General features: G+C 71.1%; 56 protein-coding genes (1 of these 56 only partly in view). 28 read left to right on the forward strand and 28 right to left on the reverse strand.

The features are described 5' to 3' along the window. Positions 1-65: 65 nt before the first annotated feature. Genes IT293_11695 through rplS form a run of 5 tightly spaced genes read left to right on the forward strand, consistent with a single transcriptional unit; the run spans position 66 to position 2,551 of the window. Positions 66-302 (forward strand): KH domain-containing protein, encoded by a 237-nt coding sequence (locus tag IT293_11695; GenBank protein ID MCC6765313.1) that lies wholly within the window; start codon positions 66-68, stop codon positions 300-302. 42 nt (positions 303-344) lie between these two features. Then, entirely contained in the window at positions 345-908 is a 564-nt protein-coding gene (gene rimM, locus IT293_11700) for a 16S rRNA processing protein RimM (protein MCC6765314.1), read from the forward strand. Between the two features lie 2 nt (positions 909-910). Next, positions 911-1,603: a tRNA (guanosine(37)-N1)-methyltransferase TrmD gene (gene trmD, locus IT293_11705; GenBank protein MCC6765315.1), complete on the forward strand. Its 693-nt coding sequence runs from the start codon at positions 911-913 to the stop codon at positions 1,601-1,603. Between the two features lies 1 nt (position 1,604). After that, positions 1,605-2,189, forward strand: a complete 585-nt coding sequence (locus tag IT293_11710) for an RNA methyltransferase (protein ID MCC6765316.1) — start codon at positions 1,605-1,607, stop codon at positions 2,187-2,189. Then, a complete protein-coding gene (gene rplS, locus IT293_11715; GenBank protein ID MCC6765317.1) occupies positions 2,186-2,551 on the forward strand; it encodes a 50S ribosomal protein L19 in 366 nt (121 codons plus the stop codon). Before IT293_11710 ends, rplS begins: the two co-directional genes overlap by 4 nt. A 21-nt stretch (positions 2,552-2,572) precedes the next feature. Here rplS and IT293_11720 read toward each other — a convergent pair whose 3' ends face one another. The 14 genes from IT293_11720 to IT293_11785 all read right to left on the reverse strand — a co-directional run bounded on the left by IT293_11720 (position 2,573) and on the right by IT293_11785 (position 14,822). Next, entirely contained in the window at positions 2,573-3,031 is a 459-nt protein-coding gene (locus IT293_11720; GenBank protein MCC6765318.1) for a polymer-forming cytoskeletal protein, read from the reverse strand. Positions 3,032-3,045: 14 nt separating this feature from the next. After that, positions 3,046-4,050: a dipeptide ABC transporter ATP-binding protein gene (locus tag IT293_11725; protein ID MCC6765319.1), complete on the reverse strand. Its 1,005-nt coding sequence runs from the start codon at positions 4,048-4,050 to the stop codon at positions 3,046-3,048. Beyond that, the gene (locus IT293_11730) at positions 4,047-5,021 is read right to left on the reverse strand and encodes an ABC transporter ATP-binding protein (protein ID MCC6765320.1); all 975 of its coding nucleotides are present in this window, start codon (positions 5,019-5,021) and stop codon (positions 4,047-4,049) included. The genes IT293_11725 and IT293_11730 overlap by 4 nt, the downstream gene beginning before the upstream one ends. After that, complete coding sequence (locus IT293_11735; GenBank protein ID MCC6765321.1) at positions 5,018-6,019, reverse strand: ABC transporter permease; 1,002 nt, start codon at positions 6,017-6,019, stop codon at positions 5,018-5,020. Before IT293_11735 ends, IT293_11730 begins: the two co-directional genes overlap by 4 nt. A gap of 22 nt (positions 6,020-6,041) precedes the next feature. Then, complete coding sequence (locus IT293_11740; protein ID MCC6765322.1) at positions 6,042-7,025, reverse strand: ABC transporter permease; 984 nt, start codon at positions 7,023-7,025, stop codon at positions 6,042-6,044. A 3-nt stretch (positions 7,026-7,028) separates the two neighbouring features. After that, on the reverse strand, positions 7,029-8,723 hold the full coding sequence (locus tag IT293_11745) for an ABC transporter substrate-binding protein (GenBank protein MCC6765323.1): 1,695 nt from the start codon (positions 8,721-8,723) through the stop codon (positions 7,029-7,031). Beyond that, entirely contained in the window at positions 8,723-9,502 is a 780-nt protein-coding gene (locus tag IT293_11750; GenBank protein MCC6765324.1) for a DUF4292 domain-containing protein, read from the reverse strand. Before IT293_11750 ends, IT293_11745 begins: the two co-directional genes overlap by 1 nt. Positions 9,503-9,524: 22 nt before the next feature. After that, a complete protein-coding gene (locus tag IT293_11755; GenBank protein MCC6765325.1) occupies positions 9,525-11,297 on the reverse strand; it encodes a tetratricopeptide repeat protein in 1,773 nt (590 codons plus the stop codon). A 90-nt stretch (positions 11,298-11,387) separates the two neighbouring features. Continuing rightward, complete coding sequence (locus tag IT293_11760; GenBank protein MCC6765326.1) at positions 11,388-12,239, reverse strand: 4-hydroxy-3-methylbut-2-enyl diphosphate reductase; 852 nt, start codon at positions 12,237-12,239, stop codon at positions 11,388-11,390. A 1-nt stretch (position 12,240) separates the two neighbouring features. After that, positions 12,241-12,684, reverse strand: coding sequence for a molybdenum cofactor biosynthesis protein MoaE (locus IT293_11765; protein MCC6765327.1), 444 nt, complete (start codon positions 12,682-12,684; stop codon positions 12,241-12,243). After that, positions 12,684-12,929, reverse strand: a complete 246-nt coding sequence (moaD, locus tag IT293_11770; protein ID MCC6765328.1) for a molybdopterin converting factor subunit 1 — start codon at positions 12,927-12,929, stop codon at positions 12,684-12,686. Before moaD ends, IT293_11765 begins: the two co-directional genes overlap by 1 nt. Then, positions 12,926-13,438 (reverse strand): molybdenum cofactor biosynthesis protein MoaB, encoded by a 513-nt coding sequence (locus IT293_11775; GenBank protein ID MCC6765329.1) that lies wholly within the window; start codon positions 13,436-13,438, stop codon positions 12,926-12,928. Before IT293_11775 ends, moaD begins: the two co-directional genes overlap by 4 nt. Before the next feature lie 354 nt (positions 13,439-13,792). Continuing rightward, positions 13,793-14,440 carry a response regulator transcription factor gene (locus IT293_11780; GenBank protein ID MCC6765330.1) on the reverse strand — a complete coding sequence of 216 codons (648 nt, stop codon included), beginning with the start codon at positions 14,438-14,440 and terminating at the stop codon, positions 13,793-13,795. Positions 14,441-14,606: 166 nt separating this feature from the next. Further along, positions 14,607-14,822, reverse strand: a complete 216-nt coding sequence (locus IT293_11785) for a hypothetical protein (GenBank protein MCC6765331.1) — start codon at positions 14,820-14,822, stop codon at positions 14,607-14,609. Positions 14,823-14,898: 76 nt separating this feature from the next. On the opposite strand from IT293_11785, the gene miaB reads away from it, so the two are divergent. Further along, positions 14,899-16,302 carry a tRNA (N6-isopentenyl adenosine(37)-C2)-methylthiotransferase MiaB gene (gene miaB / locus IT293_11790; GenBank protein MCC6765332.1) on the forward strand — a complete coding sequence of 468 codons (1,404 nt, stop codon included), beginning with the start codon at positions 14,899-14,901 and terminating at the stop codon, positions 16,300-16,302. A gap of 1 nt (position 16,303) precedes the next feature. On the opposite strand, the gene IT293_11795 is transcribed toward miaB, so the two are convergent. From IT293_11795 to IT293_11805, 3 genes are read right to left on the reverse strand one after another with little or no spacing between them, the layout of a single operon-like run. Then, the gene (locus IT293_11795) at positions 16,304-17,050 is read right to left on the reverse strand and encodes an alpha/beta hydrolase (GenBank protein ID MCC6765333.1); all 747 of its coding nucleotides are present in this window, start codon (positions 17,048-17,050) and stop codon (positions 16,304-16,306) included. After that, a complete protein-coding gene (locus IT293_11800; GenBank protein MCC6765334.1) occupies positions 17,043-17,528 on the reverse strand; it encodes a M67 family metallopeptidase in 486 nt (161 codons plus the stop codon). The genes IT293_11795 and IT293_11800 overlap by 8 nt, the downstream gene beginning before the upstream one ends. Next, complete coding sequence (locus tag IT293_11805; GenBank protein ID MCC6765335.1) at positions 17,525-18,469, reverse strand: ketopantoate reductase family protein; 945 nt, start codon at positions 18,467-18,469, stop codon at positions 17,525-17,527. The genes IT293_11800 and IT293_11805 overlap by 4 nt, the downstream gene beginning before the upstream one ends. Before the next feature lie 149 nt (positions 18,470-18,618). Between IT293_11805 and IT293_11810 the strand changes: the two genes are divergently transcribed. From IT293_11810 to IT293_11820, 3 genes are all read left to right on the forward strand, one after another. After that, the gene (locus IT293_11810) at positions 18,619-20,415 is read left to right on the forward strand and encodes a phosphoenolpyruvate carboxykinase (GTP) (protein ID MCC6765336.1); all 1,797 of its coding nucleotides are present in this window, start codon (positions 18,619-18,621) and stop codon (positions 20,413-20,415) included. 276 nt (positions 20,416-20,691) lie between these two features. Beyond that, complete coding sequence (locus IT293_11815; GenBank protein MCC6765337.1) at positions 20,692-21,075, forward strand: prepilin-type N-terminal cleavage/methylation domain-containing protein; 384 nt, start codon at positions 20,692-20,694, stop codon at positions 21,073-21,075. Positions 21,076-21,200: 125 nt separating this feature from the next. Next, entirely contained in the window at positions 21,201-22,364 is a 1,164-nt protein-coding gene (locus IT293_11820; GenBank protein ID MCC6765338.1) for a M20/M25/M40 family metallo-hydrolase, read from the forward strand. Positions 22,365-22,402: 38 nt separating this feature from the next. Here IT293_11820 and IT293_11825 read toward each other — a convergent pair whose 3' ends face one another. After that, positions 22,403-23,365 carry a flippase-like domain-containing protein gene (locus IT293_11825; protein ID MCC6765339.1) on the reverse strand — a complete coding sequence of 321 codons (963 nt, stop codon included), beginning with the start codon at positions 23,363-23,365 and terminating at the stop codon, positions 22,403-22,405. Positions 23,366-23,505: 140 nt separating this feature from the next. Between IT293_11825 and IT293_11830 the strand changes: the two genes are divergently transcribed. After that, complete coding sequence (locus IT293_11830; GenBank protein ID MCC6765340.1) at positions 23,506-24,981, forward strand: DegQ family serine endoprotease; 1,476 nt, start codon at positions 23,506-23,508, stop codon at positions 24,979-24,981. A 51-nt stretch (positions 24,982-25,032) separates the two neighbouring features. On the opposite strand, the gene IT293_11835 is transcribed toward IT293_11830, so the two are convergent. Both IT293_11835 and IT293_11840 read right to left on the reverse strand, forming a co-directional pair. After that, entirely contained in the window at positions 25,033-26,919 is a 1,887-nt protein-coding gene (locus IT293_11835; GenBank protein ID MCC6765341.1) for a tetratricopeptide repeat protein, read from the reverse strand. 58 nt (positions 26,920-26,977) lie between these two features. Beyond that, positions 26,978-27,745 (reverse strand): hypothetical protein, encoded by a 768-nt coding sequence (locus tag IT293_11840; GenBank protein MCC6765342.1) that lies wholly within the window; start codon positions 27,743-27,745, stop codon positions 26,978-26,980. 139 nt (positions 27,746-27,884) lie between these two features. Between IT293_11840 and IT293_11845 the strand changes: the two genes are divergently transcribed. The 12 genes from IT293_11845 to IT293_11900 all read left to right on the forward strand — a co-directional run bounded on the left by IT293_11845 (position 27,885) and on the right by IT293_11900 (position 39,752). Next, the gene (locus IT293_11845) at positions 27,885-29,342 is read left to right on the forward strand and encodes an acyl--CoA ligase (GenBank protein ID MCC6765343.1); all 1,458 of its coding nucleotides are present in this window, start codon (positions 27,885-27,887) and stop codon (positions 29,340-29,342) included. A gap of 80 nt (positions 29,343-29,422) precedes the next feature. Next, entirely contained in the window at positions 29,423-30,226 is an 804-nt protein-coding gene (locus IT293_11850; protein MCC6765344.1) for an SDR family oxidoreductase, read from the forward strand. A 2-nt stretch (positions 30,227-30,228) separates the two neighbouring features. After that, the gene (locus IT293_11855) at positions 30,229-30,498 is read left to right on the forward strand and encodes an acyl carrier protein (protein MCC6765345.1); all 270 of its coding nucleotides are present in this window, start codon (positions 30,229-30,231) and stop codon (positions 30,496-30,498) included. Further along, positions 30,488-31,720: a beta-ketoacyl-[acyl-carrier-protein] synthase family protein gene (locus tag IT293_11860; GenBank protein ID MCC6765346.1), complete on the forward strand. Its 1,233-nt coding sequence runs from the start codon at positions 30,488-30,490 to the stop codon at positions 31,718-31,720. Before IT293_11855 ends, IT293_11860 begins: the two co-directional genes overlap by 11 nt. After that, a complete protein-coding gene (locus tag IT293_11865) occupies positions 31,713-33,002 on the forward strand; it encodes a hypothetical protein (GenBank protein ID MCC6765347.1) in 1,290 nt (429 codons plus the stop codon). The genes IT293_11860 and IT293_11865 overlap by 8 nt, the downstream gene beginning before the upstream one ends. After that, positions 32,999-33,646, forward strand: coding sequence for an outer membrane lipoprotein carrier protein LolA (locus tag IT293_11870; GenBank protein ID MCC6765348.1), 648 nt, complete (start codon positions 32,999-33,001; stop codon positions 33,644-33,646). The genes IT293_11865 and IT293_11870 overlap by 4 nt, the downstream gene beginning before the upstream one ends. A gap of 4 nt (positions 33,647-33,650) precedes the next feature. After that, on the forward strand, positions 33,651-34,103 hold the full coding sequence (locus IT293_11875; protein MCC6765349.1) for a hydroxymyristoyl-ACP dehydratase: 453 nt from the start codon (positions 33,651-33,653) through the stop codon (positions 34,101-34,103). Positions 34,104-34,108: 5 nt separating this feature from the next. Then, positions 34,109-34,843 carry a hypothetical protein gene (locus IT293_11880; GenBank protein ID MCC6765350.1) on the forward strand — a complete coding sequence of 245 codons (735 nt, stop codon included), beginning with the start codon at positions 34,109-34,111 and terminating at the stop codon, positions 34,841-34,843. A gap of 115 nt (positions 34,844-34,958) precedes the next feature. Continuing rightward, on the forward strand, positions 34,959-36,845 hold the full coding sequence (locus IT293_11885; protein MCC6765351.1) for a trypsin-like serine protease: 1,887 nt from the start codon (positions 34,959-34,961) through the stop codon (positions 36,843-36,845). A gap of 59 nt (positions 36,846-36,904) precedes the next feature. Continuing rightward, positions 36,905-38,185: a tryptophan 7-halogenase gene (locus tag IT293_11890; GenBank protein MCC6765352.1), complete on the forward strand. Its 1,281-nt coding sequence runs from the start codon at positions 36,905-36,907 to the stop codon at positions 38,183-38,185. Further along, a complete protein-coding gene (locus tag IT293_11895) occupies positions 38,182-38,451 on the forward strand; it encodes an acyl carrier protein (GenBank protein MCC6765353.1) in 270 nt (89 codons plus the stop codon). The genes IT293_11890 and IT293_11895 overlap by 4 nt, the downstream gene beginning before the upstream one ends. Next, positions 38,448-39,752 (forward strand): hypothetical protein, encoded by a 1,305-nt coding sequence (locus IT293_11900; GenBank protein ID MCC6765354.1) that lies wholly within the window; start codon positions 38,448-38,450, stop codon positions 39,750-39,752. The genes IT293_11895 and IT293_11900 overlap by 4 nt, the downstream gene beginning before the upstream one ends. Positions 39,753-39,800: 48 nt before the next feature. On the opposite strand, the gene IT293_11905 is transcribed toward IT293_11900, so the two are convergent. After that, entirely contained in the window at positions 39,801-40,814 is a 1,014-nt protein-coding gene (locus tag IT293_11905; GenBank protein ID MCC6765355.1) for a hypothetical protein, read from the reverse strand. Positions 40,815-41,043: 229 nt separating this feature from the next. On the opposite strand from IT293_11905, the gene IT293_11910 reads away from it, so the two are divergent. Beyond that, positions 41,044-42,495 carry an aldehyde dehydrogenase gene (locus tag IT293_11910; protein ID MCC6765356.1) on the forward strand — a complete coding sequence of 484 codons (1,452 nt, stop codon included), beginning with the start codon at positions 41,044-41,046 and terminating at the stop codon, positions 42,493-42,495. Between the two features lie 15 nt (positions 42,496-42,510). Here the strand turns inward: IT293_11910 and IT293_11915 are convergent, their stop codons facing one another. The 4 genes from IT293_11915 to IT293_11930 form a co-directional block, all read right to left on the reverse strand. Next, a complete protein-coding gene (locus tag IT293_11915) occupies positions 42,511-43,578 on the reverse strand; it encodes a hypothetical protein (GenBank protein ID MCC6765357.1) in 1,068 nt (355 codons plus the stop codon). A 100-nt stretch (positions 43,579-43,678) separates the two neighbouring features. Then, positions 43,679-44,749 (reverse strand): 2-oxoacid:ferredoxin oxidoreductase subunit beta, encoded by a 1,071-nt coding sequence (locus IT293_11920; protein ID MCC6765358.1) that lies wholly within the window; start codon positions 44,747-44,749, stop codon positions 43,679-43,681. Continuing rightward, entirely contained in the window at positions 44,746-46,551 is a 1,806-nt protein-coding gene (locus tag IT293_11925) for a 2-oxoacid:acceptor oxidoreductase subunit alpha (protein MCC6765359.1), read from the reverse strand. The genes IT293_11920 and IT293_11925 overlap by 4 nt, the downstream gene beginning before the upstream one ends. A 131-nt stretch (positions 46,552-46,682) precedes the next feature. Further along, on the reverse strand, positions 46,683-48,473 hold the full coding sequence (locus IT293_11930) for an FAD-dependent oxidoreductase (GenBank protein MCC6765360.1): 1,791 nt from the start codon (positions 48,471-48,473) through the stop codon (positions 46,683-46,685). A gap of 170 nt (positions 48,474-48,643) precedes the next feature. Here IT293_11930 and IT293_11935 point away from each other — a divergent pair, with 170 nt between their 5' ends. Both IT293_11935 and IT293_11940 read left to right on the forward strand, forming a co-directional pair. Beyond that, positions 48,644-49,894 (forward strand): FAD-dependent oxidoreductase, encoded by a 1,251-nt coding sequence (locus IT293_11935; GenBank protein ID MCC6765361.1) that lies wholly within the window; start codon positions 48,644-48,646, stop codon positions 49,892-49,894. After that, a complete protein-coding gene (locus IT293_11940) occupies positions 49,891-51,276 on the forward strand; it encodes an AMP-binding protein (protein ID MCC6765362.1) in 1,386 nt (461 codons plus the stop codon). Before IT293_11935 ends, IT293_11940 begins: the two co-directional genes overlap by 4 nt. 62 nt (positions 51,277-51,338) lie before the next feature. On the opposite strand, the gene IT293_11945 is transcribed toward IT293_11940, so the two are convergent. Further along, positions 51,339-52,247, reverse strand: coding sequence for a class I SAM-dependent methyltransferase (locus tag IT293_11945; GenBank protein ID MCC6765363.1), 909 nt, complete (start codon positions 52,245-52,247; stop codon positions 51,339-51,341). A gap of 129 nt (positions 52,248-52,376) precedes the next feature. On the opposite strand from IT293_11945, the gene IT293_11950 reads away from it, so the two are divergent. Then, positions 52,377-53,549, forward strand: coding sequence for a hypothetical protein (locus tag IT293_11950; protein ID MCC6765364.1), 1,173 nt, complete (start codon positions 52,377-52,379; stop codon positions 53,547-53,549). Here IT293_11950 and IT293_11955 read toward each other — a convergent pair. After that, complete coding sequence (locus tag IT293_11955) at positions 53,546-54,250, reverse strand: PaaI family thioesterase (protein MCC6765365.1); 705 nt, start codon at positions 54,248-54,250, stop codon at positions 53,546-53,548. The genes IT293_11950 and IT293_11955 overlap by 4 nt on opposite strands. Before the next feature lie 11 nt (positions 54,251-54,261). After that, positions 54,262-55,101 carry a hypothetical protein gene (locus IT293_11960; GenBank protein ID MCC6765366.1) on the reverse strand — a complete coding sequence of 280 codons (840 nt, stop codon included), beginning with the start codon at positions 55,099-55,101 and terminating at the stop codon, positions 54,262-54,264. A gap of 72 nt (positions 55,102-55,173) precedes the next feature. On the opposite strand from IT293_11960, the gene IT293_11965 reads away from it, so the two are divergent. Together IT293_11965 and IT293_11970 are read left to right on the forward strand one after the other, a co-directional pair. Continuing rightward, on the forward strand, positions 55,174-55,401 hold the full coding sequence (locus IT293_11965) for a hypothetical protein (protein MCC6765367.1): 228 nt from the start codon (positions 55,174-55,176) through the stop codon (positions 55,399-55,401). Between the two features lie 458 nt (positions 55,402-55,859). Further along, on the forward strand, positions 55,860-56,028 hold the start of the coding sequence (locus tag IT293_11970) for an isoprenylcysteine carboxylmethyltransferase family protein (GenBank protein ID MCC6765368.1). The gene runs 467 nt beyond the window's last position; 169 of the gene's 636 nt are visible here — the first part of the coding sequence; the start codon lies at positions 55,860-55,862; its stop codon lies beyond the right edge, outside the window.

Consider the following 56,028-nt stretch of genomic DNA (forward strand, 5'->3'; position numbering starts at 1 on the left):
GCCCTCCCGTCGCAGACGGTCGCCCAGCTGATCAAGCGGGCGGGGATTGCTCCAGGGGAGACGACATGAAGGAACTGGTGCAGTACCTGGCCCGGTACCTCGTCAACAATCCGGACGCCGTCGAGGTGAAAGAGACGCAGGGAGACACCGCGTCCGTCCTCGAGCTCAAGGTCGCCCGTGAGGATCTCGGGCGCATCATCGGCAAACAGGGCCGCACCGCCAAGTCCATCCGTACCATCCTGAACGCCGCCGCCTCGCGCACCAACCGCAAGGTGGTCCTGGAGATCGTCGAGGACAAGTAGGCGCCGACGGCATGCTCCTCTGTCGCACGCTCTCCATGCAGCATGAAGCACGATATCCACACATCGTCGCCGGAGCGGCTGATTCCGCTCGGCGAAATCGTCGGGACGCACGGCGTCCGCGGTTTGCTTCGGTTCCATCCCTACGAGCCTTCCGCTAGTCCGCCGCCGACCGGACACCCGCTCTACGTCGCGTCCCCTGCGATAGCGGCGAGCGACCTGGACGCGACGCGGGCGCGAGCGATCGTCCTCGAGGACGCACGCCGTCACGGCAACGTCGTCCTGATGCGCGTCGCCGGCATCGACAGCATCGAGGGCGCGGCGACCCTGGTGGGGCTCGTCCTCGCGATCCCCGAGGCCGCCCTCCCCTCGACCGCCCCGGGCGAGGTGTACGTCTACCAGCTCGCCGGCCTCGACGTATTCACCAGCGCGGGCGAACGGCTCGGCACGATCGAACGCTCGTTCTCGAACGGAGCGAACGAGGTCCTCGTGGTCCACGACGGCGCGCGCGAGCTGCTGATCCCTATGATCGCCGACGTCGTCCGGACGATCGACCTCCCTGGACACCGGATGGTCATCGAGCCCATCCCGGGTCTCCTCGACTCCTGACCATGCGTGTCCACGTCGTCACGATCTTCCCCGAGTTCTTCGTCTCGCCCCTTGCCGTGGGGATCCCGAAGCGCGCGCGTGAGGCCGGCGTGCTGCACGTGTCTTTGGTGGACCTCCGCGAGTACACGCACGACCGTCACCGCACGACCGACGACACGCCCTACGGCGGCGGCCACGGCATGGTGATGAAGGTGGCGCCGATCGTGGAGGCTCTCGACGCGATCGCGACCGCAGCGCCGAACGCCCGTCGGGTGCTGCTGTCCCCGCGCGGGCCCGCCCTCGACCACCGCAAGGTCGTGAGCCTCGCGCGCGTCGAGGACCTCGTTCTCGTGTGCGGCCGATACGAAGGGGTCGACGAGCGCGTCCGCGATTTTGTCGACGAGGATCTGTCGATCGGCGACTACGTGCTCTCGGGCGGTGAGCCCGCGGCACTCGCGGTGATCGACGCCGTCGTCCGGCAGCTCCCCGGTGCGCTCGGGAATTTCGCGTCGGCCGCCTCCGAGTCCTTCGTCGACGATCGGCTGGAGTACCCGCAATACACACGGCCCGAGGTATTCCGCGGCCGCGCCGTCCCGACCGTACTGCTGTCCGGCGATCACGCCGCCATCGCCGACTGGCGTGCCCGGGCATCGCACGAGGTCACGGCACGGACCCGTCCCGACCTGCTCACGCGCGGCGCGACGAGGAGCGGGTGAGGTGGCCCCCCTCTACGCCGCGCTGCTGCACTACCCCGTGTACGACAAGAACCGTCAGGTCGTGACGACGGCGGTCACCCACATGGACATCCACGACATCGCCCGCAGCGCGTGCACCTTCGGAATCCGCCGCTTCTACGTAGTGACGCCGGTCCGCGCGCTCCGGGAGCTGTCGGCTCGAATCCTCGCTCACTGGGGCTCCGGATGGGGTGCGAGCTACAACGAGACCCGCAAGGACGCGCTCTCCCTGGTGGGCCTCACCGAGGACCTGGACCAGACGATCGTCGACGTCGAGCGCGACGCCGGGCGGCCGCCCGTGCTGCTCGTCACCTCGGCGCGGACGGAGCGTCCGACGATCGGTTGGCCGGGGGTCCGCCGACTCCGAGCCGAATCCGAACGCCCCCTTCTGGTCCTGTTCGGGACCGGTTGGGGTCTCACCGAAGAAGTGATAGGTCGCGCCGACCACCAGCTGCCTGCCGTCTTGGGTACGGGAGAGTACAACCATCTCTCCGTCCGCAGCGCGGCGGCCATCATCCTCGATCGGATGTGTGGACGGCAGGAAGAATCAGAGGAGGCACACCCATGAACATCATCGAAAGCATCGAGCAGCAGCAGCTGAAAGAGGGCCAGCCGGCGTTCCGCCCGGGCGACGCCCTTCGCATCCACGTCCGCATCGTCGAGGGCGACAAGGAGCGCATCCAGCTCTTCGAGGGCGTCTGCATCCGCCGCAGCGGCGGCAGCATCCGCGAGACCTTCACCGTGCGCAAGACGTCCTACGGCGTCGGCGTGGAGCGGACCTTCCCGCTGCACTCGCCGCGCGTCGACAAGATCGAGGTGGTCTCCTACGGCAAGGTGCGGCGGGCGAAGCTCTATTACCTGCGCGAGCTCTCCGGCAAGGCCGCCCGCATCGAAGAGGACACGTCGGCCCGCACTACCAAGAACGGTTAGGAGCCCGCGGCCCGCGCGCGGTCAGCCGCGTGCGGGCTCGTCCAATTCGGCGATGCCGTCCTCGTGCATCATCATCCGGACGTCGCCGTCCAGAAGCGCGCCCTCCGCGACCACCAGCGTCCGGGCCTCGACCAGTCCGTGGACACGCGCTCCGGGTTGGATCTCCACCCGCTCGGCGCCGAGAACCCGGCCCCGGATCTCACCGGCAACGACGAGGACCTTGGCCCAGACCGAGCCGTGGACCACGCCGGAAAGGCCGACCTCGAGGAGATCGGTCGCCCGCACCTCGCCGCGTAGACGCCCCTCGATGCGGGTAGGGGCGGTGAAGCTCAGCTTCCCGTTGACCTGCGTCCCCTGGTCGAGAACGGTCCGCACTTCGCGAAAACCGATGAAGTCCGCCTCGGGCGCGCGCGCCGGCAGCGGACGCGGCGCGGCCGGCTTCGGCGGCACGCTCCGCCGCGGCTGCCAACGCTCCCCCACGACGCCTTCCTAGATCATTCCGTCGGCGCGGGGAAGACGTGACATGCGACCGCGTGTCCGCCGGCGCCCTCGACGAGCGCCGGCACGTCGGTGCGACAGCGCGGTTCCGCATACGGACATCGCGGGTGGAAGGGGCATCCGCTCGGCGGCTTGAGCGGGCTCGGCACGTCGCCCTGGAGCGGCGTTCGCGTCGGCCGATGGCGCGGGTCGGCGACGGGCACGGCCGCCAGCAGCGCACGCGTGTAGGGATGGCGCGGATTCGCGTACAGCGAAGCACGCGGCGCACGCTCCACGATACGGCCGAGATACATGACGGCGACGCGATGGCTGATGTGCTCGACCACCCGCAGGTCGTGCGAGATGAAGAGGTAGGCGAGCCCCATTTGCTCCTGCAGGTCCATGAGCAAGTTCAAGACCTGGGCCTGGATGGAGAGGTCGAGGGCCGACACCGGCTCGTCGGCGACGATGAAACGCGGCCCGACGGCGAGCGCCCGCGCGATGCCGATCCGCTGGCGCTGTCCGCCGCTGAACTCGTGCGGGAAGCGATCCGCGTGCTCGGGTCCGAGGCCGACCTGGCGGAGCAGCTCCTCGACGCGGCGACGCTTCTCCGCTCCTTCCGCGAGCCCGTGGACCTCGATGCCCTCGGCGACGATGGCTCCCACCCGCATGCGCGGATTCAACGACGCATAGGGATCCTGGAAGATGATCTGCATCGCGCGCCGCATGCGGCGGAGCTCCGCCGCCGGAACCGCCAACACGTCACGACCGTCGAACCGTACCTCACCGGCGGTGGGCTCGACCAACCGCAACAAGCACCGCCCGAGCGTCGACTTGCCGCACCCCGACTCGCCGACGACCCCGAGGGTCTCGCCCGCGCGAAGGTCGAGATCCACGCCGTCGAGCGCCCGCACGACGAGCTTCTCGCGCGCGAAGAGACCGCCGGCCACGGGGTAGTGCTTGGTCAGGCTCCGCGCCTCGACGAGCGGGGCCGCGGCGCTGCGATCGTTCGGCGCGCTCATACGCGAATGCACGCCGCCGTGTGATCCGGCGCTTTCTCCTCGAGGGGCGGATCGATCTCGGCGCACTCGGCGACGGCGCGTGGACAGCGGTCGCGGAACCGGCAGCCGCTCGGCCGCCGGAAGAGGCTCGGCACCGCGCCCGGAAGCGCTTCCAGGCGCCGCCGCGGCGTCCCGTCGCGCTGACCGCCGGCATGCATCAACGCGACCGTATACGGATGCAGCGGGCGCTCGAACACCTCCACCGCCGACGCGTACTCGACGACCCGTCCGGCGTACATGACGGCCACGTCGTCCGCCTGCTCCGCGACGATCCCGAGATCGTGCGTGATGAGGATCATCGCCATGCCGAGCGAGTCGCGGAGCCCGCGCAGGAGCTCGAGGATCTGCGCCTGGATCGTCACGTCGAGGGCGGTCGTCGGCTCGTCCGCGATGAGGAGGCTCGGTTCGCACGCCAGCGCCATCGCGATCATGGCCCGCTGCCGCATCCCGCCGGAGAGCTCGTGCGGATAGCTCTTGGCGCGCCGTTCGGGCTCCGGAATCTCGACCGTGCGGAGCGCTTCGACGACGCGCGCGCGAACAGCGGAGCGATCGAGGCTCTGGTGGAGCCGGATCGCCTCGCCGATCTGGTTGCCGATCGTGAAGACGGGGTTCAGCGAGGTCATGGGCTCCTGGAAGATCATGGCGATCTCGCCGCCGCGGATCGCGCGCATCTCGCGCTCGGAACGGCGCAGGAGGTCCTCGCCGCGATACAGCACCTCGCCGGACACCACACGTCCCGGCGGACTCACGAGCCGCAGAATCGAGAGGGCGGTGACGCTCTTGCCGCACCCCGATTCTCCGAGGATCCCGAGCGTGCGGCCGGCGTCCACCGCGAAGCTCACGCCGTCGACGGCCCGCCCGATCCCCTCCTCGGCCTCGAAATGGGTGTGTAGATCCTTCACGTCGAGCAAGGGCATGCGCAATTCTGTCATCCGCCGGCTCCGACGCTCCGCGGGTCGAGCGTGTCGCGGAGATAGTCGCCGAGGAAGTTGAACGCCATGATCGTCAGGAAGATGAACACGCCCGGCGACAAGATCCACGGGAACTGCGCGATGCTCTGCACGTTCTGCGCGTCGGCCAACAGGTTCCCCCAGCTCGCGTCGGGCTCCTGGATGCCGAGCCCGAGCAGCGACAACGCGCTCTCGCCGAGGATGAAGCCCGGGATGCTCAGGGTCGCCGCGACGATCGTGTAGCCGAACGTCGACGGGACGACGTGGCGCAGGATGATGCGCGCCCGGCTGGCGCCGAGCGCCCGCGCGCTCTGGACGTAATCGAGCTCGCGGATGGAGCACACCATCCCCCGGATGATGCGCGCGAATCCGGCCCAGCGGATGAAGCTCATGATGACGACGATCATCAGGAACGTCTGCGCCGAGCTGAGCGACGGCGGGATGACCGCCGCGAGCGCCAGCAGAAAATAGAAGGACGGCAGCGACATGAGCACCTCGGTGCCGCGCATGACGACGTCGTCGAGCCGGCCGCCGACGTACCCCGCGACGGCCCCCACCGTGAGGCCGATCGCGAAGCTGATCACGACCCCGAGGAGCCCCACGGTCAAGCTGATACGGCTCCCGAAGACGACCCGTGAGAAGAGGTCGCGCCCGAGGCCATCGGTCCCGAGCAGGAACATCCGCGCGGACGGATCCCGGGTCGTGAGCAGGCTGCCGCGAGCGAGCCATGCGAGCGGAATCCGCTCGGTCGATTCGGTGTACCGCCGTCCCGGACCCGGCGCGAGCACGTAGGCGCGCGTATAGAGCATGCCCTCGCTCGCCCAGCGTCCCGGAGCGTTGAGGCGTAGCCGCGACGGCGGACAGTTCGGGAAGCCCCTATTCTGCTCGGCGTGGTCGTAGGGGGCGACGAAGGGCGCGAACAGCGCCACGCCGTAGAAGAGCCCGAGCAGCGCGACACTCACGCGGACCGGCCAACTCATCGACCTGCGACGAGGAGCCACGTCAGCGCACCGCCTCGAGATGCGAGAAGTCGATGCGCGGATCGACCAGCGTGAGCGCCACGTCTGCGAACAGATTTCCGAGCAGGAGGAGGACGGAGCTCATCAGCACCGAACCCATCACGAGATACAGGTCGAGAGACCGCACCGCGTCGAGCATCAAGGTCCCGAGACCCTGGAGATTCATCACCGCCTCGACGAGCGCGGCGCCACCGAGCAGCGTCCCGAGCTCGTAGCCGGCGAGCGTCACGAAGGGGTTCAGCGCGTTCCGCAGGATGTGCTTCGAAACGACGATCCACTCGGGGACGCCCTTGGCGCGCGCGGTCCGCACGTAGTCCGCGCTCTGGATCTCGAGGAGCTGGCTGCGCATGAGCCGCATCAGGCTCGCCATCCCGCCGGTCCCGAGCACGAGGACGGGCAGCACGAGATGCGCGAGGCGATCGCCGATCTTCTCGAGCGGCGACAAGATCGGATAGTCGAGCGACGTCGTCCCACCGACCGGAAACCAGCCCGTCTCGAGCGCCAGGTACATCAGCAGGAACGAGAGAAAGAAGCTCGGCACGGACATCCCGAAGAACGCCACGAACGAGAGCGAGCGATCCAGCAACGTCCCGCGCCGGAGCGCCACGACGATGCCGATCGGGATCGCCAGCGCCCACGTGAAGATCATGCTGGCGACCGCCAGGATGACCGTGTTCATGGCCCGGCTCTCGATGAGCTCGAGCACGCCGACCCGATAGGCAACCGACATGCCGAGGTCGAGGTGCGCAACCCGCCAGAGCCAGCGCCCGTAGCGCACCGGAAGCGGTTGTCCGTAGCCGAACTCTTGCTTCATCTCGCGGACCATCTCCGGCGAGATCGACGGGTTCATGCTCAAGGTGTCGAAGAAGTCGCCGGGAGCGAGATCGACCACCACGAACGACAGGAACGTGATCCCGATCAGCAACGGGACCATCTGAACCATCCGATGCAGGACGAACCTCAGCATCGTTCAGGGGCGGATGGCGATCCGTTCCGGCTGGTATACGCCCCACACGGTCGGCACGAAGTCCACGAGATACGACTTCGCCGCGATGAAGCGCTGCTGGCGCACGAGCTGGATCATCGGCAGCTCACGGTGGAGGATCTCCTGGATCTTCCAGTAGTGCGTCACACGCTTCTGCGGGTCGAGTTCGCGGGCGCCGGCCGCGAGCTCGCGATCGATCTCGGCCTCCCATGGCGTCGCCGGCGTCCGCTGGTTCGGTTGCCACATGTGGAGGTTCCCCGACGAGCGCAGGAGGTTCGAGCTCGCGTGCGGCTCGACGCCTCCGGTGAATCCCATGACCATTGCGTCCCAGTCGAAGTTCGTCGAAAGCTTCTCGACGAGCGTCGCGAAATCGAGCGGACGATAGTTCACCTTGATGCCGAGCTTCGTCCAGTCCTCCTTCAGGATCGAGCACAACCGCTCCCGCACCTGGTTGCCGGCGTTGGTGGAGAGCTCGAACTCGAGCGGGTGGCCCTGCGCGTCCTCGCGGACGCCGTCGCCGTCGCGATCGCGATAGCCGCCCTCGTCGAGCAGGCGTCGGGCCGTGTCGAGATCGTACTCGTACGGCGTCAGGTTCGGGTTGTAGAAGGCGGTGTTCTCCGGGGAGATCGCCGAGACGGCGGGTTCGCCGTACCCGAAGTAGGTGTTCTGGATCATGCTCCGCTTGTCGAGGCTGTGAGCGACGGCCCGGACGAACTTCGAGTCGGTGAACCAGGCGAGCCGGGGATCGGCCTTCCCGTCCTTCACGTAGTGGGCCGGGTTGCGATTGAAGCTCACGAACAACATGCCCGTGTCGAGGCCGATCTTGTCGAGGGCGATCTCGAGCTCCTCGGTGCGCGCGCGGAGATCGTCGATCTCCTCCGGACGCGGCGAGTACATGTGCAGCTGTCGGTCCAGGAACTTCAGGTACATCGTGTTCTGGTCCGGGACGATCAGGGTAGTGCGCTCGGCGAGGCGCGGCAGCGCGCCGCCCGCCTCGTCGCGCATCCAGTACGTCGGGTTGCGTGCGTACTGCAGGAGCTGCGCCGGGACGTAGCGCACGAGCCGATACGACCCGGTGCCGACGATCTTCTCGGGTGGTGTGTCGATACCCCAGGTCTGCGTGAACGTGCCGTCCTTCAGCGCCTGTCCGAGGAGGTGCTTCGGCAGGATGTCGAAGCCGACGCTGTTCAGGAGCGGCGCGAACGGCTCCGCCATCATGACCTTGATGGTGTGCGGGTCGACGACCTCCGTCCGCATCGGCTGGCCGCCGACCATGAGGACGTGCTTCGCGCTGTTCGGCACCCTCGGGTCGAACACCGCATCGAAGGAGAACGCGACGTCGTCCGCCGTGAAGGGGGCACCATCGTGCCAGGTGACGCCCTCGCGCAGATGGAAGGTCCACGTCGTCCCGGCTTCGTCGTGCTCCCACAAAGTGGCGAGCACCGGCTCGGGGAGCTTGGTCTTCGGGTTCAGGCGCACGAGCCCCTCGAACACGTCGCCGACCGCCTCCGTGGACGCGGCGTCCACGGACAGCAACGGGTTGAAGGTCTTCGGATCGCTGATCGTCGCCGTGACCAGACGATCGCCCCTGCGAAGGCGCTCCTCACCGCTCTTGCGGCATGCCGCCGTCCCGACGAGGGCGACCGCGACGCACGCGGCCAACGCGAATCCTCGCTTCATCATCCACCCTCCGCGGCGTACTGGTCGATCACCAGCTCCTCGAGCCCCGGGCGCGGCGGGAAGCTGAACAAGTTGTCCGCGATCTCGGTGTTGATCGAGGGCGAGGCGTAGCGTACGCGCACGACGCGGTCGCCGGGCTCGGCTCGCATGTCGATCGCGTGCGGAAACCGCACCGAGCCGATCGCCTCGTACGCTCCGAACGCGACCCGTAGCGTCACGCCGCCCCCGAGCGGCGTCTCACCCGCGACCGGCGCGAGCGTCTCGGGCTGCAACCACACCAGCGCGCGCCCCTCGGCGACCGGCATGACCACCTTGAACGCCCCGACCGCCTCGTCGCGCGCTACGGAGACGACTCCGGTCGGCCGGCGCTCCGGCGGCATTCCGAGCAATACCGATGTCACGTCCGCGACGCCGATCGGCACCTGCGTGTACGCCCCGACGCTCGCCGCGGTCGCGGGACCGCGGTAGATCTTCGCTTCCCGGCGCGCGTACACGACGAGCTCGCGGGCGTCGCTCGCGATCACCGCCAGCGCTCCGAACGGCGACAGCACCTCGAGCCGGAAGTGGTCGGGGTTGCGCACCAGGACCGCGTGCCGGGCGCCGACGTTGTCCTCGCCCGTCTCGTATGCGATCTGCGCGAAGCCGCGGATCGACCGGACGGCGGCCCGCCGCACCGCGAGCGCCGCGAGGCATTGCTCCGCCGAGGGCGTTGCCGCCGGCAATCGCGGTCGCAGCTTTCCCGGCTGGCACGCCGCCGCGACGAGCGCGACGACCGCCATGGCCACGACCGGCGCGCGACCGCTACAGCTCGGTCGCACCCGCTCGGTTCCCGGCACCGAGGGCGCGCAGCTTGCCCCTCAACCGATCGATCTGCTCCGGCTCCTTCGCCTTGCCGAGCGCCTCTTGGTACACGCGAATCGCGTCACGCGCCTTGCCGGTCTTCTCGTACGCGTCGCCAAGGTGCTCGGTGACGGTCGGATCGTCGCCCGCATGCTCGATCGCGCGCTCGAGCTGCTCGACCGCGCGCGGATAGTCGCCGCGCATGTAGTACACCCAGCCGAGCGAGTCGATGTAGAACCCGTCCTCGGGCTCGATCGCGAGGGCGCGGCGAATGAGCTTCTCCGCCTCGTCGAGCCGTTCACCGAGCTCCGCGTATGTGTAGCCGAGGTAGTTCAACGCGGCGGCGTTCTGCGGGTTGATCGTGATCGCCCGCTGCATCATCTCGATGGCCTTCGGCTTGTTCTTCGCCTCGTCGTACGTCGCGCCGAGCGAGAAGACGTTCCGGTCGTTGTCGGGCTCGAGGCTCACCGCTTGCTCGAGCGCCGCGATCGCCTGCGGGTACTGCTTCTCCTCGCGGTGCAAGGAGGCGAGGTAGGCCAACAGCTCGACGTTCTTCGCCTTCGCCTGGAGCGCCTGCTGGATTTCCTTGATCGCCGCCGAGGTCTTGTCCTGGCGCTGGTACACGGCGGCGAGCTGGATCCGTGCGTCGACGTAGTACTCCGAGTCGGGCGTGATGCGCTGCAGCTGCTCGATGGCCTTTCCCCATTCCTGGGTCTGCGCGTACACCGACCCGAGGTAGTAGCGGACGCGCTCATTCTCCGGCTCGGCGGCGAGGACGAGATTGAGCTCCGTCGCGGCACGGTCGTATTCGCCCTTCTCGAAATAGATGAGCGCGATCTTGATGCGCGTCTCTTCCGGATCGTTCTCGATCTTCTCGAGCGCGTGGTACTGGAGGAGCGCCTCGTCGAGCTTCTTCTGGCCAATGTAGAGCCCCCCGAGCCGCTTGCGGACGAGCCCGCTCCCGGGATTCTGCGCGAGGATCTGCTGATAGAGCTCGATGGCGCGCGGGTAGTCCTTGCGGAGCTCGTAGAGCGTGGCGAGGTCCATGAGGATAAGCTCGGACTGGGGATTCCGGGCGAGCGCCTCGCGAAAGGAATGCTCGGCGCGGTCGAGCTGACCCGCCGAGGTATAGACGCGGCCGAGGTAGTAGTAGCCGAGGACCGAGCGGGAGTTGAGCTCGATGAGCTTCGCGAGTGTCGCGATCGCCTGCTCGTACCTCCCTTCCTTGCCGTAGAGCGCGCCGAGGTAGAGGTACGCTTCCTGGTTCTTCGGCTCGAGCGCGATCACGTGTCGGTACTGCGCGACCGCCTCGTCCTGGCGATTGAGAGCCGACAGGATGCCCGCGTAGAGAAGACGCGCTTCGGTGTTCTCCGGCTCGAGCTGGACGACCTTCTCGCAGTGCTCGAGCGCCTCGGTGAGCAGACCTTTGCGTACGAGCAACATCGCGAGCCGCTGTCGTAGGAGCGGGCTCTCGGGATCGTGCGCGACCGCGGCGCGGAACGCCTTCAGGCCGACGTCGTAGTTGCCGTCGTTCAACGCGACTTCGCCCACCAGGAAGTCGCCCATGGCGGCGGCCTTCGCATCGATCGCGGCCTGGCGCCCTGGCAACGAATCGCCCTGCGCATTCCAGCCGAGATCGTCGGGGGATCCCGGCAACGTGCGCCGGACAGGTCCGCATCCGGCAGCGAGCGCGAGCCCCGCGATCATCAAGCCGACGCGGACGAAGCGAGACATGGTGGCAGCCGACGACGCTATCACGCGGGTTGAAAAATCGTCAACGCGACTTCCGACGATTCCGGCGTGTCTCGGGCGCCGAAGCGCGCGTCAGGCGGCGTCGCCGATCGCCTGGATGCGCGCGATGACCTGATCCATGAGCCAGCCCGGGGTCGAGGCGCCGGCGGTGACGCCGACGCTGTCGCGGCCCTTCACCCAGGCCGGATCGAGCTCCTCGGCGTCCTCGATGTGATGCGCGACCACGCCCTCCTCGCGACAGACCTCGGCGAGATGGCGGGTGTTCGAGCTGTTCTTCCCGCCGACGACGATGACCACCTCGACTTCACGCGCGAGCTCGCGAGCGGCCTCCTGCCGCTCGATCGTCGGGTTGCAGATCGTGTTGAAGATCTTGAGCTCCTTGCAGCGCGACGCGAGCTCGGAGAGGAACGACGCCAGCAGCTCGATCTCCTGGGTCGTCTGCACGACGACGCCGACCTTCTTCGGAAACGAGGCCTTGGAGACGTCCTCGGGGCGCTCGATGACGGTCGCTTTGCCGCCCGCGTGCCCGATCGTGCCGATGACCTCCGGGTGCTTCGGGTTTCCGAAGATGACGAGGTGATACCCTTCCTGCACGAGCTGCTTCGCCTTGTTCTGCACGAGGGTCACGAGCGGGCAGGTCGCGTCGACGACGTTTAGACCTTGGCCCTTCGCCTGCTCGTAGGTCTCGGGGGGGACGCCGTGCGTGCGGATGATCACCGTGTTGCCGCTCGTGAGCTCGCCGAGCCCGTTCACGTGCTGCACGCCCTTCTCCTCGAGCGATTGCACGACGTGGGAGTTGTGGATGATCGGACCGAGCGTGTGAACGGTCTCGCCGGGATGCGTCGCCGCCGTATCCGTCACGATGTCGAGCGCCCGCTCGACACCCCAGCAATACCCCGCGTGCACCGCCTTCCGAATGTTCATCTCACCCTCGTCCGGATGCGCCGTGCGCGTGACACGGTCCCACCCAATGTTCGCCGCCCTGATAGAACTCCTTCTTCCAGATCGGCACCGTCGCCTTCAACGTGTCGATGCCGTAGCGGCAGGCCGCGAAAGCCTCCTCGCGGTGCGCCGCCGAAACCGCCACGGCGACGCTCGCCTGACCGATCGGCACGACCCCTACTCTGTGCACCACGGAGATCGCGACCACCCGCCAGCGGCGCGCCATCTCGTCGCCGATGCGGCGCATCTCCTCGAGCGCCATGGCCTCGTAGGCCTCGTACTCGAGCCGCTCCACGACCCGACCCTCGTTCTCGTTGCGCGTCGTTCCCAAGAAAAGCGTCGTACCGCCCGCCGCAGCGTCGCCGACCTCGGCCAGCATGGCCTCCGTGTCGATACTGTCCGACGTCACGCTATACGACGATTTCATCATTGGTTTCCGCCGCTTACGGGTGGGATCAACGCGAGCTCGTCATTGTCGTGGAGGGGGTGCCCCTTGTCAACGTAGACCCGATTGACGGCGAACTTCGGGGGATCCGCTGGCAGCGCCGGGAAGCGGGCTACGAGCCGCTGCCAGAGACCCGCGACCGACGCCCCTTCGGGCAGCTCGATGTCGACCTCGCGAACCCCGCAGCGCTCCCGGAGATACGCAAAGAAAAGCACGCGAATCGTCACGGCCGCAGCCCCGCGGAAAGCAAGCCGGCGACGTGCCCGAGCTCGGGCAGGAGCAACCGGCGCAGCGCGAGGTCGCACGCCGCGGGCGATCCCGGCAGCAGCGCGACGAACGTGTCACCGATCACCCCCGCGGCGGCGCGGCTCAGGAACGCGGCCGCGCCGATCTCCTCGAAGCTGAGCGCGCGGAACAGCTCTCCGAAGCCCGGCAGCTCCTTCGTCCACGCGCCCGCGAGGCTCTCGATGGTGACGTCGCGGCGGGCGATACCGGTACCGCCGGTCACGATGACGGCCTGGACGTCGGACCGGTCGGTCGCGGCGAGCACCGCGGCGCGGATGGCGTCCCGCTCGTCAGGCACGACCGTCGCGCCGACGACCGCGTGGCCCGAGTCGGTCAGCGCGGCCTTGATGACCGCGCCACTCCGATCGTCCGCCGGCCTCCGCGTATCGCTCACGGTGACCACGGCGCATCCCACACGCCGGGCGTCGCTCGCACGATGATGATGCGCCATGCGCCACCGGCCTTACCGGAGCGGTGGTGCCGAATCAAAATCGAGAAACGCTAGTGGGAACTTTTTCGAGGGAAGCCCCTCTGGGGGCGACGTCCCCGGGTGCCGTGTCCGTGAGCGCCGCCCCCTAGAGAGAAGGAGGATAAGCCATGAGCACTTGGTGTTCTGGAAAAGGCATTGAGGAATGCCCGAACCCAATTCCCCACGACGGCACCGGTTATCCCGCGAGTCCGTTGCTATGTAAATGCATCCATTTCCCTATGCGTTAGGGAAATTTTCCCTAGAGTTGCGAGGCCCATTCCGAGGGCGGGCTTCCGCGAACTGCCGACGCGAAGATTACTCCTATAAATCAAACAGTTATTCTGAGTCGGGGGTTACGCCTTCCCGCAAAGCAAACTTCACGAGCTCTGCTGTGCGGCGGCAGTGCAGTTTCTGCATCAGACGATCCCGGTGCTGGCCGACCGTTTTCGGGCTGATCTTCAGCGCGGACGCGATCTCTTTGTAGCTGTTCCCTTCGGCGATGAGCTGCAGCACCTCGCGCTCGCGCGGGGTCAGGACCGAGAGCTTCTCCACGGTCGCCGCCTTGCTGGTCTCGAGGTACCCCTCGACGATCATCCGCGACACCGGCGCGCTGAAGTAGCTCCCGCCGTTGCGGACACTCTCGAGCGCCGCCACGAGTTCGCTGCCGGCGGCGCTCTTCAGGAGGTAGCCCGCGGCGCCCGCCTCGAGCGCCTGGCGGACGTAGGACTCGAGGAGATGCATCGACAGCATCACGACCTGCGTGTTCGGAAAACGGCTCCGGATCTGGCGCGTCGCCTCGATGCCGTTCAATCCCTTCATCGCGATGTCCATCACGACGACGTCGGGATGCAGCTCTTCGACGAGGGTCACCCCGCGCCGGCCGTCTTCGGCCTCGCCGACCACCTGGAACCCGCCGTGCTTCTCGAGCAACGTGCGCAGCCCCTGGCGAAAGAGAGTGTGATCGTCAACCAAGAGAACGCGCACGCACGACCTCGAAGAAGGAGCGAGTCGACACGATCAGGCGCGGACCGTACTGCCCTTCGTTTTGGAGTGTCAAGGTGCGGCGGACGTCGTGTCGTCGGACGTCGCCGCCCCGGCGATCGCGCCGGGTGCGCACGGCTCGTGGTGCGGGACCGCGGCGACCCGCACGTCAGCGTCCGAAGCGCGGCGGCGGCGGTCGCTCGATCTTCGTGCCGCACGTGGTCGCGCAGCGCGCACACACGTACTCGAACTTGTCCCCCTCGGGGAGCACGAGCAGCAGGCGCTTGCGCACCGGTACCGCGACCTGACAGCGCGGACAGAGCAGCAGGGTCGCCTCCATGTCGGAGAACTGGCGGCGCGGATCGTCGTCGGGATGCCGGTGCACGCGACCGCTGTAGCACACCCGGGGCGGCGCCGCGCGCGTTGCCGCCCTGGAGGGCCGTGGCTATAGTCGCGCCGCCGTGGCTCCCGCCATCTATCTCGAAACCTACGGATGCCAGATGAACTTTGCCGACGCCGAGCTGATCCTCGGCCATGTCGGCGACTCGGGCTACGTGCGTACGGCGGATCCGGCGGCGGCGGACGTCATCCTGCTGAACACGTGCGCGATCCGCGAGCACGCCGAGGAGCGCGTGATCGGCCGGCTGACCGACCTCGGGCGCCTGAAGTCGGGGCGGCCGGACCTCGTCCTCGGCATGTCCGGCTGCATGGCGCAGCACCATCGCGCGTCGGTCACCAAGCGCGTCCCCATGGTCGATCTCGTCATCGGACCGGACGCGTATCGCCGCCTGCCGGCGCTTCTCGACGCGATTCGCGGCAGCCGTGGCCCCGTCACCGATTTCCGCGACGCGCCCGACGACGATCCGAACGCGGCGCCCGTCCGGCGGCGGGCGCGCGCCGCGACCGACGTCCGCCTCGACCCGACCGAGGACTACGCCGACCTCCGGAGCGCGCGCGCGCCGGGTGCGGTGCGCGCCTGGATCACCGTCATGCGCGGCTGCGACAAGTTCTGCACGTTCTGCGTCGTCCCGTACGTGCGCGGCCGCGAGCGCAGCCTGCCGGTCGACGCGGTCCTGCGTGAGGTGCGCGAGGTCGTCGCCTCCGGCGCCCGCGAAGTCGTGCTCCTCGGCCAGACCGTGAACGCGTACCGCGACGGCGCGTGCGACTTCGCCGAGCTGCTGCGCCGCACCGCCGAGATCCCGGGGCTCGAGCGCATCCGCTTCACGTCGCCGCACCCCGCCGACGTGACGCCGGCGCTGATCGACGTGATGCGCGACGTGCCGGCCGTCGCGCCCCAGCTGCACCTGCCGGTGCAGTCGGGCTCGGACGCCGTCCTCGAGCGCATGGCGCGCGGCTACACGGTCGCCGCGTTCCGCGACCTCGTCGCCCGCGTGCGCGACGTCGTTCCCGACGTGGCGCTCTCGACCGACGTCATCGTCGGATTCCCCGGCGAGACCGGCGCCGATTACGACGCGACCCATCGGCTCCTCGCGGAGCTGCGCTTCGACCAGGCCTACCTCTACCGGTACTCGCCGCGCTCGCGTACGCGCGCGGCGGCCTGGGAGGATTCCGTGCCCGAGGCCGAAAAGAGCCGCCGGCTCTCCGAGGTGATCGCGCTCCAGGAGAGGATCGCCGCCGAGCGCAATCGCGCCTGGATCGGTCGCACGGTCGAGGTGCTCGTCGAAGGACCGGCACGCCGACCCGCGGGACACGTCGCGGGCAAGACGCCGCAGTACACGACCGCGATCGTGAACGGCGACGCCGCGCCCGGCGCGCTCGTCACCGGCACGGTCGTCGCGGCGACGGGGCACACCCTGATCGCGAGCGCCGACGCCGTCCCCGCCGCGGTCGACCTCGCGGGCTGACTCAGCCGATCGAGCGCAGGAAGTCGATCACCCGGGCATTGAACCCGGCCGGATCCTGGTGGAAGAGCGCATGCACGCCGCCCGGCACGACCTCGAGCCGCGCACCCGGGATCCGCCGGCTGATGATCACCGAGCCGCCGACGCCGAGGAAGTCCTTCTCGCCGACGACGACGAAGGTCGGGCAGCGGAGGCGCTCGAGCTCGGAGGTGATCGGGGCATGGTGCAGGCCGCCCATCGCGCGCGCGATGCGCGCAAAGCCGCCGGGTTCGGGAGCGGCGTCGGCGGCATCGCGCGAGCCGAGCTTCTTCAGGACCGCGGCGCCGCCCTCCACCTCGGCGGTGACCGCGAGGGACTCGTACCAGGCGTGCGCCTTGGCGTTGCACTCGCTCGCGGTACCGACGAGGACGAGACTCCGCACCAGCTCGGGGTGGTCGAGCGCGCAGCGCATCGTGATCACGCCGCCGGCCGAGTGCCCGAGCGCGTGCGCAGGCCCGCCGACCGCGCGCACGAGCGCCGCCAGATCCTCCCCGAGCCTCGCGATCGTGATCGGCGCGTCGGGCGACCCGGACCGGCCGTGCGCGCGCAGGTCCCACGTGAGGACGCGGAAGCCCGCCGCGACGAGCGCCGGCACCTGTCCGCGCCACGTCTCCGCGGTGGCCCCGAAGCCGTGGGTGAGCGCCACGAGCGCGCCGGCCGTACCCGCGACCTCGTAGCGGAGCGACCAGCCGCCACGATCGAGCTCAGCCACGACGCGCCACCGCGAACGACGTCTCGCCGAAGTCCCGCACCTCGTCGTCCCACGCGTACGCCCGCACGTCGCGCACGACGCGATCGTACACCGACACGACGACCCAGGTGGTGCCGGGGTAGGTCGGACCGCGCGACCCGTCGACGGGATCGGTGTAGGACGCCTGCGCGCGATCGGTCGGCGAGAAGTACGCGTCGTGCTGCGGATGCGAATGGTAGAAGACGAGCACGCGCCATCCCGGCTCGCGCGCCTGCTTCTCGATCTCGAAGAGCTCGCGCGAGTCCATGTGGTAGGCCGTGGCCGCGGTCCGGGGATGCTGCTCGGGATCCTTCGCGTGCAGCTCGTTCTGGATGTTCCTGAGCCGGCGCAGGATCTGGCCCCCAGGGGTCGCGAACACGACGCCGCAGACCTCCTCGGGGAAGCCCTCGACCGCGTGCTCCCGCATCGCGTCCACCACCCGCGCTTCGATCTCGATCATGTCCGCTCCCGAAAGCGCACCAGGCGCGTCATCGTCGCGTTCACCGGCGTCGGGATACCCGCCTCGCGACCGTAGCGCCAGATGCAACCGTTGATCGCCTCGATCTCGGTCCGCCGACCGCGCTCGAGATCCTGCAGCATGGACGAGCGATGATCCGCCGTCGACGGTACGAGTCGCCCGTAGAAGAGCGCGCGATAGGCGGCGGCATCGGGGACCAACGGCACGACGCCGCGCGCCCGCGCCACCGCGAAGCATTCGTCGATGATCGCGTCCATGATCGCGCGCCCATCGTCGTCGGCCGCGAGCGCGCCGTAGGGCCGTCCGAGGAGCGCGCCGAGGGGATTGAGCGCGGCGTTGTAGAAGACCTTGGTCCAGAGATGCGCTTGGAGCGCGTCGGTGTGCTCGGTCGGGATGCCGGCCGCCGCGAAACGCGCCGCCCAGGCGCGCGCCCGCTCCTCGGAAGCCGCGCCTCCCGCAACCGCCGCCCCGAGCGCGATCGGATCAGCGAAGACGGTCACGCGGGCGATCCCCGGCGCGGGCACGACCGCGCCGAAGATGACGCGTCCGCCGAGAGCCCGATCGGCGCCGACGGCTGCCGCCACCTGCTCGACGTTGCCGAGCCCGTTCTGGAGGGCGATCACGCAGCCGTCGACGGCGAGGAAGGGCACGACGGCGGCGAGCATGCCGGCGGTATCGTAGGACTTCACCGTGAGCAGAATCGCGTCGTAGGGGCCCGCAAGCTGCTCCACGGCGGCGGCGCCGACCAGGTTCCCGACCCGGTGCCCGCCCCAGAGGCCTTCGATCGCGAGCCCGCGGGCCGCGATCGCGTCGAGATGGGCACGGCGGCCGAGGAAGGTGACCCCGTGACCGGCACATGCCAGGAGGCCTCCCACGACCGAGCCGACCGCCCCGGCGCCGGCGACGAGCACCCGCAGCGTCATCGCGCGCGACCATATAGCGCCGCTAGCGCCGCGCAGCGACCCCCAACCTGGCGCTCCCGGCGATTGGAACCTCGGGCCGGTGTGATACTATCCGCCGCCTTCGAAACACCACCGCCTTCCGTACAAACATCCGAGGAAAGGTCGACCCCATGCCCGACGATCGTGCCGCCGCCACGAAGCAGAGCGATGCTCCGACGAACAATCCCAAGCTCCTCGCTTGGGTCGGAGAGATGGCCAAGCTCACCAAGCCCGACCAGATCGTCTGGTGCGACGGCTCCGAGGAGGAGCAACGACGCCTCACCGCCTACGCGGTTGACCAGCGCATCCTGATCCCCCTCAATCAGGAGAAGCGCCCGGGTTGCTATCTCCATCGGTCCAGTCCGAACGACGTTGCGCGCACCGAGCATCTCACCTTCGTCTGCACCCGCACCAAGGACGCCGCCGGCCCCAACAACAACTGGATGGATCCCAAGGACGCGTACGCCAAGCTCGGCAAGCTCTTCGACGGCTCGATGAAGGGCCGTACGATGTACGTGGTGCCCTACCTCATGGGCCCCGCCGGCTCGCCATTCTCCAAGGTCGGCATCGAGATCACCGACAGCGTCTACGTGGTGTTGAACATGCGCATCATGGCGCGCATGGGACGCGTCGCGCTCGAAACGCTCGGCGATTCCAGCGACGAGTTCAACCGCGGCCTGCATTGCACGCTCGACCTCGACCCCGAGAAGCGATTCATCTGCCACTTCCCCGAGGACAACACGATCTGGTCGATCGGCAGCGGGTACGGCGGCAACGCGCTCCTCGGCAAGAAATGCCTCGCGCTCCGCATCGCGTCGTTCCTCGGCAAGGAAGAGGGCTGGCTCGCCGAGCACATGTTGATCCTCGGCGCGGAGAGCCCGGAAGGGAAGAAGCACTACGTCGTGGCGGCGTTCCCGAGCGCCTGCGGCAAGACGAATTTCGCGATGATGGTGCCGCCCGCGGCTCTCAAGGGCTGGAAGATCACGACGATCGGCGACGACATTTCGTGGCTCCGCATCGGCAAAGACGGCCGCCTCTGGGCGGTGAATCCCGAGAACGGCTACTTCGGCGTCGCGCCCGGAACGAACAAGAAGACGAATCCGAACGCGATGGCCTGCATCGAGCGCAACGCCATCTTCACCAACGTGGCGATGACCGAGGACGGCGACGTGTGGTGGGAGGGCATGGACGGACAGCCCCCGGCCGCGCTCACCGACTGGCGGGGCGAGCCGTGGACGCCGGAGTCGAAGACGCCGGCCGCGCACCCGAACTCGCGCTTCACCGCGCCCATGCGGAACAACCCCATCCTCGACGCGCAGGCGGACGACGCCGAAGGCGTGCCGATCTCCGCGATCATCTTCGGCGGCCGGCGCGCGAGCACGGTGCCGCTCGTCATGCAGAGCTTCAACTGGGCCCACGGCGTCTACCTCGGCGCAACGATGGGCTCCGAGACGACCGCGGCCGCGACCGGCCAGGCGGGCGTCGTCCGCCGCGACCCGATGGCCATGCTGCCGTTCTGCGGCTACGACATGGGCGACTACTTCGGCCACTGGCTGAAGATCCAGGCCCGCCTCGCCGACCCGCCGCCGATCTTCCTCGTGAACTGGTTCCGCAAGGGCGCGGACGGCAAGTTCCTCTGGCCCGGCTACGGCGAGAACATGCGTGTGCTCGCGTGGATCCTCGGGCGCGCCGAAGGCAAGACCGGCGCCTCGGAGACGCTGCTCGGCTGGGTCCCGCGCGCAGGCGACCTCGACACCACCGGCCTCGACATCACCCCCGAGCAGGTGCGCAAAGCAACCGGCATCGACCTTGCGGAGTGGGGCCCCGAGCTCGAGTCCCAGGGCGAGCTCTTCACCAAGCTCGAGCGCACGCTCCCGGCACCGATCAAGCTGGAGCGCGGACTCCTGATGGCGCGGCTCTCGAGCTGATCACCGTTTCGCCCTCGCCCTGGCGTCGCGCGCGAGCGCGGGCCCGGTCCGCGGCGGGCCTCCCGGCGCGGACCGCCGCGAAACGTCACCACCCGCGCACCGGCGATTCCGCGGGAGCGCGCGGTGACAAAATACGGCGGCGAGCGTCATCGGAGCCGCCGTCGAACGCTGTATATCCCCGGAAGAAACTCGGGAATTCAGCGTGTCACGACGCGCCTTCGGCATGACCTGCCTACCCGTCGGCCCGTGGCATCGGCTTTGCTCGGAAACCCGGGCATGGCAACGCGCTCCGACAACGGATTCACGCTGCTCGAGCTGCTGGTGGTCGTGTCGATCGTCGGCATCCTCGCGAGTATCGCCATACCGCAATACGCATCCTACAGAGCCCGCGGCTTCGACTCGATCGTCGAGTCGCAGGTCCGCCACGTCGCGACCGGCCAGGAGGCCTACTTCGCGGGCAACTCGACCTACACGAGCAACGTCGGCGACCTCGACGGGATGGTGATCGACGAAGGCGTCACCATCAGCGTCGGCCCGGGCAACAGCGGTGACCTCGTGAGCTCGTTCAAGATCCACGGCAGTCATCCGCAGGCCTCGCACGAGTACGACTGGGTGAGCGACCCCCTCCCCGGCGAGCCGAACTTCATCATCAGCGACTGAGCTGCTCCACACCCCCCGCTCCACCACCACCCAACCGACGCCGGCCGGCCGCAAGGCCGCCGGCGTCGCGTCGTCTGGGGCGCGGCTTTCTGCGCCGACGACGCGTGTGTAGAGTGCGGCGCACCATGGCGAACGGGGTCTCCCGCGAGCGGCTGACGGCGCTCTTCCTCGAGCTGGTACGAATCGACAGCCTTTCGCGCAAGGAGCACCTCGTCGCGGACCGTCTCGCGCGCGAGCTCGTGGTGGTCGGGGCCGAGGTCTGGACCGACGACGCCGGCACCGCGGTCGGCGGCACCACCGGCAACGTGCTCGCTCGGGTGAAGGGCAGCGCCGACGTCGCGCCCCTCCTCCTCTCGGCGCACATGGACACGGTGATCCCCGGCGAAGGCGTGCAGCCGATCGTCGAGGGCGACGTGATTCGAAGCGACGGCCGGACCGTGCTCGGAGGCGACGACAAGTCGGGGTGCGCGATCATCTGCGAAGTGCTGCGCGTGCTGCGCGACGAGGGCATCCCGCACGGCGACATCGAGGTCGCGTTCACCATCTGCGAGGAGGTCGGGCTCCTCGGCGCGAAGCACCTCGACGTGCGCGCGCTCACGGCCCGCGCCGGGCTCGTGCTCGACAGCGACGCGCCCGGCTACCTCTTCACCCGCGCTCCGGCCTCGAACCATCTCGTCTTCACGGTGCACGGGCTCGAAGCGCACGCCGGCATGGCGCCCGAGCGCGGCATCAACGCGATCCAGGTCGCGGCGGAAGGCGTCGCCGCGATGAAGCTCGGCCGCATCGACGACGAGACCACCGCCAACATCGGCGTCGTGACCGGCGGCGGCGCCGTGAACGTCGTGCCGAACCGCGTGCGCCTCGAAGGCGAGGCGCGCAGCCACGATGCGGGGAAGCTCGCCGCGCAGTCCGACCACATGCGCGCCGCGCTCGAAGCCGCGGCGGCGCGCCACGTGATCGCGATCGACGGCGAGGAGCGGCGGGCGCGCGTCGAGACGATCGTCGAGCAGAGCTACGAGGCGATGAACGTCCCCGACGCCGCGCCGATCGTCCAGCTCGTGCTGCGCGCCGCGGCCGCGCTCGGACACGGCGTCGAGAGCGCCGCCATGGGCGGCGGCTGCGATGCCAACGTGTTGAACGGCCGCGGCTTCCAGGTGGCGAACCTCGGCACCGGCATGCGTGACATCCACACCGTGAAGGAGTGGCTGCGCGTGAGCGACATGATCCGCACAGCCGAGGTGATCGTCGAAATGTTGCGGCTGCACGCCGCGCGCGACGAGCTTCTCTAAGCAGATCGCCCTTTTTCAGCAACCTGCAGAATCCGCGTTCAGGCCGCGTCGCGCAGCGCCGGCAACCGTGCGCCGCTCGCGAGGAACACGAGCCCGCCGAGCAGGCTGTTCGTGATGATCACGAACAGCCAGAGCACGCCGTACGCGACCGCGCTCGGTTGGTCGATCCCGAGCTTGGTGAGGAAGTACAGGTAGCCGCCCTCGCGCAGGCCGATTCCCGAGAACGTCACGGGAATCGACGCGACCGCGCTCACGAGCGGATGGAACACCGCGATGTACGAGAGTGGGACCTCGAGGCCGATCGCCCGGCTCACCACCCACTGCGCGGCGATCTGCACGAAATGGAAGACGAGCGACACGCCCGAGCTGGCGAGCAGCATGCGGCGATCGGTCCAGAAGGGTCCGAGATCGACCTCGACGAAGTGGCGGAGGCGATGGTCCGGCGGCAGCAGCATCCGCGCGAGCCACGGCGCGAGCAGCCACCCGAAGAGCAGGACGCTCCCGAACGCGACCGTGATCCAGAACATGAGCGTGAACTCCGGCGCGAGGTCGCGGTAGCGCGGGAAGATCAGGAAGGCCGCCGCGCCGATCGCCACCAGGATGACCAACCCGTTCAAGCGGTCGAACACCACCGAGTTGAACGCGCGCCCGCGCCGCCCTCCGCCCTCGGCCAGGTAGAGGCCGCGGACGAAGTCGCCGCCGAGCGTGCTCGGACCGAACGACATGAAGAACATGCCGATGAAATAGAAGCGGACGTAGTCGGTGATGCGCCCGCCGAGGCCGACCGAACGGCCGATCAACCACCAGCGGAAGGCGCTCATGATCTGGCCGACCACGTACATCCAGACGGCCAGCACGACCCAGCCGACGTGCGCCTCCCCGAGGATCCGCATCGTGGCCCGCACGTCGACGACGCGCGCGATCAGCGCGACCGCCGCCACCGTGACGCCGACCTGCAGCAGACGCCGCAGTCCGCCGCCCCTCCCCTCCGCCTCCGCCATCCGCGCGGAGAGTCCCCCCTCGAGTCGCGAAAAGCAAGCGTGTCAAGCCCGGATTGCGTTCGCGCCGACCTCGGCCACAATACCCGACACACGAATCGCATCGTTCGCGACGGCGATGCCGTCGCTTCAAGGAGGAACGCATGAAAACCGAAGTGCGCGTAAGGCCCTGGCACCTCGCGCTGATCAGCCTGAGCGGCGGGGCGATCGGGGCGCTCGTCTTTGCGGCGCTCACGCCGGCGCGGATCGAGTCGCAGATGGACGGCGCCATCCCGTCTTTCGCCGGACTCGCCCAGGAGGTGATGCCGGCGGTCGTCAACATCAACACGACCAAGAACGTCCCCGCCCGCACGCAGCGTCGCCAGTTCCCACGCGGCCAGGATCCGTTCGAGCAGTTCTTCGGCGAGGACTTCTGGGACCGCTTCGGCGGCGGGCGGCGGGGTCCGTCGAAGCAGCGGAGCCTCGGCTCGGGCTTCGTGATCGACGAGGCGGGCTACATCGTGACGAATCGCCACGTCGTCGAGGGCGCCGACGACATCGACGTGCAGTTCTCGACCGGCAAGTCCTACAAGGCGAAGCTCGTCGGCGAGGACGCCAAGACCGACGTCGCGCTCCTGAAGATCAAGCCCGACGCCAGGATCCCGACGGTCCCGCTCGGTGATTCCGACAAGCTGCAGGTCGGCGACTGGGTGCTCGCGGCCGGCAACCCGTTCGGCCTGTCGCACACGCTCACGGCCGGCATCGTCTCGGCCCGCGACCGCGTGATCGGCGCCGGTCCCTACGACGACTTCATCCAGACCGACGCCTCCATCAACCCGGGGAACTCCGGCGGCCCGCTCTTCGATCAGCGCGGCCGGGTCATCGGCATCAACACGGCGATCTTCAGTCAGAGCGGGGGCAACATCGGCATCGGCTTCGCCACGCCGATCAACCTGGCGCGCGCGGTCGTCGATCAGCTCCGCGCGACCGGCAAGGTGACGCGCGGCTGGCTCGGCGTCAGCATCCAACCGCTCGGCCCGGACCTGCGGCAGGCGCTCGGCCTCGGCGACACCGAGGGCGCGCTCATCGCCGACGTCCTTCCGAAGAGCCCGGCCGCCACCTCGGGGCTCAAGCGCGGTGACGTGGTGATCGGCATGGACGGCAAGACGATCTCCGAGCCCGGGCAGCTCTCCCGCACGATCGCGACCATGTCTCCCGGCAGCACGACACGACTCCAGATCGTCCGCGACGGCAAGGAGCGCACGCTCGACGTGAAGGTCGGAAAGCAACCCGAGGACATCGCGCACGGCCCCGAGTCCATGACCGACGAGGACGACGAAGGCGGCCGCGCCTCGGCGGGAAGCCTCGGGCTCCAGCTCGACAACCTGACCGACCAGACGCGCCGCCAGCTCGGCTACGGCCGCGACGTCGTCGGCGCCCTCGTCACGGGCGTCGCGAACGGGAGTCCGGCCGAGGAGGCGGGCATGCGCCCGGGTGACCTGATCCTGCAGGTCGACCGGCGCGACGTCGACTCGGCGCGTACCGCCGCCGCCGTGCTCTCCAAGGCCTCCCCACCGGTCCTGCTGCTGGTTCGGAGGGGCGAGAGCACCGTGTTCCTGACCCTCTCTCCGCAACGCTGAGGTCGCGGGAGGCGGCGGCCGCGCGGGCCGCCGCCTCCCGCGCGCGGATGCTCAGCGCGCGCCGGCGCCGGCCACGCGCGCGAGGGCCTGCGCCACGCGCTCGTTGGTAGGGTCGCGCCGCAGCACCTCGCGCCATGCCTCGACGGCGGCGTCGCGCTGGTTCAAGGACCAGTAGACGAAACCGAGGTTGGTGCGGGCGTCCGTGTCGTCGGGGTCGAGGGCGAGAGCGCGCCGGAAGGCGCGCGCGGCCTCCTCGGCGAGCCCGAGGCTGCGCAGCATGTTGCCGTACGAGCGTTGGCGCCAGGTTTCGGCCACCGGCACGGAGAGCGCGCGCCGCCAGGCGCTCGGCGGCTCGGGATCGGGCGCGACCAGCCGCGCCCGGCGGATCTCGGCGAACGCGGCCAGTGCCCGCTCCCGCGTCTCGCGATGCGCGTCGTCGCTCGGCACGAACACCGACGCGATCTCGTCGTAGTAGACCATCGTCCACCCGTGCCCGCGCGCGAGGTAGCTCACCAGCGGCAGCCGATTGGCCCAGCCGTGATAGAGGAACGCGTAGTCCGGCTCGTACGGCGCGACGTCCTGCGGCCACCTGTCCGGCCGTTCCATGGCCGCGAAGTAGCGCCGGAAGACGTCTTCCGGGAAGGCCTCGAGCCGGCCGTCGACGAAGACCGGATCGTTCGGCCGGCTCCAGGCGAGATACCCGCCCATCGCGAGGCAGTTGAAGGCGCGGCCCGTGATCCTCGTTTGCTCGATGAAGGCGACGGCGGCGCTCGGAAAGCGCGCCCGCGACACCCCGAGTCCGAACTCGCGCTCGATGCCCATGAGGCGGGAGTACTGGTTGGTGGCGACCGCGCCGATCAGCAGCATGATGGCGACGATGCCGCCCGCCGCGAGCGCCGATCGCGCCGCGGAGGGAACGGAACGCCGCGCGAGCCACGGGCCGACGTTCGCGGCGATCGCCGGCGCCGCTATCCAGCCGAAGAACGCCATGTTGCGGAGCGACTGCGTCGACAGGTAGCCGAACGCGACCGTCGCGAGGAAGCGCCCGAGGTGCCAGCGCCGCAGGTTCACGACGAAGGACGCGGCGGCGAGTGCCAGCAACGCGACCCACGTGGACACGAGCGGCGGCGCGTATCCGGAAGCCAGCGGCGGCCGGAACTCGCCGATCCGGGCCGAGAAGAGCGAGCTCCCCGTCACGCGCGGGAGCAGCTGGAAGGGAAAGAGCGCGCCCTCGATCCCCCACGGGTTCAGGAAGCACGCGAGCGTCGCGAGCACGAGGACCGCGGTGAGTCGCCGCCACGCCGCCGGGTCGAGCGCGCTCTCCTCGCGCCAACCGCGCGGCAGCGGCAGGAAGGCGAGCGTCGCGCCGAGCCAGTAGCACCCGATCAGCGCGATCCCGACCGCGAAGATTCCCTGCGTGTTCACCCACAAGATCTGGATCGGCACGAGGAGGAAGACGGCGCGCCCGCTGCGGGATCGGTCCTCCAGCAGCCGGAGATAGACGGCGAAATACAGAAACGACAGCACCTCCGGCCGCGGCACGAAGCGCGGCGACGAGATCACGAGCGCGAGCGCCAGGAGGAACGCCGCGAGCGCCGGCGGCACGAAGCGCCGCGTGACGCCGTACAGCACGAACGTCGTGGCGCCCATCAGCGTCGCGGCGAGCACGATCGTGCCGTCGATGCCGCCGATCGTCCATGCCGCGTAGAGGAGCAGCTGGAAGATCCAATGCAGGTCGATCCAGGGATACTCGGGCGCCGTCAGCGAGAACGTGTTCGTCGCCGGCCACGTCCCGGTCGCGAGCATGAGGCGCCCGGCCGCGAGGTGGTACCACGTGTCGAAGTCCTCGAGCCGGTGCACCGAGAACGCGACCGCGAGCAGCACGACCGAAGCCGGCGCGATCCAGCGCACGCGCGACGGCGTCGGCTGCACGACCATGGCGGGTGAATCTAGCCGACCAACCGCGACGCAGGAAGGCGCCGCGATCGCCGCCGCGTCACGGGCCCGCCGACCTGCGGAGCGACGACGACGCTGGCGCCGCCGGGTCGACGGGACGCGCGGCGCGCTGCTCGCCGGCGAGCGCGCGGTAGGCGCGCTGGTAGGGCGCGAGGTTTCCGGTGAGCGCCGCGCCGTGCCCGGGCGCCAGCACCGTCGGGTGCGCGGCCTCGATGCGGTCGAGCGCGCGATGCAGGTAGACGTCGGGCGGCGCCCCGTAGAACGCCTTGTAGAGCTCGACCGACAGGGCCGAGCGGTCGTCGCGCGCGAGCGCCTCACCCCGCCCGGGCTGGATGAAGAGATCGGCGGTGAACGCCACCCGCGTGCGCTCGTCGACGACCACGATGCCGTCCCACGCATGCACGTAGGGCGTCTCCAGCATGCGGAGGCCGTGCGTGCCGATGTCCACCACCTCGCCATCGCCGACGCCGCGCGGCGAGCGCACCGCCGTGTCCGCCAGCGACGCCACGACCGTCCGCATGGACGCGAGCGGTGTCGCGTTCGGCGCGCGCAGCAGGAGTTCGTTCAACGCACCGCACTCGTCGGCCTCGTAGTGGGGCACGACGACGTAGCGCAGCGTCGTCGGATCGAGCAGCTGGGCGAGCCCCGCCCACGTGTCCTCGAACCGCTCGCGCAGGCCGGTCGAGATCAGCAGCGGCTCCTCGGCGAGGACCAGGTACTGATTCACCGTACTGCGCCACGGCTCGTGGTACGTGGTGATGCGATAGGTGTCGGCGGCGATCTCCGACACGAACGCGCGGTCCCGCATGCGAACGATCCTCCCTCGTGGACGCGGCGAACGCTAGCACGCCGTCGCCGGGCTCGGGAATCGCCGAAGTGCACGGCAAACGCGGGGGCGGACATTCGGCAAGCCCGCGGCCGTGTGCTACGACGCGCCCCCGGCGTCGATGACGAACTCGCGACCGACCGCTCCCCCCGGGACCGTCCTCTCGCTGCTCGACACCGCGGTCGCCCGCGGCGGGTCGCGCCGCGCCGTCGCCGACGAGCGCGAGACGCTCGACTACGCGGGCCTCGCGGAACGGGTCGCCGCCGCGGCCGACGTTCTGGGCGCGGCGGGTCTCGGCGCGGGCGACTGCGTCGCCATCGCGCTCCCGACCTCGGTCGCCTTCGTCGAGACGTTCCTCGGCGTGCTCGCCGCCGGCGCGACGGCGTTTCCGGTGCCGCCGAGCGCGCGCCCGGACGAGCTCCGGCGGCTCTTCGGCGCAACGCGGGTCGACGCCCTCGTCGGCCGTCCGAACGACGAGCGCGCCGTGGCGCCGATCCGGCTCGCGATCGACGCGCGGGGCATGCGGGTCGCCGCCGCGAGCGCGTCGCCGGCGCCACCGCCGAGGGCCGCGCCGCCGCGGCCGACGGATCCCGCGCTCGTGGCCGCGACGTCCGGAACGCTCGCCCGTCCGCACCGGGTCGCGCGCACGCACGCGAACCTCTGGTGGGAAGCCGAGAACTTCCACGCGGCGACGCGCCTCGGCGCCGACGACGTGGTGCTCGGCGTCGTCCCGCTGTCGCACGCACACGGCCTCGGAAACGCGCTCCTCGCGGCGCTCCGAGCCGGCGCGAGCCTCGTGCTGCGGCCGCGCTTCCTGCGCCGCCAGGTTCTCGAACTCCTGGCGCACGAACGCGTCACCGTCTTTCCCGCCGTGCCCTTCATGCTGCGCATGCTGGCGGCGACCGACCGCCGCCGCCGCTTCGACCTCACCGCGCTCCGCCTGTGCCTGAGCGCCGGCGCGCCCCTGCCGTGCGACGTCTTCACCACGTTCCGCGAGCGCTTCGGCGTCGGCATCCGCCAGCTCTACGGACTGACCGAAGCAGGCAGCGTGACCTGCGATCTCGCTCGCGACGCGGAGATCGACCCGGCGACCGTCGGCCGGCCGCTCGGGAACGTCGTCGTCACGATCGAGGACGAGCGGGGACGGCCGCTCGGCGGGAGCGCGAGCGGCGAGATCGTCGTCCGGAGCCCGGCCGTGGCGGGCGGCCCGGAGACGCCGCTTCGCACCCGCGACCTCGGCCGACTCGACGCCGCCGGGCGGCTCGTCGTCAGCGGGCGCACGAGCGCCTTCATCAACACGGCGGGCAACAAGGTCGATCCCGCCGAGGTGGAAGCGGCGTTGCGCGCGCACCCCGCGGTCACCGACGTCGCGGTCTTCGGTCTCGCCGCCGCCCACGACGAGCAGGTGGTCGCGGCCGTCGTCGTGCTCGCGGCGGAGGCGACCGCCGACCAGCTCCGCGCGCATTGCCGCGAGCTCCTCGCCGCGCACAAGGTCCCTCGCGTCGTCACCTTCCGGGACGCCCTGCCGCGCTCGCCGCTCGGCAAGGTGCTGATCGGCCGGCTCCTCGCCGAGGCGTGACGTGCCCGACGCTCGTGCGCTGCCGCGCAGTGGGCGGACTGATTTGACACCGCCCCCTCGCCATTGTTGAGTCCGACCGCGTGGGTGTTCGATCTCCTCGCGTCGCGCCGCTCGCTCCGACCGAGCCGTTCGCGTCGCCGACGGCGCTCGCGGGACGACGGGCGCTCGTGACCGGCGGTACCCGCGGCATCGGGCGGGCCATCGCGCTCGCCCTCGCGGCCGCCGGCGCCGACGTGACCGTCACCTGGGCGCACGCCGCCGGCGACGCCGAGCACGCCCGGAAGGATCTCGGGCGCGCCGGTGGCCGCCACGAGGTGCTCCGATGCGACGTCGCCAGCCCCGGAGCCGTCGCCGACCTCTTCCGCGACCGCACCGGCGACCGCGCTTTCGACATCCTCGTGAACAACGCCGCGATCACGCACGACGGGCACCTGATGATGCTCTCGGACGACGCGTGGAACGGCGTGCTGGCGACGAACCTGACGGGAGCGTTCCTCTGCCTCCGCCCCGCGCTCCGCGGCATGATCGCGCGCGGCTTCGGCCGCGTCGTGAACGTCGTGTCGCCGGCCGGGCTCATGGGCAAGGCGGGGGCCGCCAACTACGCCGCGTCGAAGGGCGGCCTCGTCGCCCTCACCCGCTCGCTCGCGGCCGAGGTCGCCGGCTTCGGCATCACGGTGAACGCGCTCTGTCCGGGCGTCGTCGACACGGCGATGATGGCGGGGGTGGCGAAGGAGGCGCGCGACGCGATGGCGGCTCGCATCCCCGCGGGGCGCCCCGGACGTCCGGAGGAGGTGGCGCACGCCGCGCTCTTCCTCGCGCTGCCGCACGCCGCGTACATCACCGGAGCGACGCTCGCCGTCGACGGAGGATTGGTGACCGCATGACGATGGATCGCGAGACGCTGAAGCGGAAACTGAAGGAGCTCTTGGTCTCGGGACTTCGCCTGCAGGACACCGACGCGGCGAGCATCGCCGACGATCAACCGATCTTCGTCGAAGGCCTCGGGCTGGATTCGATCGACGCCCTGGAGCTGGTCGTCCTGATCGAGGAGCACTTCGGCCTCGCGATCCCCGACGAGGAGGTCGGGAAGAGCGCCTTCGCGTCGATCTCGGCGCTCGCCGACTACATCAGCGCCGAGCAGGCCCGTGCGGGGTGAGCCCACGGCGGGCGGCGGCGACGTAGTCGTCACCGGCCTCGGCACCGTGAACGCGCTCGCGTCCTCGGTCGACGCCTTCGCCGCCGCGCTCCGCGCCGGCACCTGCGCCATCGGACCGGTCACGGGTTTCGACGCTTCCGGCTACCGGAGCCGGATCGCCGCCGAGGTGAAGGGCCTGGCGGCGCCCGATTGGCTGCCGCCGGCGCTCCGCCGGCGCGCCTCGCGCTCGGATCTCTTCGCGCTCGTCGCCGCCGCCGAGGCGCTGCGCGAGAGCGGGCTCGACGTCGCCGGCGCGCCCGCGCGCGTCGGCGTCGTGCTCGGCGCGACGACGGCCGGCATGATGGCCGCCGAGACCTCGCTGCATGCGCGCATCGCCGGCACCGCGCGGCGCTACCGCCGGAGCCGCCTCGTCGGAACGCCGATCGCGACGAGCGCCGACCTGCTCGCGCACGTGTTCGGCCTCGGCGGCCCACGGCTCGTCTTGAGCACGGCGTGCTCGTCGAGCGGCACCGCCCTCGGCGTCGCGCGCGACTGGATCCGGCTCGGACGCGCCGACGTCGTGCTCGCGGGCGGAACCGAGTCGATGTGTCGCACGATCTTCGCCGGCTTCAACGCGCTGAAGGCGCTGTCGCTCGAGCCCTGCCGCCCCTTCGACCGCCGACGCGCGGGTCTGAGCCTCGGCGAGGGCGCGGCGATCCTCGTCGTGGAGAGCGCGGCGCACGCCGCGCGCCGGAACGCGCGCGCGCACGCGACGATCCTCGGCTACGGCATGAGCGCCGACGCGCACCACCTGACGGCGCCGCACCCCGAAGGCACGGGCGCGGCGCTCGCGATGGAGCGCGCCCTCGCGCGCGCCGGCATCGCCGCGGAGGAGGTCGGCTACATCAACGCCCACGGCACCGGCACGCCGCTGAACGACGTCGTCGAAGCCGCCGCGATCGCGCGCGTCTTCGGCGAAGCCGCGGACCGGGTCGCGGTGAGCTCCACGAAGGCCGCGGTCGGCCACACCCTCGGCGCCGCCGGTGCGATCGAGGGGCTCACGAGCGTCCTCGCGCTCCGCGACGGGTTCCTGCCGCCGACCGTCAACCTCGACGAGCCCGACCCCGCCTGCCGGCTCGATTTCGTCCCGCGTGCGAGCCGTCCGGCCGCCCTGCGCTACGCGCTCTCGAACTCGTACGGCTTCGGCGGCAACAACACGACCGTGGTGTTCGGCCGTGCCTGAGACGGTCGTCGTGACGGGTGTCGGCGTGGTGAGTCCGCTCGGGTCGCAACCCGCGTTCTGGCGCAGGCTCTGCGCCGGCGAGACCGGCATCGCGCCCGTCGCCGACGCCGCCACTCCCGCGCCGCGCCTCGAGGCGCGGGCGCGCGACTGGAACGCGCGCGACCACGTGCGCCCGGCGGTGCTGCGGCGCATGGACCACTGCTCACGGATGATCGTCTCCGCGTGTCACATGGCCCTCGCGGACGCCGCCCTCCGCCTCGAAGGCCGCGCCGCCGCGGAGGCGGGCGTCGTCGTCGGGACGGCGTTCGGCGACCTGAGCGAGTCGGAGGACTTCCTGCGCGGGCTCTTCACGAAAGGCCCGGCGCTCGCGAACCCGCTCACCTTCCCGAACCTCGTGTTGAACGCGCCCGCCGGCTACGCGGCAATCGATCTCGGCCTGCGCGGCCCGAATCTGACCGTCGTACGCGGCGAGGCCTCGGGCGAGGCCGCCCTCGCGCACGCGTACGACACGATCGTGACCGGCCAGGCCGACGTCCTGCTCGCGGGCGGGGGCGACGAGCTCGCGCCGATCCTGCGCGAGATCTACCGCGACGCGGGGCTCCTCTCCCCCGATGACGGCGGCGAGGAATGGAGCAGCCCGTTCGATCGACGCCGGAACGGCTTCGTGATGGGCGAAGGCGCGGCCATCCTCGTCCTCGAGCGCGGGCGTCACGCGGCGGCGCGCGGCGCGCGCGTCCTCGCCGAGCTCGCGGGACACGTCGCCGAGAGCATCCCGGCAAGCCCGCACGACTGGCCGACGGCCGCCGCCGTCGGCGACGCCGCCGCGACGCGCCGCGGCCTCGCGGCGCTCGGCTTCCCGCCGGCGCCCGAGGCCGGCGCGCTCCTCGCCGTCTCCTCGGCGAACTCGACGGCGCGCCTCGACGCGACCGAGGCGGCGCGGCTCGCGGCGATCCTCGGCTCCGAGGCCGCGCGCGCGCTCGTCACCTCGGTGAAGGGCGCCGTCGGCGAATGGGGCTCCGCGGGAGCGCTCGCCGCGGTCGCGGCGGTCCTGGCGCTGGCGACGGGCGACGTGCCGCGCCTGGGCGCGCTCGGCGCGCCCGATCCAGATTGCACGCGCGACGCACCCGAGCCCGATCGCACGCGCGGCGCGCCCGACCGCGTCGGGACGCTCCGCTTCGCCGACCGCCACACGCCGGCGCCGCGCGCCGGCTTCGCGGCGGCGCTCGTCTCCGGTACGCCGCGCGGCGGCGGCGCCGTCACGCTGCTCTTTCGCCGCGCATGACGCCGGCCGTCCCGCGCACGCGGCGCGCCGCCACGCTCCTCGCGATCGCAACCGCGACGCTCGCCGTCATCGCGGCGCGGACGGCCGCCGAGGACGCCGCGCCGACCCTCGCCACCCGCGCCGCGCGTTTTCCGACCGTCGAGCGCGCGACCGCGGATTTCGTGCAGGAGCGGGAGGTGTCGCTCGTCGACGAGGTGCTGCACGCGCGGGGAACGCTCGCGCTCGCCGCGCCGGCGTCGTTCCGCCTCGACTTGACGGAGCCCGAGCCCATGACGCTCGTCGCCGCCGGCGCCGCCATGACGGTCGTGGACGCCGCGGGAAAGGCCATGCCGGTGCCGGCCGAGTTCACCGGGCTCGCCGCGTTCGCGCGCACCTTGACGGACCTGCTCCTCGGGACGCGCGCGCCGCGCGGATTCACCGAGACGTGGCGCGACGCCGACACGGTCGTGTTGACACCGGCGACCGACACTGCGAGCCCGTTCAGCGAGATCATGCTGCGCTTCCGTTTCGACGGCCCGCTGCCGGAGACGATCGCCATGCGCGAACGCGGCGGCGACCGCACCACCATCCGCCTCGGACACGTCGTCCTGAATCCCGCGCTCGACCCGGCGCGCTTCGCGCTCCCGGCGATGAAAGGCTCCTGAATCGATGTCGACCACCCGCATCGCGAGCACCGGCGACTCGGCCGCCGCCTTCCTCCCGCACACACCGCCCTTCCTCCTGCTCGATCGCATCGTCGCGATCGACGGCCCGTCGGGGCGTTTCGTGAAGCACGTCACGGCCGCGGATCCGCTGATCGGACCCGCGGGCGAGCTCTCGCCGATGCTCCTCGTGGAGGCGATGGCGCAGGGCGCCGGGATCGTCCTCGGCTGCCAGGAGCCGGAACTCCGCGCCCGCGGCGCCGTGCTCGCCGCGATCGACCACTGCGCGATCGCCGGCACCGCCGGGATCGGCGACGCGCTCGAGGTCGAGATCACCGTCGTACGCCGCTACGCCGGCATGGCGCGCATCAAGGCGCGTGCGAGCGTCGGCGCGCGCACCTGCGCGACCGCCGCGCTCACGCTCGCGTTCCCGCGGGGAACGAGCACGGCGGCCGAGTGATCCGCGTGGCGCCGCGCCGGCGCGCGCTCGCCTTCGCGGCGGGGTGCCTCGTCGCGGCGGCCGCCGTGTCGGGATGCGCGCGCCTCGTGACCCGGCCGGCCCGCGTGACGGCGCACGGCGCCGGCGCGATTGTCGCCGCCGGCGCCGCTCGCGAGCGCGCGCTCGCGGGGCTACGGCTCACGCTCTCGGTCCGCGCCACCGCGGGACCGCCCGCCGCGCGGCTCGCCGCTCCGGCCTACCTCGCGATCGACGACCCCGAGCATCTGCGCTTGCAGGTGCTTTCGCCCTTCGGTCCGACCGTCCTCGACCTCACGACCGACGCCGACACGTTCACGCTCACGCTGCCGATGCGGGGCGAGACCCGCCGCGGCGCGATCGATCCCGCGGCGCTCGCCGCCGGCGCGACGCCCGAGGACGAGCGCATGATCGTGGCGCTCGCGCTGCTCTTCCGTCCGAAGATGGATCACCGGCGCTGCCGCGCGGCCGGGCCCGCGGCGGTGAGCTGCGCGCTCACGGCCGGCCTCACCGTCACGACCACGGTCGACGAGGCGCTCCGCCCGGTGCGCGAGGCCTACCTCGGACCCGGCGGGCGCCCGCTCTTCACGGCCGTGCTCGAGGACTACGGGGGCACCGGACCGTCCGCGCTCCCCGGACGCATCACGATCTCGGGAGACGCCGGCGACGCCGCGCTCGTCATCCGCGTCATCAAGGTGCGTCGTCCTGAGGAGTCCGCTACGTGAGGTCGCCCACCCGGAAAAAATCGCCTTTTCGCCTTTCGCCAAGGTCCGCCGCCGCGCTACGCTGGACCCCTCCATGGCCCCCGCACCGGCTGCCGCTCCGCTCCTGCGATCCCGCATGTCGTTTGCGGGCACGCTGATCGCCGCCCTGCTCCTCGCCGTACCGGCCGGCGGCACCGAGAGCCTGCCGCCCGCGACCCCGCGCATCGTGAACGGCGTGCTCAGCGCCGACCATCCGTCGGTCGGCGCGCTGCTCCGCGGCTCGACTCCGAACGACGCGGGCACCTGGTGCTCCGGCACCCTCATCGGCTGCTCGACGTTCCTCACGGCCGGGCACTGCGTCGAAGGCCGGTCCCCGTCCGAGCTCTTCGTCTACCTGCCGCACGCGGGGATCTTCCCGGTCGCGAGCATCGCGCAGCATCCCGGTTACGATTTCCCCGCCGCCGACGTCGCGGTGGTGAAGCTCGCCACGCCCGTCGAGGGCGTCGCGCCGACCGCGATCGAGACCTCGTCCGCGCCGCCGTTCGGTACGCCGGGCACGATCGTCGGATACGGCCGGGCCGGCGACCCGCTCTACGACTACGGTCTCAAGCGCGCGGGCAGCGTCGTCACCGCCTCGTGCACGACCATCCCCGCGCCCGGGTCGAACAGCACGTCCGTCTGCTGGGACTTCACCGAGCCGAAGGGCGCGCCGGGGACGGACTCGAACACCTGCAACGCCGACTCCGGCGGACCGCTCTTCGTCGATCTCGGCGGCGGTGCGCGCGTCGCCGGCATCACCTCGGGAGGATCGAGCTCGAGCTGTCAGCCGATGGATCACAGCTACGACGCCAACGTCTTCACCTACCGCGCGTTCATCCAGACCGAGGGCGGCGCCGACCTCGCGAACACACGTTGCGGCGGCGGCCCCCAGATCGGCGAGCCGGGAGCGCTCGCCCTCGCGTTCGACGGGTCCGTGAGCGGCGCCGTCCCCGACGCGACGCACGCCTTCACGGTCGGCAACGGCACCACGACGCTCAGCGTGGCGATGAACGCCGTCGACGACGGCGTCGGCGACTTCGACCTCTACGTGAAGGCCGGAAGCCCGCCGACGACGAGCGACTTCGATTGCGCCCGCGCCGGACCGAACCAGTACGGCGTCTGCACGATCGCCTCGCCCGTGCCGGGCCCGTGGTACGTGCTCGTACACCGCTACGCCGGCGCGGGCACGTACCAGGTGACGGCGACGCAGCTCGGCACGTCGTGCTCGCTGCCCGGCAGCGACGGCACCCCGTGCGACGACGGCAATCCGTGCACGAGCGCGGATGTCTGCCTGGCGGGCGCGTGCGGCGGCACCGCCGCCGGCGACGGCGCGCCATGCAGCGACGGCAACGACTGTACCGGTCCCGACACCTGCCAGAGCGGCGCGTGCGGCGCAGCGCCGCTCGCGAACGGCACGCCGTGCGACGACGGCGACCCGTGCAGCCGCCCCGATGCCTGCCAGGCCGGCGTCTGCACCGGCGTGTCCCCGGCGACGACGTGCAAGGTCGTCCCGGCGGGCGCGGCGCTGCTCTCGCTCGACAATCGCAGCCCGGACTCGCGCGACCGCTTCGCGTGGACGTGGCGCAAGGGCTCGGCGACGAGCCACGGCGACCTCGGCAACCCGCTCACCGCGACCTCGTACGCGCTCTGTCTCTACGACACCGTCGGCGGCGTCCCGCAACGCCGGCTCTCCAAGGTGATCCCGGCCGGCCCGCTCTGGAAAGCGTACTCGCGCGGCTTCCGCTTCCACAACGCCACCCTCTCGACGGGCGGCATCCAATCCGTCGCGCTGACCGAAGGCCTCGCCGGCAGGTCGAGCGTGCACGTGCGCGGCAAGGGCGCCCCACTTGCGCTGCCCACCCTCCCGCTGGCGAAACAGCCGAGCGTGACCGTCCAGCTCCTGAACGACACGGCCTGCTGGACATCGACCCACACGATCGCGACCACCAACAACCTCGCCAAGTTCAGGGCGAAGAGTCAGTAGGGGTCCGGCGGGGGGCGCCCGCGGTTGTCGCGATCCGGACGCTTGTGTAGACGCTTCGGATGCGCGGCTTGCGAGTGGCGATCGTCGGGGCCGGCCCCGCGGGCGCCGCGGTCGCGACGCTCCTCACCCGCGAGGGCCACGACGTCGTCCTCTTCGACGACGAGCGCCGCCCCGAGCTCGTCGTCGGCGAGTCGTTGATCCCGGCGGGAATCCCGCCGCTTCGCCGTCTCGGCGTCGAGGACGCCGTCGCCGCGATCGGCATGCACAAGCCGGGCGCGACGCTCACGTGGTCGCCGAGTCACCGTTTCGCCTTCCGCTTCGCCCGCTATCGCTCGTGGATGGTGCCGTACGCCTACAACGTGCCGCGCCGCGAGTTCGACGCGCTCCTGCTGGCGCGCGCCGAGGCGGTCGGGGCGCGGCGCCTGACCATGCGGGCCGGGCTCGTCCCTGGAGGCGCCGACGGCGCCGAGCTCGCGCTCGCGCCGGACGCGCTCGCAGCGACCGGCTGGCCGGCGCCGGATCTCGTCGTCGACGCGACGGGGCGCGCGCGCGTCTCCGCGCGGCTCCTCGCGATCCCGGCCACGACGGGTCCGCGAAACGACGTCGCCTATTTCGCCCACTTCACCGGCTGGCACTGGAGCGAGGAGCCCGGCCAGGTGCTGATCGATCGCGTCGAGGGGGGCTGGAGCTGGCGCATCCCGCTGAACGACCGGCTCTCGCTCGGCGTCGTCCTGAGCCGCGCCGCGGCCGCCCGCTTGGGCGCGACGCCCGAGGAGCGTCTCGCCGGCGCAATCGCCACGCACGACGCGCTCGCGGCGACCGTCGCCGGCGCGCGGCGGACGACCGGAGTCGCCACCTACGGCAACTATCAGCTGATCTCGACCCGCGGCGTCGGGCCCGGGTGGGCCGCCGTCGGTGACGCGTTCGGCTTCGTCGACCCGATGCTGTCACCGGGCGTGATGGTCGCGCTGCGCTCGGCCGAAATGCTGGCGGCGCGTCTCGCGCCGTGGCGGCGCTCCCGCGACGGCGCCGATCCCGCCGCGCTCGCAACAGCGCTCGCGCCCTACACGCGCGAGCTCGGACACCTCCTCGGCGCGTGGATGGAGCTCGTCGGCTACCTCTACGACGGCCGGATGCTCGCGCTCTTCCGCGCCGGCTCCGACATGATGACCGAGCGCGGCGGACGCTTCGCCCAGGCGCTGCAGAACCACATCGAGGCGAACATCGCCGGCCTCGCTTCGGGCACGTCGATCACCTCGCGTTACAGCCTCGGGCTCCTCCGCTTCCTCGGTCGCCACGGCCTGCGCGGCGTGGCTCCCGAGGCGCTCGCCATTCGGTGAAGGCGATGACGCCGCCGCCGTCCGTCGAGGCCGTCGCGGCCGCGATCGTCCGCTTCCTCAACACCGAGATCATGGCGCCGAGCCATCCGATCGGCGCCGACGACGCGCTCGCGGACGCCGGCGTCGACTCGATGGCGCTGCTCAAGGTGCTGGTGTTCCTCGAGCGCGAGATCGGCGTCTGGGTGTCCGACGAGGACCTCACGGACGACATCGTGCGGTCGGCGCGCTCGCTCGCGACCTACGCCTGCACGCGCGCAACGTCGTGAGCGCGCCGCCGCGCGCGGTCGAGCTGCTCGGTCCCGACGTCGTCCTGCTGGCGATGGAAACGCTCGCGGCGGGCCGCGCCGCGAGCAGCAACGCCGTCCTCGTGCTGGAGCTCGACGCGCCGATAGCGACCGCGCGCGTCGCGGCGGCGCTCACGCGCTTCCTTCCCGTCTGTCCGTGGCTCGGCGGACGCCTCCACCGGCCGTTCCCGTGGGGAAAGCTCCGGTGGCGCGTACCGCGCGGCGGCCCGACGGCAATCCCGGTCGCGACGGCGAATGCCGGAACCGCCGGCCTCGCGGCCCTCGTCGACCGCGAGCTCGCGACGCCGATCGACCCGCGCCGCGAGCCGCCGCTCCGCGTCACGGTCGCCGCCGACACGACGGGCGGCGTGCTCGTCCTCACGTGGGCCCACGCGCTCATGGACCCGCACGGCGCCGAGCACCTCGTCCGCCTCCTCGCCGCCCTCGACGCGGCGCCCGGTCGCGTGCCCTGGTCGGCGCCGCCGCTTCTCACGACGCCGCGCGACCCCCGTACGCTCCGCGAGCGCGGTGCCCTCGCGAGCCGCGGCGCCGCCGCGCTCCGCGCGTGCGCGCTGGTCCCGCCGCGCGCGCTCGCGAGCGTACCGACAGCGCGCGCTCCGGCGCGGACGCGCCGCCGCCACTGGCGATTCCGCTTCGCCGCGCGTCCCGACGGTGAAGACCGGAGCCGGCGCGGCATGCCATGGCGGCTCGCGGTCGTCGCGGCCGCGATGACCGAGCTCTTCCGGCGCCGCGGCATCCCGGTCGACGTCCCGTTCCTCGTGCCGGTCTCCGTAGAGCGGCGGGCGCGCGGCGAGCATGGACCGATCCTCGGAAACCAGCTGGCCTTCCACTTCGCGCGCGTCCCGCCGCCGGAGAGCGGCGACCCCACGGCGAGCGCGCGCGCGATCCGCGACGGCCTCGCCGAGGCGGTCCGCCGCGACGAGCTCGAGGCGATGGCGGCCGGCATGAGCTTCGCCCGCCTGCGGCCGCTCCGCGGCATGTTCCGCGAGCTGCCCTGGGCGCGCGGCGGCGACGTCTGCTCCTTCCACTTCGCCGACACCGATGCACTCCTCCCCGATGTCACCCGCGCGTTCGGTGCGGCGATCGTCGGCGGCTACCACGTCGCCGCCGTCCCGGCGCGTCCGGGCGCCGGCGTCTTCTTCACCCGTCACGGCGCGACCGAGAGCCTCGTCGTCAGCGCCGCGGACGAGGTCGTGACCGGCGAGGACGCGGAGACGATCGCGGCCGTCGTGGCGCGCGCGATGGAGTGGACGCGCCGCTGACGGGGCCGCGGGTGGGCGCCGCTCCGGACGGCGCCCACCCGCGGCGTGCTACGGCGTCACGTCGTCCGCGACGAGCGTCGGCGCGGCGCCGCCCGGCGTCGTCACGATGAAACGGTACTTGCCGCCGCCGCACCCGTTTCCGCCGTTCGCACGCACCGCCACGTAGAACGTGCCGCTGAACGGCAGCGTGCGCTGGAACTGCGGGCACGACGTCCCGCAGGTGTTCGGCACCGAGCACGGCACCGAGTTCACGAGCGTGTCGGCGACGGGCGTCGTCTGGTCGGAGCCGAAAAGGATGACGGTCGGCTCGAGCGTCGACTGCCCGCTGCCAGTGTCGTCGCGGGTCTTCACCCGCACGATGACCTTGTCGCCGGCCTGTCCGGTGATGGACCAGAGATCCACCTTCCCGGCCGCGGGCAGATCCTCGCGGAGCTTGTACGTCACCGGCAGGTCCGGAAACGCCGATTGGAGGTTCGCGACGCGCGCCGCATCGCTCGCCCGCGGGCTCAGCAGGCCACTGATCTGGTCGATCAGCTGACGCTGCAGCGGGCCGCCGAGACAGTTCATGAGGTTCAGGAGGTTGCAGGTGTACCCCGCGTCGAGCGCGAGGCAGCCGGCATTCACGAGCGCGAAGTTGAGGCCGTTTCCCTGCGCGCCGCAGAGCTCGTCCTGTGAGAGGTCGATGCACGCCGCGACGATCTTGTTCTGCTTCGTGGTCTCGTAGCCGGCGATCTTCTGCTCGCGCTCCGCACAGAACGCGTCCGCTGCCGTCATGCAGTCGTTGAACGCCGCGTTCGACCCGCGGTCGTCCGAGTCGCAGCACGGAGGCGAGCCGTCGTCGCAGGACGGGCCGAAGACGCCCTCGTCGCACTGGACCTGGCACTCCGCGACCTCTTCGGTGCACTTGAGCGTCTCGACGATGACGCGCTTCGCGAAATCCGCGCCGGCAGTGGCGAGCTTCTTCTGACAACGGGCGACCGACGTGATGTCGGCCGCGGCGGGCTGGACGAGCGCGAACAGCAGCGCCACCCCGGCAACGACGACTCGGGCATTGCTTCTCATGGCTTCCTCCTCGAACGGCTTCGTAGAACGGCAGTCGGACTGCGGCAGGAGCTACGGCACGCGGAAATACTGCCACGCGGCGCCCAAACGACTCAAGGCAAAACGACGCGCGCCGGCAACCGATCGCCGCCCCCCACGGGCGCCGAGGCGAGGGGTTGACGAGCGCCGCGAGTCCTAGTTTGTCAGGCGCTCCATCCGTTCACCCCAGACCCGCGAGGAGCCAGCCGTCATGTTCGAACGCGACACCTTGTACATCGGAGGAACCCACGAGAAGCCGTCGTCGAGCCGCACGATCGAGGTGCGCTCGCCGTTCACGGAGGAGGTCGTCGGCCGCGTACCCGAGGCCGCCGAGGCCGACGTCGACCGCGCCGTCGCGGCGGCGCGCGAAGCCTTCGAACGGGGGCCGTGGGCCCGGATGGCGCCCGCCGAGCGCGCCGACGTCCTCGACCGGCTCCTGATGGGTCTCCAGATGCGGTCCGCCGACATCGCGTCGACGGTGACGCTCGAGATGGGCTGCCCGGTCAGCTTCGCCCATGCCGGCCAGGCGTTCGCGACGACCATGGTGCTCCAGTTCTACGCCGAGCTCGCCCGCACCTTCCCGTTCGAGGAGACGCGGCCCTCGATGGCCGGCTCCGCGCTCGTCCGCCAGGAGCCCGTCGGCGTCGCGGCGGCGATCGTGCCGTGGAACGTGCCGCTCTTCACGATCATGCTGAAGCTCGCCCCCGCGCTCACGGCGGGCTGCTCGATCGTCGTGAAGCCGGCGCCCGAGACACCGCTCGACGCCTACATTCTCGCCGACGCGCTCGACGAGGCCGGCGTGCCGAAGGGGGTGGTCAGCATCGTCGCCGGCGGCCGAGAACTCGGCGAGCACCTCGTCACCCACCCGGGCATCGACAAGGTCGCCTTCACGGGCAGCACCGCGGCGGGTCGACGCATCGCCGCGCTCTGCGGCGAGCGCCTGAAACGCGTGACGCTCGAGCTCGGCGGCAAGTCGGCGGCGATCGTCTGCGACGACGCCGATTTCGACACCGTGCTTCCCATGGTCGTCGGCGCCGGCACGATGAACAACGGCCAGGCCTGCGTCGCGCAGACCCGCATCCTGCTGCCCCGCGCCCGCTACCAGGAGGGCGTCGACGCGCTCGCCGCCGTCGTCGGCGGCTTGAAGGTCGGCGACCCGAACGACCCGACGACCGAGATCGGCCCGCTCGTGGCCGAGCGACAACGCGACCGCGTGCTCGGCTACGTCGCCAAGGGCAAGCAGGAGGGCGCGCGCTGCGTCGTCGGCGGCGGCCGTCCGAAGGGGCTCGACCGCGGCTACTTCGTCGAGCCCACCCTCTTCGCCGACGTCGGCAACCACATGACGGTAGCGCGCGAGGAGATCTTCGGACCGGTCCTCTGCGCCATCCCCTACGACGACGAGGCGGACGCCATCCGCATCGCCAACGACTCCGAGTACGGCCTCTCGGGCTCGGTCTGGACGAACGACCCGAAGCGCGGCATCGACATCGCGCGCCGCGTCCGGACCGGCACCCACAACGTGAACTTCTTCATGATGGCGATGACGAGTCCGTTCGGCGGCTTCAAGAGCTCGGGGCTCGGCCGCGAGCTCGGTCCCGAAGGCCTGCGCGCCTACCTCGAGCCCAAGACGATCTGCCTGGCGCCTGGGATCGAGGTCTCCTGACCGCGCGCCGGGCGCCTACTCCGCGGTGTACTTGCCCATCGTCGACGTTCCGTACGGGCCGACGGCCATGCCGTGGTAGCCGAAGACGAACGTCGCCAGGTCGACGCCGTTGATCGTGGTGTCGCCGATCGGCACGTCGCCCTCGTCGCTTCCCACCCGGCAGTTGCTCAGGCGGACGAAGCCCGACGTATCGGCGATGACCGAGCGCGGGATGATCACGGGCAGGTCGATGTCGACGAGCGGCTCGTTGTCGGAGACCTTGGCGCTCATCGAGCACGTCAGGCAGACGTCGGGGAGCGACACGAACGACTCGGTGTTGTCGTAGTACTGGGCGTTGCAGCAGACGGCGGAGCCGTTCACGAGCGCCGACGGGATCGGTCCGATCTCGGACTCGGCGAACTGCGCGTTGCCCGCGGGGAACGCGACGCCGATGAAGAACACCTCGGAGTCGGTGAGGTCGAGCGGGTCGTAGGTCTGGAGGAACATCCCGGCCGCGACCGGACCGGTCGGGAAGAAATCCGCGCCGGCCGGCAGCGTCTGTCCGTCGACGATGCCGATCGCGACGTTTCCGAACGTGGCGTTGGTCTGCGTGTTGGAGACGACCCAGCTGCCGATCAGGCTCGGCGTGGCGGACGGGGTCTCCGGGTCGGCGGGCTCGCACGTCTGGCTCCGCGGGTCGGCGTCGAACGCCGTAACGGTCACGAAGCCCTTCTCGCCCGTGAGGTTGATCTTCGGGCCCGTGTTCTCGTTGCCCTGGCCCACCTGGATCTGACCCTGAACCGCCGTCGGATCGACCACCACCGTGTCCCGCAGCGTCAAGCAGATGAACACGTCCGCCAGGTGGTCGCAGCTCTCGGACCAGAACGACCAATGCGTCGCGAGCGTACCGGCATCCGAGCCGCCCACCCGGCTCGCCAGCTGGAAGCTCTGCCGGTCCGCCGAGACGTCGAACGGCATGATCAACGCGACCGCGGGCTCGAGCGTATTCACCGTACCGCCGAGCTCCTGCGCGTGCGCCGGACCCGCCATCGCCGCGACCACCGCCGCCACCGCTCCGCACCCGAGCATCATTCGCTTGCCCATCGTACCCTCCCCTCGTCTTGAGTCCTGGCGCGGCGCCGCGCGCCCCGATCCGTTCCTGAACCCGCGCGCGCCGTTTTGCAAACCGCCGCGCGACCCGGGCTCAGCGATACGACCGCTGGAGCGCGTCGAGCGCGGCGGCGCCGGGGCAGAGCGACTCGTAGGGCAGTTGCGCGAGCGGAGTCGCGACCGTGCGGTTGGCGGCGTGCATCTCGCTGCCGCCGGGATCGAGGAAGAGGAGTCCCGTCGGGACGACCCCGGCGGTCCTCTTCCGGCGCACGTACGACACGACCGCGTCGCGATCACCGGGATCGTACCCCTCGGGGATCTTCGTGAAGCGTACGACGCTGCCGTCATGCAGCGTCACGTCGGCGCTCGTGCCGGCGGCGTAGTCGGCCGTGATCTCGCCGGCCGGCGGCACGAAGTCCGGCGGGATCCAGTCCGCCTCGACGACCTCCTGGTCGTGCTGCCGGGTGTAGCGGTAGCTCTTCGTCGAGCCTTCGTGATCGTTGAAGGTGACGCACGGGGAGATCACGTCCACGAGCGCGAACCCGCGGTGCGCGAGCGCGGCTTTCAGGATCGGCACCAGTTGCGACTTGTCGCCCGAGAAGCTCCGCGCGACGAACGTCGCGCCGAGGCTCAAGGCGAGCAGCACCGGGTCCATCGCCTGCTGGGGATTCGTCTCGCCGTACTTGGACTTCGAGCCGGGATCGGCCGACGCCGAGAACTGGCCCTTGGTGAGCCCGTAGACGCCGTTGTTCTCGAGCACGTAGAGCGCGTCGACGTTCCGCCGGATGGCGTGCGCCATCTGGCCGAGACCGATCGAGAGCGAGTCGCCGTCGCCGCTCACGCCGATGTACGTGAGGTCGCGGTTCGCGGCCGAGGCGCCCGTGAGGATCGCCGGCATGCGGCCGTGCGCCGAGTTGAAGCCGTGCGCCCCCGAGAGGAAGTAGGTCGGCGTCTTCGACGAGCAGCCGATGCCCGAGAGCTTCGCGACCATGTGCGGGGGCACGTCGAGCTCATAGAAGGCGCGCGTGATGGCGGCGGTGATCGAGTCGTGGCCGCAGCCGGCGCAGAGCGTCGACATCACGCCCTCGTAGTCGCGCACGGTGAGGCCGAGCGCGTTCGGCTTCAGCGACGGGTTCCGCGCCGAAGGCTTCTTGATGTAGCTCATGCCGGCCGCTCCTTCTCGGTCTCGCGGATCTGGTGGACGACCTCGCGCACCACTTGATCGGCCTGGAGCGGCAACCCGCCGTAGGCGCGCACCGAGAAGAGCTGCGCCTTCGCGACGCCGGTCTCGAGCGTGAGGAGCGAGCGCAGCTGGGCGTCGCGATTCTGCTCGACGACGAACATGCGGTCGTGTCGGCGAAGGAACGACTCGACCTCCGGACCGAACGGGAAGCCGCGCACCCTGAGGTAGTCGCCCATGAGCCCGTTCTCCGCCAGCTCGGCGAGCGCCTCGCGGACCGCGAGGTCGCAGCTCCCCACCGTGACGATGCCGAAGCTCGCGTTGGGCCGCGTCTCGATGAGCGCGGGCGGCACGAAGTTCCGCGCCGTCCAGTGCTTGCGCGCGAGCCGGTCCATCACCTCCCGATACTCGTCGGGATCCTCCGTGTAGCCGCCGTGCTTGTTGTGCCCGGAGCCGCGCGTGAAGAAGGCGCCCTTGGAGCTCGTGCCCGGGAGCGTGCGCGCCGCCACGCCCTGCCAGTCCTCCGGCGAGTAGCGATGGTACTTCGGGAGGGCCTCGAGATCCTCGCGGGAGAGCACGCGGCCGCGGTCGGGGCGATAGGAATCGTCCCAGGTGAGGCGCGGCACGACCCAGTCGTTCATGCCGATGTCGAGGTCCGAGAGGACGAACACCGGGGCCTGGAAGCGCTCCGCGAGGTCGAAGGCGCGGGCCGTGAAGTGGAAGCACTCCTCCGGATTCCCCGGGAAGAGCAGGAGGTGCTTGGTGTCGCCGTGCGACGCGTAGGCGCACAGGAGAATGTCGCCCTGCTGCGTGCGGGTCGGCATCCCGGTCGACGGGCCGACGCGCTGCACGTCGACGATGACGGCCGGAATCTCCGCGTAGTACGCGAGCCCGACGAGCTCGCTCATGAGCGAGATGCCCGGCCCCGAGGTCGCGGTGAAGGCGCGCGCGCCGTTCCACCCGGCGCCGATCACCATGCCGATCGCCGCGAGCTCGTCCTCGGCCTGGAGGATGCAGTACCGCCGCTCGTTGGTCTCGGGGTCGACGCGATACTCCTCGCAGAGCTCCTTGAACGCGTCGAGGACGCTCGTCGACGGCGTGATCGGATACCAGGCGGCGACGGTCGCGCCCGCGTAGAGCGCGCCGAGCGCGATCGCCGTGTTGCCGTTGATGAGGATCGTGTCGGCCGTCGTGTCCATGGCCTCGAGGCGGATCGGCAGCGGGCACGCGAAGTGCTCCTTGGCGTAGTCGTAGCCGAGCCGGATCGCTTTCGCGTTCGACGCCATCAGCTTCGGCTTCGCTCCGAACTTCTCCGCCAGCATGCCCTGGACGACGTCCATGTCGATGTCGAGGAGCGCCGCGAGCGTCCCGGCGTAGACGATGTTCTTCATGAGCGTACGCTCGCGCGCCGCGCCGAAGTTCTCGATGCAGATGTTCGCGTACGGCACACCGAGGAAGGTGACATCGGTGCGGAGGAACGACGGCTTCAACGGCCAGGACGAATCGAAGAGCACCCAGCCGCCCGGGCGCACCTCGTCGATGTCGGCCTCGTAGGTCTCCGCGTTCATCGCGACCATCAGGTCGAAGCGCGCGGTGCGCGCGGTGTGGCCGTCCCTGTCGACGCGGATCTCGTACCAGGTGGGGAGGCCCTGGATGTTCGACGGAAAGAGGTTCTTCCCCGAGACCGGGATGCCCATCCGGAAGATGGCCTGCATCAGGAGGCTGTTGGCCGACGCCGACCCCGTGCCGTTCACGTTCGCGAGCTTGAACGCGAAGCGGTTGACCATTTCCTGTTTCGGCCCCGTGCGCTCGAGCGCTTCGCGCTCGATGCTCCGATGGCCCTCGGCACCCGGAGTCAATCCGGGTGCCTCGCTCTCACGCGTGCGACCGTCCCCGCTATTCGGGGCCTCGTCGTCCTCTACCGGCGTGCGGAACATGCGCGCTTTCCGGCGTAGGGAATCACGAGGTCGAACTTCTGCATGTCCCACGCCGCCGTCGGGCAGCGCTCGGCGCAGAGGCCGCAGTGCACGCAGAGGTCCTCGTCCTTCACCATCACGCGTCCAGTCTGGGGCAGCGAGCCCGAGACGAACAGGTCCTGTTTCGGATCGAGCGCCGGAGCACTGAGCCGGCCGCGGAGGTCGGTCTCCGCGCCGTCGGGCGTGATCGTGAGGCAGAGCACCGGGCAGACGTCGATGCAGGCGTCGCATTCGATGCAGAGCTTGTCGGCGAAGACGGTCTGGACGTCGCAGTTCAGGCAGCGCTCGACCTCGCGCGCCGCCTGCTCGGGGCTGAACCCGACCTCGACCTCGACGTCGAGCTTCTCGAAGCGCCGCACCAGGTCGACGTGCGTCATCTTCTCGCGCTTCCCTGGATTGTAGTCGTTCTTGTAGGCCCACTCGTGGAGCCCCATCTTGGTGCTCACGAGGTTCATGCCGCGCGGCAGGCGCTCGTCCACCGGAACGCCCTGGCAGTGGTTGTCGATCGAGATCGCCGCCTGGTGCCCGTGCTCGGCGGCCCAGATGATGTTCTTCGGACCGAACGCGGCGTCGCCGCCGAAGAAGACGCCCGAACGCGTCGACTGGAAGGTCACCGGGTCGACGACCGGCTGGCCCCACTCGTCGGCGTCGATCCCGAGGTCGCGCTCGATCCACGGAAACGCGTTCTCCTGCCCGAGCGCCAGGATCACGTCGTCCGCCGGGACGAACACGACGTCGAGCGGCTTCTGGACGAGTCGGCCGCTCGCTCCCTCGGACGACTCGTAGCGCTGGAACTCCATGCCGAGGAGCTTGCCGTTCTCGACGACGAACGCCTTCGGCTCGTGATCGACGACGATCTCGACCCGCTCCTCCTCGGCGTCCTCGAGCTCCCAGGGCGACGCCTTGAAGTACTTCCGCGGCTTCCGCGCCATGACCTTGATCGACGTGCCGCCGAGACGCGCCGCGCTCCGGCAGCAATCCATCGCGGTGTTGCCGACGCCGATGATGAGCACGCGCTTGCCGATGGAGTCCACGTGGCCGAACGCGATCGACTGCAGCCAGTCGATGCCGATGTGGACGTTCGCGGCCGCGTCCTTCCGCCCCGGGACGTCGAGGTCCTTGCCGCGCGGCGCCCCGGTGCCGACGAACACGGCGTCGTAGCCCTCGGCGAGGAGCACGCGCATGCTCTCGATGCGGGTCGCGTAGCGGACGTCGACGCCCATCCCGAGGATCATGTCGATCTCCTCGTTCAAGACCTGCTCGGGGAGCCGGAACGACGGGATGTTCGAGCGCATGAGGCCGCCCGGCGCCGGCAACGCCTCGAAGACCGTGACCGCGTACCCGAGCGGCACGAGGTCGTTCGCGACCACGAGCGACGCCGGGCCCGCCCCGACGAGCGCGACGCGCTTGCCGTTCTTCGCGGCCGGCGCCTTCGGCAAGCGGTCGCTCACGTCCTCGCGGAGGTCGGCGGCGACGCGCTTGAGCCGGCAGATCGCGACCGGCTTCTCCTCGACGCGCCCGCGCCGGCACGCCGGCTCGCACGGACGATCGCATGTGCGTCCGAGGATCCCCGGGAACACGTTCGACTCCCGGTTCAGCATGTAGGCGTCGGCGTAGCGGCCCTGGGCGATGAGTCGAATGTACTCCGGCACGTTCGTGTGCGCGGGACACGCCCACTGACAGTCGACGACCTTGTGGAAGTACTCGGGGTTGTGGACGTTCGTGGGGGACACGGATGGGAAACGCGTATCGGGCAGCGGATATACAGCGGTCGCGACGTGCTTGCCAGCGCCGCCGCACACGTCCGGTGCGCCGCCGCGCGTCGTGCTCGCCCGCATCTCTCACCTGGCCTCCGCCGTGAGCGACGTGGATCTGGTGCGAGATGCGGGATAGCCAGAGGGCCGTGTCCGAACGGCGGTACGACGTGGTCGTGGTGGGCGGGGGCACGGCCGGCGTCGCGGCGGCCGTCGCGGCCGCGCGCGCGGGCGCCCGGACGTTGCTGCTCGAGCGCTACGGCTTCCTCGGCGGCATGGCGACCGCCGGCATGGTCGGGACGGTGTGCGGCCTCTACTTGGCGCACGCCGACGGCCGCTCCGAGCGGTTGAACGCGGGGCTCGCCGGCGAGATCGCGGACGCGATCGAGCGCCTGCCGGGCAGCGCGCCGCCGCTGCGGCGCGGCCGGACGATCGTCGTCCCCTACCTCCCCCACGAGCTCGCTGCCCTCGCCGACGATCTCACGGACGCCGAGCCGATGCTTGACGTGCGGCTGCACGCGTACGTCGCGGGCGTCGAGCGCGACGGGGCGGCGGTCGCGGCAGTGCGCTTCGCGGACGCCGACGGGACGCGCGCGGTCGCCTGCGGCGCCCTCGTCGACGCGAGCGGAGACGCGATCGCCGCGCTCGCCGCCGGCGCGCCGACCGACGCGCCGCCGCCGGCCGAGCGCCAGCTCTGCTCGCTCGTGTTCGCGCTCCAAGGCGTCGACGCCGAGGCGCTGCGCGGACCGGAGAGCCTGGCGCTGCTCCGCCGCCTCGCCGCCGCCGAAGCGGCGGGAACGCTATCCGCCGGCGCGAGCGACGTCGCCTGGCGACCGACCGGACGTCCGGGCGAGGTCGCCGTGAAGCTCGCGCTCCACGCGGTCGACGCCGGGCCGCGCGGCGACTTCCTGACCGCCGCCGAGCGCGCCGGACGGCGGCGGATGCGCGCGCTCGTCGCCGCGCTCCGCGCCGAGTCGCCGGCGTTCGCGGCGGCGTTCGTCTCGCAGGTGGCGCCGCAGGTCGGCGTGCGTGAGAGCCGGCGCATCGTCGGGCGCCGCCGGCTCACCCGCGAGGACGTGCTCGGCGGCCGCCGCTTTCCCGACGCGATCGCGCGGGCGGCGTGGCCGATCGAGCTCTGGCGCGAGGGCGCGACGGGCGCGCGCTTCGAGCACCTGGCCGACGGCGACTGGTACGAGATCCCGCTCGACTGCCTCCGCGCCGTCGACCTCGGGAACATCCTCGCCGCCGGACGCTGCCTCAGCGGCACGTCGGAGGCCCTCGCCTCGGCCCGCGTGATCGGCACCTGTCTCGCGACCGGCGCCGCGGCGGGCGCGGCGGCGGCGCGCCTCGCCGGCGCCGCCGCGCCCGCATCCGGCACGACGACGAGCGGCGGCGCGTGAGCCTCGGCGACCTCCTGCACGCGAGCGCCGTACGCCACGGCGCGCGCCCCGCGATCACCGAGGTCGCCGCCGGCCGCACGCTCGACTACGCCGAGCTCGCGGCGCGCGCGGACACGGCCGCCGCGGCGCTCCGGTCCGCGGGCGTCGCCGCCCCGCACCGGATCGCGCTCCTCGGGACGAGCTCGCTCGCGTACGTGGCCGTCGCCTTCGGCATCCTCGCGGCCGGCGGCTGCCTCGTGCCGATCGCCGCCAACGTACGTGATGCGGAACGGGACGAGATCTTCCGCACCATCGACGTGAACGGCGTCGTGGCCGTCCCCGACGACGGCGGCGACTGGAGCTTCGCGTGGCTCGACCGCGCGCGCCGGCCGCCCGAAGGGTTCGCCGCACTCGATCCGGCGTTCGTCCGCTTCAGCTCCGGCACCACGGCCGACGCCAAGGGCGTCGTCCTCTCGCACGCCGCGACGCTCGCGCGCATCGCCGCGGCCGACGCGGTGCTGCGCCTCGCCCCCCACGACCGCATCCTCTGGACCCTGCCCCTCGCCTATCACTTCGCGGTCACGATCCCGTCGTACGTCCGCGCCGGCGCGCACGTGCTGCTCGCGCCGGAGTCGACACCCGCCACGATGGCGGCGGCGCTCGCCGCGCACGAAGCGACCGTGCTCTACGCCTCGCCGGTGCTCCTCGCGCGCCTCGCCGCGCTCGCGGCGCCGCCGCGGCTCCCGGCGCTCCGCCTCGCGCTCTCGACCGCCGCCCCGCTGGCACCCGACGTCGCGCGGCGCTTCGATGCCGCCTACCGCGTCCCGCTCGGGCAGGCGTACGGCATCATCGAGGCCGGGCTCGCCTGCATCAACACGCGCCAGGGCGCCGACCGCGACCTACCGGCGGCGTCGGTCGGCCGCCCCGTCCCCGGCTACGAGGTCGCCACGTTCGCCGACGACGAGGTCGGCGTCCGCGGCCCCGGGCTCTTCGACGCCTACTACGCGCCCTGGCGGCCGCGCGCCGAGGTGCTGCGCGACGGCTGGTTCATGACAGGCGACGTCGGCACCGTCGACGCGGCGGCCGCGCTCACGCTGCGCGGACGTCGCAAGTCGACGATCGTCGTCGCCGGCTTGAAGCTCTTTCCCGAGGAGGTCGAGGCCGTCCTCGCCGCGCATCCAACGGTCGCCGAGTCGCGCGTGGTCGCGCGCCCGCACCGCGCGCTCGGCGAGCTGCCGCATGCCGAGATCGTGCTCCGGCCGGGCACGCGCTTCGATCGCGACGCGCTCGCGCGCCACTGCGCCGCGCGCCTCTCGCCCTGGAAGATGCCGGTCACCTACACCGTCGTGGCGGCGATCCCGAAGACACCGGGCGGGAAGATCCTGCGACGCCCCGAGGGATGACGCCGGGAGCGGCGGGGCGCAGGGAAGCTCCGCGCGGTTGGCTCCCGGCTGCGACACGCGATTCATCCGTGATCGACGGACGACCGCGCCTCGTCGCGGACGGCGCTGACGAAGCGGATCGGCACGCCCCGCTCGTCGCCGAGGACGCGGAAGCCGTGCGCGGCGAGCCAGGAGGCGACGGCGCGCCCGTGCCATCCTGCGACGAACGGCTCGTACATCCACTTCGCCATCGCCGCGAAGTAGAGGCCGCGCCGGCCCTCGCGACGCGCGAGCGCGCGCCACGCGCGCACGCGGAACTGCGTCGGCGACGGCTCCGCGATCACGAGCCGCCCACCCGGCACGAGGATCCGGTGGAGCTCGACGAGCGCGGCGTCGGCGGCGCGCGGCGGCAGCTCGTGGAAGAGGAAGCAGGCGCCGATGCCTTCGAAACGTTGCGCGGGAAACCCCGTCCGCTCGGCGAGACCCTGCACGAAGCGGATCCCCCGATGGGCGCGCGCCGCGAGCTGCAGGAGGTACGGCGACGGATCGAGTCCCCACACCTCGGGCACGCCGGCGGCGCGCATCGCCGCGGCGAGCCCGCCGCTGCCGCAGCCGACGTCGAGCGTCGCCCGGCACCCGGCGAGCTCCGCGGCGAGCCGGGCGCGCGCCCGCACGGTGTCCCCGAGCATCAGGCGGTCGAACCAGCGCGCGTACGAGTCCGCGTGTCGCTTCGAGTACACGCCGTTCGGCAGGTGGTGGAACTCCTGGCGGAGGTACGCCGGCAGTCGATCGCCGCCCGGGAGGTCGGCCGGCACGACGACCTTGCGGCGCGCGCCGAGCCATCCCCGCACGTACGCGACCAGATGCGCCGGACGTCGCAGATCGAGCTCGTCAGGCCACGCGTCGGGGAGCGACACGATGCTCCAGTCGACGGCGACCGGGTCGCGCTCGGCGTCCCCGGCCAGGCGCGCCGCATTCCGATCCTGTTGCATGCGCCGACGCGCGTTCTACGAGCGCGCCCGGGGGCTGTCAATCGACATCGGCGAAGGACGCGCCGCCGAACGCGCGGCGCTCCCGCATTCGGATTGACGCCCCCGGGACCGCACGTTAACACCCTGCCGATGGACGACTTCCGCCTCGACGAGGACGCCGTCCGCCTGGTGCTCGAACGGGCGGGCGCCCTGGCCCTCGGACGCGACGCGGTCGACGCCGCCCTGTCCCGCGCCGCCGCGGGCGCGCGGCTCGACATCGAGGACATCGCCGTCCTCTGGTGCGCGCGCGCGGTCGACACCGACGTCCTTGCCGACCTCGCTCGCCGGGCGCGGGGCGCGCGCGTGAAGCAGCTCGAAACCTTCTCGCCGCTCTACATGACCAACACGTGCGACGCGGCCTGCCGCATGTGCGGTATGCGCCGCGACAACGACGCGCTCCGGCGCGAGACCGCCGAGCTCGACGTCGTCGAAGCGCAGCTCGGGACACTGCTCGAGCGCGGCATGCAGGCGGTCGCGCTCCTCACCGGCGAATACGGCGCGGAACGGCGCTCGTGGGCAATGCGCTACGTGAACGCGGCGGTGCGCGCAGCCGAACGCCTCGGCTTCAACCACGTGCTCGTGAACATCGGCTCGGTCGACGACGACGAGTTCCCCGTGCTCCTCGACGGCATCGAGCGCTGCGCCGACGGCACGCTCGCCCCGAAGCTCACGATGTGCACGTTCCAGGAGACGTACGACCGCCGGACGTACCACAAGTTCATGGGACGCGATCCGGAGAATCCGCGCAGCGACTACGACCGCCGGCTCACCAACTTCGACCGCGCCCGCCGCGCCGGGTTCCGCCTCGCCAATCCCGGCGTGCTGCTCGGGCTCTCTCCCGACGTCGCGTTCGAGATGATCGCCGCGACGCTGCACGTCCGGCACCTCCTCGACGCCGGCATGGAGGTGTACCTCTCGACGCCGCGCCTGCGGCGTGTCGCGGGCCGCGCAGCCGACCGGAGCACCACCGAGCGCGGCATCGACGACGACGATTTCGTCCGCCTCGTGGCGCTGCTGTCCCTGGCGCTGCCGGACTCGAAGCTCGTCCTCACCACGCGTGAGCCACACGGCGTCCAACGGCGCGTCGCGGCGCTCGTGGGCGTGCTCTCCGCGGGCTCGTCGGCGGTGACGCCGTACACCGAGGACGGCGCGCGCTTCCCGCTCGAGGCGAGCCAGTTCGAGGTGATCGATCAGCGCCCGTTCGAGGCCATCCTGCGGGAGCACCTCGACGCGGGCATCGCGATCGAGAACTTCCGCGGCTAAGGAAGCTCTGCGCGGTTCTTTTTCGCCTCGGCGAGCATCTGCATCTTCACGAGGTCGACCGAGATGAAGAGGCCCTCGGCTTCGGCGGTGAGGACGTCGCCGTTGTAGAGGCGGCCCTCGGCGAAGATCTTGCGGCCCTCGACCCGCTGGACGGTCGCCTCGAACCTGAGGTCGGTGTCGAGCGGCGTCGGCTTACGGTAGCGGATCGTGAGGGTGCCGGTCATGCCCGGCTGGCCCGTCGTCGACTGCACGAAGCCGAGGACCTCGTCGAAAGCCGCGGCGACGAATCCGCCGTGCACGTGGCCGGGCGGTCCCTCATACGCGGCGCCGAAGCGCACGTGTCCGTGGACGACCTTGCCCTCGACCTCGAGGACGATCGGGGGCGCCAGCGGGTTCGAGAGGCCGATCAGCGGGCTGTAGTCGAAGAACGCGGCGACGTCGCCGGCATTGGCGCTCTCGCCGAAGCCGAGCGGCAGGTTCCGGCGCGGATGGGTCGCGAGCCGCGCCGCGTAGCGTTCGAGCCCATCGGCCGCCGCGCGCAGCTCCTCTTCGGGCGCGTCGCTCGTGGTGAGCCGGTCGATCACCTCGCGCATCGCCCTGGCGAGCCTGCGGCGTTCGGCCCACGCGCCGGTCACCTCAGAACCCGCCGCCGTCCAGAAAGAAAAGATGCGTTCGCGCGTGCGCCGTTCCTCGTCAACCATGACGGGATGAACTAGTCCCGATGTGACGGAAATTCCACGGTGGAAGTCGCTGGCGCTCGCACGAACGTCGCCGGCGGCGCCCTCACTCGGGCGTCGGAGTCGAGGCCAGGGTCGGCGTCTCGGTCGGGGTCTCCGTCGAGCTGCCCGTCGGGGTCGGGGTGGGACTCGAGGTGGGCGTGAGTGTCGTCGTCGCCGTAGGGCTCACCGTCGGCGTCGCGGTCACCGTCGGCGTCGCGGTCGGCGTCGCGGTCGGCGTCGCGGTCGGCGTCGGCGGGGGGCTCGGCGTGAACGTCGCCGTCACTGTCGCGGTGGGACTCGCCGTCGGGGTCGCGGTCGGGCTCGGCGCCGGGGTGAGAGTGGCGGTCGGTGTCGCCGTGGGCGTCGGAATGAGCGTCGCGGTGCGCGTCGCGCTCGGCGTGGCGGTCGCGGTCGGCGTCGATGTCCCGGTGGCGGTCGGCGTCGGCGTCGCGGACGGGGTCGGCGTCGGCGTCGCAGACGCGGTCGGCGTCGCCGTGGCGCTCGGCGTGTCGGCCGGCGCAGCGGTGGCCGTCGGCGTCGCGCTGTCGGTCGCCGTCGGCGTGGCCTCGGTGGTCGTGGGTGTTGGAGTCGGGCTCATCGTCGCGGTCGGCGTCGGCGTCGGATCGCCTGGTTGCGGCGTCGCCGTCCGGGTCGGCGTCGGCGTCCGCGTCCGTGTCGGCGTTCTCGTCCGCGTCGGTGTGAGGGTCGGCGTCGGCCGCGGACAGAAGTCGCTCCCGAGAGTGACCCCGGCCGTCGCGAGGAGGTCCTCGGTGCGCGGCATCGCGATCCCGACCGCCTCCTCGATCCGGCACCGCGCGTTCCGCCGCGCGCATTCCGCGAAGCCCGCGAGGTCGATGACCGGCCCCAGGAAGAGCCGCGTGCAGTCGGCGTCGAGGAGGGCCAGGTTGGCGCCGTCCGCCGAGCGGAGCGTCGCGAACGGCACGGCAGGCTCGCCGCACTTCTTCTCGATGGCGGCGCGGAGCTTCGCGTCGAACGCGGCCCGCTTCGCGACCTCCTTCCCGCACTTCGTCCGCGCCTTCTCCTGGCAGCCAAAGTCGAAGGGCTTCACCTGGACGCACGTGAAGACGGCGTCGACGCAGGCCTTGAAGCTCTTGAACGTCGCCGCACCGTAGCTCGCGACGGCGGTGGTCGCGGCCTTGTGGCAGGCGTTCACCGCCTTCGCGGCGGCGGGATCGAGCGCGCCATGCGCGGCCCCGCCGGGGAGGCCGAGCACGGCTCCGAGCAACGACGCGACGAAACGACTCCTGCGGAACGCGAACAGCATCGGCGGCGAGACGGACGCGTCGTCAACCTATGAACCGGCCGCCGCGTGGTCAACGTCCTCCTTCACCATCTCGCGGAGTTGGCGTCACGCATCCCTGCAACCCCTGGCGTGGGTGCGCTGCCCGTTGCCATGCGTCGGCCGCGCCCGACGCCGTCGAACTCTCGGAGTTCATGAAGGAATTCCCGGTAGCGTGACCCCGATGCCGAAGCTCGGAAGGGCTCGCCGGGCGTCGCCCGGAGTGTGCTTGTGGCCTGGTCGATTGCTCGATACGTCACGCGACATGGAGGCCCCCCGCTGAGCGCCTGGGTGCGCGGCATCCTGGCGGCCGCTCTCGTCGGCATCGCCGGCCACTGGAACGGCCCCACCGTGCTCACGCTCGCTCTCGCCTCGGGTCTGTCGTTCTTCGACCTCGGCCGCCGCGGTCGGGTGGAACGCACCGACGCCACGGCGGCAGGGAAGGTTCCCGAGAGCGCGT

This window comes from Deltaproteobacteria bacterium, from assembly GCA_020848745.1.
Lineage (GTDB): Bacteria > Desulfobacterota > Binatia > UTPRO1 > UTPRO1 > UTPRO1.

What these genes read in the sequence shown, in the direction of transcription:
- IT293_11805 (MCC6765335.1), bottom strand. Translation starts at nt 18,469, where the DNA reads ATGACGCTGCGGGTGCTCGTCGCCGGCGCCGGGGCGGTCGGCTCGGTC.
- IT293_11845 (MCC6765343.1), top strand. Translation starts at nt 27,885, where the DNA reads ATGACGAACTCGCGACCGACCGCTCCCCCCGGGACCGTCCTCTCGCTG.
- IT293_11870 (MCC6765348.1), top strand. Translation starts at nt 32,999, where the DNA reads ATGACGCCGGCCGTCCCGCGCACGCGGCGCGCCGCCACGCTCCTCGCG.
- IT293_11905 (MCC6765355.1), bottom strand. Translation starts at nt 40,814, where the DNA reads ATGAGAAGCAATGCCCGAGTCGTCGTTGCCGGGGTGGCGCTGCTGTTC.
- IT293_11750 (MCC6765324.1), bottom strand. Translation starts at nt 9,502, where the DNA reads ATGGCGGTCGTCGCGCTCGTCGCGGCGGCGTGCCAGCCGGGAAAGCTG.
- IT293_11740 (MCC6765322.1), bottom strand. Translation starts at nt 7,025, where the DNA reads ATGCTGAGGTTCGTCCTGCATCGGATGGTTCAGATGGTCCCGTTGCTG.
- IT293_11910 (MCC6765356.1), top strand. Translation starts at nt 41,044, where the DNA reads ATGTTCGAACGCGACACCTTGTACATCGGAGGAACCCACGAGAAGCCG.
- IT293_11695 (MCC6765313.1), top strand. Translation starts at nt 66, where the DNA reads ATGAAGGAACTGGTGCAGTACCTGGCCCGGTACCTCGTCAACAATCCG.
- IT293_11915 (MCC6765357.1), bottom strand. Translation starts at nt 43,578, where the DNA reads ATGGGCAAGCGAATGATGCTCGGGTGCGGAGCGGTGGCGGCGGTGGTC.
- IT293_11960 (MCC6765366.1), bottom strand. Translation starts at nt 55,101, where the DNA reads ATGCGCGCGGCGGAACGCGCGGTGCCGGATCGAGGAGGCGGTCGGGAT.
- IT293_11800 (MCC6765334.1), bottom strand. Translation starts at nt 17,528, where the DNA reads ATGATCGAGATCGAAGCGCGGGTGGTGGACGCGATGCGGGAGCACGCG.
- IT293_11955 (MCC6765365.1), bottom strand. Translation starts at nt 54,250, where the DNA reads ATGGTTGACGAGGAACGGCGCACGCGCGAACGCATCTTTTCTTTCTGG.
- IT293_11725 (MCC6765319.1), bottom strand. Translation starts at nt 4,050, where the DNA reads ATGAGCGCGCCGAACGATCGCAGCGCCGCGGCCCCGCTCGTCGAGGCG.
- IT293_11820 (MCC6765338.1), top strand. Translation starts at nt 21,201, where the DNA reads ATGGCGAACGGGGTCTCCCGCGAGCGGCTGACGGCGCTCTTCCTCGAG.
- IT293_11760 (MCC6765326.1), bottom strand. Translation starts at nt 12,239, where the DNA reads ATGAACATTCGGAAGGCGGTGCACGCGGGGTATTGCTGGGGTGTCGAG.
- IT293_11925 (MCC6765359.1), bottom strand. Translation starts at nt 46,551, where the DNA reads ATGGTCAACCGCTTCGCGTTCAAGCTCGCGAACGTGAACGGCACGGGG.
- IT293_11735 (MCC6765321.1), bottom strand. Translation starts at nt 6,019, where the DNA reads ATGAGTTGGCCGGTCCGCGTGAGTGTCGCGCTGCTCGGGCTCTTCTAC.
- trmD (MCC6765315.1), top strand. Translation starts at nt 911, where the DNA reads ATGCGTGTCCACGTCGTCACGATCTTCCCCGAGTTCTTCGTCTCGCCC.
- IT293_11920 (MCC6765358.1), bottom strand. Translation starts at nt 44,749, where the DNA reads ATGAGCTACATCAAGAAGCCTTCGGCGCGGAACCCGTCGCTGAAGCCG.
- IT293_11810 (MCC6765336.1), top strand. Translation starts at nt 18,619, where the DNA reads ATGCCCGACGATCGTGCCGCCGCCACGAAGCAGAGCGATGCTCCGACG.
- IT293_11890 (MCC6765352.1), top strand. Translation starts at nt 36,905, where the DNA reads ATGCGCGGCTTGCGAGTGGCGATCGTCGGGGCCGGCCCCGCGGGCGCC.
- IT293_11855 (MCC6765345.1), top strand. Translation starts at nt 30,229, where the DNA reads ATGGATCGCGAGACGCTGAAGCGGAAACTGAAGGAGCTCTTGGTCTCG.
- IT293_11755 (MCC6765325.1), bottom strand. Translation starts at nt 11,297, where the DNA reads ATGTCTCGCTTCGTCCGCGTCGGCTTGATGATCGCGGGGCTCGCGCTC.
- IT293_11885 (MCC6765351.1), top strand. Translation starts at nt 34,959, where the DNA reads ATGTCGTTTGCGGGCACGCTGATCGCCGCCCTGCTCCTCGCCGTACCG.
- IT293_11830 (MCC6765340.1), top strand. Translation starts at nt 23,506, where the DNA reads ATGAAAACCGAAGTGCGCGTAAGGCCCTGGCACCTCGCGCTGATCAGC.
- IT293_11835 (MCC6765341.1), bottom strand. Translation starts at nt 26,919, where the DNA reads ATGGTCGTGCAGCCGACGCCGTCGCGCGTGCGCTGGATCGCGCCGGCT.
- IT293_11840 (MCC6765342.1), bottom strand. Translation starts at nt 27,745, where the DNA reads ATGCGGGACCGCGCGTTCGTGTCGGAGATCGCCGCCGACACCTATCGC.
- IT293_11825 (MCC6765339.1), bottom strand. Translation starts at nt 23,365, where the DNA reads ATGGCGGAGGCGGAGGGGAGGGGCGGCGGACTGCGGCGTCTGCTGCAG.
- IT293_11745 (MCC6765323.1), bottom strand. Translation starts at nt 8,723, where the DNA reads ATGAAGCGAGGATTCGCGTTGGCCGCGTGCGTCGCGGTCGCCCTCGTC.
- rplS (MCC6765317.1), top strand. Translation starts at nt 2,186, where the DNA reads ATGAACATCATCGAAAGCATCGAGCAGCAGCAGCTGAAAGAGGGCCAG.
- IT293_11730 (MCC6765320.1), bottom strand. Translation starts at nt 5,021, where the DNA reads ATGACAGAATTGCGCATGCCCTTGCTCGACGTGAAGGATCTACACACC.
- IT293_11945 (MCC6765363.1), bottom strand. Translation starts at nt 52,247, where the DNA reads ATGCAACAGGATCGGAATGCGGCGCGCCTGGCCGGGGACGCCGAGCGC.
- IT293_11950 (MCC6765364.1), top strand. Translation starts at nt 52,377, where the DNA reads ATGGACGACTTCCGCCTCGACGAGGACGCCGTCCGCCTGGTGCTCGAA.
- IT293_11765 (MCC6765327.1), bottom strand. Translation starts at nt 12,684, where the DNA reads ATGAAATCGTCGTATAGCGTGACGTCGGACAGTATCGACACGGAGGCC.
- rimM (MCC6765314.1), top strand. Translation starts at nt 345, where the DNA reads ATGAAGCACGATATCCACACATCGTCGCCGGAGCGGCTGATTCCGCTC.
- IT293_11775 (MCC6765329.1), bottom strand. Translation starts at nt 13,438, where the DNA reads ATGGCGCATCATCATCGTGCGAGCGACGCCCGGCGTGTGGGATGCGCC.
- IT293_11875 (MCC6765349.1), top strand. Translation starts at nt 33,651, where the DNA reads ATGTCGACCACCCGCATCGCGAGCACCGGCGACTCGGCCGCCGCCTTC.
- IT293_11815 (MCC6765337.1), top strand. Translation starts at nt 20,692, where the DNA reads ATGGCAACGCGCTCCGACAACGGATTCACGCTGCTCGAGCTGCTGGTG.